Origin of the sequence: Pseudomonas sp. Au-Pse12 (assembly GCF_021341665.1) — a bacterium.
Lineage (GTDB): Bacteria > Pseudomonadota > Gammaproteobacteria > Pseudomonadales > Pseudomonadaceae > Aquipseudomonas.
On sequence record NZ_JAJTTH010000001.1, the window covers coordinates 619,842 to 676,078 of the forward strand.

Below are 56,237 nucleotides of genomic sequence, written 5' to 3' on the forward strand. Positions count from 1 at the left end.
CATCTGCTGCGGCTCGCGGTTGACGCAACCACCCAGGGCCAGCAGCAGCGACAGGCTGAGCAGGGAAAGTCTTGGCTTGTTCATGGATACACGGTCCTTGTGCCGGTCAGAGACGGTCATAAACCCACTTGGGCATGTAGTACTTGCGGGCGTTGAACACGCTGCCGATCAGCTTCGCCTCGGCCTGGATCAAGCGCTGGGCGGCGGCCTGGGCCACTTCCCAGCGGGTTTCCTCGCTGCGCACCACCAGCACCACGCCGTCCACCTGGGTGGCCAGGGTGAGGATGTCGCCGCTGCTGTAGACCGGGTCGCCGTCGATGATCACGAAGCGATACTCCTCGGCCAGCACCCGCAGCCGTTCACGCAGCAGTTCCGGGGTCAGGCGCTCGGCGTATTGCTGGCGGCGGCCCAGGGGCAGGAAGTCGACATTCAGCGCGTCGCTGTTTTCGATGCACGAGGCCAGGGACGGTGGGGTCTCGGCCAGGGCCAGGTCGAGAAAGCCCGGGCGTTCGTCCAGCGCCAGGCTGCGGGTCAGGCTGCTGTCCGAGAGGCTGGTGTCCACCAGCAGCACCCGGCCGCGGCTGGTGCGCGCCAGTTCATTGGCCATGCTCAGGCTGCTGCGGGTGACACCGCTGTTGCGGTTGGCCGCGGTCAGCAGGATGACCCGCAGTTCCTGGTCGAGTACGGTCACCGCCAGGTTGCTTTCGCTGGGGCTCTGGATCTTCAGACTGGCAAAGGTTGCTGCCGCCATTTCAACTTGCTCCGTGGCCATTGAGGACCTTGAAAGGGGTTTTGATCAGGATCTTCAGGTCGAGCCAGGGGCTCTGCTGGAAGATGTACGTCATGTCGAGGGTTACCCGGCCGTCGAAATCCACGTCGCTGCGCCCGGAGACCTGCCACAGGCCGGTGATCCCCGGGTAGATGCTCAGGCGGCCGAGGTGGTGTTCCTTGTAGGTCTGGGCATGGAACGAGGTGGGGCGCGGCCCGACGATGCGCATCTGGCCGAGCACCACGTTGATCAGGTTGGGCAGCTCGTCGAGGCTGGTGCGCCGCAGGAAGCCGCCGATCCCGGTGATCCGCGGGTCACGGTCGATCTTGAAGTCCACCGAGTCCGGGCCGTGCTTGTTCAGGTGGCGCACCGAGTCCTTCAGGGCCTCGGCGTTGACCACCATGGTGCGGAACTTGTACATGCCGAAGCGCCGGCCACGGAAACCGGTGCGCAGCTGGACGAAGAACACCGGGCCCGGGCTGGTGAGCTTGATCAGCAGCGCCACGCCCAGCAGCACCGGCGACAGAAGCACCAGCAGCACCAAGGCCAGCAGCGCCGACGTCAGGCGCTTGCTGCGCGACAGGGTCCAGGGCCGTCCACCGTCGCGGCCGGTGATCCAGCCATGCTGCTGCAGGTCGATGGCGGCCTGGACCTTGCGCCGGAACGGGTCGTTGCGCCGGTCGATGCGCGCCGCAGCGGGCACCTCGGTGACGGGCGATGAGAGGGGTCTTTGCATATCCACCGGGAATACTTCCATGGCAAAAGTTGGGGGGAACGTTCGGCTGTGGCGGCTCAGGACGCCGCGCCCGGGTAGTAGCTCAGGTACCACTGGACGAAATGCCTCAGGCCTTCCTCCAGGGACACCTGGGGGCCGAAACCGGTGAGGTTTTCCAGGGCACTGACATCCGCGCAGGTGTTGAGCACGTCGCCGGGCTGCAAAGGCAGGTATTCCACCTGGGCCTGGCGGCCGAGGAGCTTCTCCAGGTTCGCCACGTAGTCCTTGAGTTCCACCGGGCGTTGCCCGCCGATGTTGAACAGGCGCCAGGGCGCCATGCTGGTGGACGGGTCCGGCTGTTCCCGGTCCCACAGCGGGTCGCGCGCCGGCGGCTTGGCCAGGAGACGCGCCAGGGATTCGACGATGTCGTCGATGTAGGTGAAGTCGCGCTGGTGCATGCCGTAGTTGAACAGCTTCAGCGGCCGGCCCTGGCTGATCGCATCGGCGAACAGGATCGGCGACATGTCCGGCCGGCCCCAGGGGCCATAGACGGTGAAGAAGCGCAGGCCGGTGGCGGGTACGCCGAACAGGTGGCTGTAGCTGTGGGCCATCAGCTCGTTGGCTTTCTTGCTGGCCGCGTACAGCGACAGCGGGTGGTCGACGTTGTCGCTGACCTTGTACGGGGTCTGCTGGTTGGCCCCGTACACCGAACTGGACGAGGCGTAGATCAGGTGCTGCACCGGGTAGCGCCGGCACATCTCCAGCAGGTTAAGGAAGCCTGTGAGGTTGCTGTCCAGGTAGGCCTTGGGGTTTTCCAGGGAGTAGCGCACCCCGGCCTGGGCGGCGAGGTTGATCACCACCTGGGGCCGGATCTCGGCGAACAGCCGTTCCAGGCCCTCGCTGTCGGCCAGGTCGAGGCGCTGCAAGGGGAAATGCCCCACTTGCCGTTCCACCCAGCGCACCCGGTCATGCTTGAGCCGGGGGTCGTAGTAGTCGTTGAAATTATCCAGCCCGGTGACCTGGTGCCCATCCTTGAGCAGACGCAGTGCGGTATGGGCGCCGATGAAACCGGCGGCCCCGGTGATCAGGATATTCATGCGCTGAGCGCCTCCGGTACACGGTAGGGCAGGCCGATGCTCAGGTAGTGCAGTCCGGCATCCGCTGCCTGTTGCGGGTTGTAGAGGTTGCGGCCGTCGACCACCAGGCGGTCCTTGAGGGTCTCGCGCAACAGCTTGAAGTCGACCACGCGAAAGGCCTTCCACTCGGTGCAGATCACCAGGGCATCAGCGCCTTGCAGGGTGTCGTCGCGGGTGGCGCACAGGTGCAGGTCGTCGCGGTAGCCGTACAGGCGCCGGCATTCGGTCATGGCTTCCGGGTCATAGGCCTGGACCTTGGCCCCGGCGTCCCACAGCGACTGCATCAGGTAGCGGCTGGTGGCCTCGCGCATGTCGTCGGTGTTGGGCTTGAAGGCCAGGCCCCAGAGCGCGATGACCTTGCCCTGGAGGTCGCCGCCCAGGTGCGCCTTGAGCTTGCGAAACAGCACATGGCGCTGCTGTTCGTTGACGTCGCGCACGGTCTTGAGCATGTGCGGCTCCAGCCCGTGGCTTTCGGCGGTGTGGATCAGCGCCCGCAGGTCCTTGGGGAAGCACGAACCGCCGAAGCCGGCGCCCGGGTAGATGAAGTGGTAGCCGATGCGCGGGTCGGCGCCGATGCCCTTGCGCACCGCGTTGATGTCCACCCCCAGGCGTTCCGCCAGGTTGGCCATCTCGTTCATGAAGCTGATACGCGTGGCGAGCATCGCGTTGGCCGCGTACTTGACCAGCTCGGCGCTGCGGTTGTCCATGAACATCAGGCGGTCATGGTTGTGGTTGAACGGGGCGTACAGCTCGCTCAACTGCTGGCGGGGCAGGTCGTCGACGCAACCGACGATGATCCGGTCCGGGCGCATGCAGTCGGCCACCGCCGAGCCTTCCTTGAGGAATTCCGGGTTGGACACCACATGCACCCGCAGCTCGGATTTGCCCAGGTCGGCCAATTGCTCGGAGACGGTCTCGATCACCAGGTCGGCGGTGCCCACCGGGACCGTGGATTTGATCACCAGGGTCTTGTCGCTGAACATCAGGCAGGCAATGTTGCGCGCCACCGCCAGCACATGGTCCAGGTCGGCGGAGCCGTCTTCGTTGGAGGGGGTGCCGACCGCGATGAAAATCACCTGGCCATGGCCCACCGCGTCACTGGCCTGGGTGGTGAAGTGCAGGCGGCCGGCCTTTTGATTCTCTTCGATCAGGGTCGCCAGACCCGGCTCGTGAATCGGCGGAATAGAACGTTGCAGCTGGGCTATCTTGTGGCTGTCGATATCGACACAGACCACGTTATGCCCGACATCGGCCAGGGCAACTGCTTGCACCAGGCCAACATAGCCAGTACCAAAAACGCTGACTTCCAAGGGAACGACCTCGTCCATGATGAGTGTTGGGTGAGGGTGATACCCACCTTCTGAAAAAGGCGTATGGCACATTGCCGCTATCACGCTCTTTTTTTGACACTACCATAACAAAGAGTCGTTTAATTGACGTTTTGCTGTGCTGCATAAATGACAGCGCTGTTTTATTTAATTTTCGATACAGATAAATATCTTATAAATCAGTAAGTTAAGATCATTCATGATGACCATCATGAAAAGCGTCAATTACTTGCTGGTTCATCGAAAATTTTCAAAATATCCGACGAACGGTATGTTGTTTTGACTAAAATCTGATGTTCTTTTGACATTAGCTGCTACCTGACGGTCGATATCAGCGCGGCAACTGATCGAGTGGACAGGTTTTTTGACGCTTTGGGACGCGGTAAAAATTGGCGAAATTGATCGGTTTTTTAAGCAATCTGCCAGAGGGGAGCGCACCGGGCCGTCGCTGATCGGTGTGCGGCGGTGTCAGACTAAAGTCGGGTTGGGCGCGCCTGGGCCATCTGCCATCATTTCCGGTCTTCATTGATTCAATCAATTCAACTGGCGACAAAAAATTCGCTGGATGAATTTCACCTGGGTCTTTTCTTTACCTCGCGTCACTGATTTTCTGCTGGAGCCTGTTCATGCGTCCCCCTTTCCCTTTACTCAATCCGTGCCCGCTGCTGGGCCTCGGAGCTGCCGTGCTATGCGCGGGTTTTGCCCCTCTGGCGAATGCTGCGGGCTTTTTCGAGGACAGCAGCGCCAAGCTCGAATCACGCACGATCTACTTCAACCGGGATTTTCGTGACGGCCATACCAGCACCGAGCAGGGCGCTTCCAGGCGCGAAGAGTCGGCTCAGGGTTTTATCCTCAACCTGCAGTCGGGCTACACCGAAGGCACCGTGGGGTTTGGCCTGGATGCCCTGGGCATGCTCGGGATCAAGCTCGACTCCAGCCCTGACCGCAGTAACAGCGGCCTGCTGCCGTCCAGCGGGCACGACCCGCGGGGCTCGGCGGACCAGTACGCCAAGCTGGGCCTGACCGCCAAGGTCCGGGTCTCGCAGACCGTGTTCAAGTACGGCGCGCAACTGCCGGACCTGCCGCTGCTCAAGTACAACGACGGGCGCTTGCTGCCAACCATGTTCAACGGTGCGGTGCTGACCTCCAGGGAGGTCAAGGACCTGACCCTGACCGCCGCCCGGTTGAACCGCTACACCGCCCGGGATTCCACCGATGCCCAGGACATCCGCGTGCACTGCAAGAACAAGCGCTATGCGTGCAACACCACGGCGGATCATTTCGACACCTATGGCCTGGACTACAAATTCAACGATCGGCTGACCGGCCAGTACCACTACGCCGAGCTGGAAGACATCTACCGTCAGCATTTTGTCGGCCTGCTGGCCAACCAGCCCCTGGGTCCAGGCGTGCTCAAGGGTGACCTGCGCCTGCTCAAGAGTGCCGACACCGGCGCCGAGCGCGCCGGCGGCATCGACAACCGCGCCCTGAGTACCATGCTCGGCTACAGCCTGAGCGGCCACACCGTGAGCGCCGGCTGGCAGCGCATGTATGGCGACAACTCGATGCCCTACCTGGATGGCAGCAACCCGTACCTGGTGAACTACGTGCAGGTCAACGACTTCGCGGCGATCCAGGAGCGCTCCTGGCAACTGCGTTATGACTACGACTTCAAGGCCGTCGGCCTCAATGGCCTGAGCTTCCTGACCCGCTACGTCAGCGGTGACCACATCAAGGTGCCGGGCAGCTTGCGTGAAGGTCGCGAATGGGAACGCGACAGCGAACTCAAGTACGTGGTCCAGAGCGGCACCTTCAAGGACGTCAGCCTGCGCTTGCGCAACGCCACCTATCGCAGCAACTACCAGAAGATTGCCCGCGACATGGACGAGACGCGGTTGATCGTCAGCTACAACTTCTCGTTGCTCTGACCCCGGCCGGGCCGCCCAGCCCCCTTGTTGCTTGACTCGTAGTTGTTGCTTGACTCCTACGCAGCCTGCGGCAGCGGCCACAGGCGCGTGGCCGGGCGGACCTGTAGCGGTTTGCGCCGCGGCAACTGGGCCAAAGTCGACTGGATTTTTCCCGTTCACTGCCTAAGATGGCCGTCCTGTCTCCCTGTTCTGGAAGCCGTTGGCCGCGATGTCGGAAAAAGACACCATCTCCATGCAACTGGTGCGCGAGGCGTTGCTGCAAAGCTGCGCCCCGGGCGCCGCCAGCGATGAAGTGCTGCACAAGGTCGGTATCGATCCAACGCTCTTGCAGCAGGCCTCGGCGCGGGTTCCGGCCGGTGCCTATGCGCGGCTCTGGCGCTTGCTGGCCCGGCGCCTGGACGATGAATTCTTCGGCATGGACCCACGCCGGCTGAAATCCGGCAGCCTGGCCTTTCTCTGTCGCTCGGCCATGGCCCAGCCGACCCTGGCCAGCGGGCTGGATTCGCTGCTGGGCTTTCTCTCGTTGATGTTCGAGCGCCTGCCGGCGCAGCTGGTGCGCCAGCAGAGTCTGGCGGAAATCGTTCTGCTGGAGGATGAGCACGAGCCGGGCCGGGCCTTCACCTACTTCACCTACTGGATGATCGTCCATGGCGTGGCCTGCTGGCTGGCGGGGCGGCGGATTCCGATCCTGGCGATCGAGCTGCGCTGCCCGCAGCCGCATTTCTGTGACGACTACCGGGTGATGTTCTCCGACAACCTGCGCTTTGCCCGGCCGCGCACGCGAATGATCATCGCCGCCGACTGCCTGGACCTGCCGATCAAGCGCAGCGAGGAAGAGCTCAAGCGCTTTCTGGCCCATGCCCCGGCCAACATCCTGGTCAAGTACCGCGACCCGCAAAGCCTGGCCAGCCGCATCAAGCAGCAGTTGCGGCAATTGCCCGGCGAGCAGTGGCCGGAGAGCGAAAGCCTGGCCCAGAGCCTGTGCATGTCCGCTTCGACCCTGCGCCGGCGCCTGGCCGAAGAAGGCCAGAGCTACCAGGCGCTCAAGGACGGCGTGCGCAAGGAGCTGGCGATTGTCTGGCTGGCCGAGCCGCAGATCAGCTTTGCCGAAATTGCCGGGCGCCTGGGGTTTGCCGACACCAGCTCGTTCTACAAGGCCTTTCGCAAGTGGTCCGGTTCCAACCCCGGGCATTACCGCAGCCTGATCCTCAACGACCCGCAATAACCCAGCATCCCCGTGGGTACCTGCTTGCTGGCGAAGAGGCCGGCTCTTGGCCAAACCGGTCACGCAACTTGATAGCTTTGACCATTGTCCCGCGAGGGCTCTGGCGCCAGTATTTCCCTGATTTTCATGAGGTTCCCATCCTAATAAGAACAGTGAGGGATTCTGGCAATGCGCAACTACCTGTCCGCTACCAACGATTTCAACTATCAGCACACCGTGGATGCCGCCCTGGCGGGTTCGCTGTCGGCCCTCAATGCCTGTGTCGAATGCTGCGACCGACACGCATTGCCCGGGCGCATCGCTCTGTTCTGGGAGGGCCGCGACGGTAGCAGCGCCACCTACACCTTCACCGAATTGCAGGACAAGGCCGCGCGCCTGGCCAATTTCTTCCTGGCCCAGGGGGTAGGCAAGGGCGACAAGGTCGCCGGATTGCTGCCGCGCAATGTCGAATTGCTGATCACGGTACTGGCCACCTGGCGCATTGGCGCGGTGTACCAGCCGCTGTTCACCGCCTTTGGCCCCAAGGCCATCGAGCATCGCCTCAACAGTTCAAAGGCCAAGCTGGTGATCAGCGACGCGGTGAACCGGCCGAAGCTGGCGGAAGTCGCCGAGTGCCCGACCATCGTCACGGTCGCGGCGGCCAAAGGGCAGGGCATCGTGCGCGGCGATTTCAGTTTCTGGGCCGAGCTGGAACAGTACCCGGCCCAGTGCGAACCGGTGCTGCTGACCGGCGAAGACCCGTTCCTGCTGATGTTCACCTCGGGCACCACCGGCCCGTCGAAAGCCCTGGAAGTGCCGCTCAAGGCGATTGTCGCGTTCCAGAGCTACACCCGCGACGCCGTGGACCTGCGCCCCGAGGATGCTTTCTGGAACGTCGCCGACCCGGGCTGGGCCTATGGCATCTATTTCGGCGTCACCGGGCCGCTGGGCCTGGGGCACCCGATCACGTTCTACGATGGCCCCTTCACCCTGGAAAGTACCTGCCGGGTGATCAACAAGTACGGCATCACCAACCTCACTGGCTCGCCTACGGCCTACCGCCTGCTGATCGCCGGCGGCGACCAGTTCGCCCGTTCGATCAAGGGCCGCCTGCGCATCGTCAGCAGCGCCGGCGAGCCGCTGAACCCGGAAGTCATCCGCTGGTTCGCCGAGCAGCTGGACGTGGTGATCCACGATCATTACGGCCAGACCGAGCTCGGCATGGTGCTGTGCAACCACCATGGCCTGGAGCATCCGGTGCATGTCGGCGCCGCCGGTTTTGCCTCGCCCGGCCACCGCATCGTGGTGCTGGACGAGGAGTACCGCGAGCTGGGAGTCGGCCAGCCGGGGATCCTGGCCATCGACCGCCGCCAGTCACCGATGTGCTGGTTCGCCGGTTACGCCGGGGTGCCGACCAAGGCCTTCGTCGGCGACTACTACCTCAGCGGCGACACCGTCGAGCTGAACCAGGACGGCAGCATCAGTTTCGTCGGGCGCAGCGACGATGTGATCACCACGTCCGGCTACCGGGTCGGCCCCTTCGATGTGGAAAGTGCCTTGATCGAACACCCGGCGGTGGTCGAAGCCGCGGTGGTGGGCAAGCCCGATCCGGAGCGCACCGAGCTGGTCAAGGCATTCGTGGTGCTCAGCGAGCAGTACCGCGCCACCCCGGAGTTGGCCGAGGAGCTGCGCCAACATGTGCGCAAGCGCCTGGCGGCCCATTCCTACCCCCGTGAAATCGAATTTGTCAGTGATTTGCCCAAGACCCCCAGCGGCAAATTGCAGCGCTTTATCTTGCGCAACCAGGAAATCGCCAAGGCTCAAGAGGCCGCGGCGTCAACAGCTACCGCATGAACAGGATTTGAATGATGCAGATTGCAAACCAGGTGTTTCTCGTCAGTGGCGGTGCTTCCGGCCTCGGTGCGGCCAGCGCTGAAATGCTCGTCGCCGCCGGCGCCAAGGTGATGCTGGTGGACCTCAACGCCGAGGCCGTGGCGGCCAAGGCGCAGCAACTGGGGTGCCTCAGCGTGGTGGCGGACATCAGCCAGGAAGCCGCCGCCGAAGCGGCGGTGCAGGCGACGGTCAAGGCCTTTGGCGGGCTCAACGGCCTGGTCAACTGTGCCGGGATCGTGCGTGGCGAGAAAATCCTCGGCAAGAACGGCCCGCATGCCCTGGCCAGTTTCAGCCAGGTGATCAACGTCAACCTGATCGGCAGCTTCAACCTGCTGCGTCTGGCCGCGGCGGCCATCGCCGAAAGCGCGGCCGATGCCGAGGGCGAGCGTGGGGTGATCATCAACACCGCCTCCATCGCCGCCTTCGACGGGCAGATCGGCCAGGCCGCCTACGCCGCGTCCAAGGGCGCCATCGCCAGCCTGACCCTGCCGGTGGCTCGCGAGCTGGCGCGTTTCGGCATCCGCGTGATGACCATCGCCCCGGGGATTTTCGAAACCCCGATGATGGCCGGCATGAGCGATGAAGTGCGCGCCGGCCTGGCCGCTGGCGTGCCGTTCCCGCCGCGCCTGGGCAAACCCGCCGAGTACGCCGCGCTGGTGCGGCATATCATTGAAAACAGCATGCTCAACGGCGAGGTGATCCGTCTCGACGGTGCCTTGCGCATGGCCGCCAAGTAAGGAGGATTCATCATGTCCATTGCCCACGATCCGATTGTCATTGTCAGCGCCGTCCGCACCCCGATGGGCGGTTTCCAGGGTGACCTGAAAGGCCTCAGCGCCCCGCAACTGGGAAGCGAAGCCATCCGCGCCGCGGTGCAGCGTGCCGGTATCGGCGCCGACGCGGTGCAAGAAGTGCTGTTCGGCTGCGTGCTGGCCGCCGGCCTTGGCCAGGCCCCGGCGCGCCAGGCGGCCCTGGGCGCTGGCCTGGACAAGGGCACCCGCTGCACCACCCTGAACAAGATGTGCGGCTCCGGCATGGAAGCCACCATCCTGGCCCACGACATGCTGCTGGCCGGCAGCGCCGAGGTGGTGATCGCCGGGGGCATGGAAAGCATGTCCAACGCCCCGTACCTGCTGGATCGCGCCCGCAGCGGCTACCGCATGGGCCACGGCAAGGTGTTGGATCACATGTTCCTCGACGGCCTGGAAGACGCCTATGACAAGGGCCGCCTGATGGGCACCTTCGCCGAGGACTGCGCCGAGGCCAACGGTTTCACCCGCCAGGCCCAGGACGACTTCGCCGTGGCTTCCCTGACCCGCGCCCAACAGGCGATCAAGGACGGCCTGTTCAAGGACGAGATCGTTCCCCTGCAAGTGATGGTCGGCAAGGAGTCGAAGCTGATCAGCGATGACGAACAGCCGCCCAAGGCCAAGCTCGACAAGATCGCCACCTTGAAGCCGGCGTTCCGTGACGGCGGCACCGTGACCGCCGCCAACGCCAGCTCGATCTCCGACGGCGCCGCGGCCCTGGTGCTGATGCGCCGTTCCGAAGCCGACAAGCGCGGCCTCAAGCCCCTGGCGGTGATCCACGGGCACGCGGCCTTCGCCGACACCCCGAGCCTGTTCCCGGTGGCCCCGGTGGGCGCCATCGAACGGCTGATGAAAAAGACCGGTTGGGCCCTGAGCGATGTCGACCTGTTCGAAATCAACGAAGCCTTCGCCGTGGTTAGCCTGGTGACCATGAACAAGCTGGACATCCCCCACGCCAAGGTCAACGTGCACGGCGGCGCCTGCGCCCTGGGCCACCCGATCGGAGCCTCCGGCGCGCGGATCCTGGTGACCCTGCTCTCGGCCCTGCGCCAGAAGGGCCTCAAGCGTGGCGTGGCCGCAATCTGCATCGGCGGTGGCGAAGCCACGGCCATGGCCGTTGAATGCCTGTAACGAGGAATCCCGATGTTGCCCAATGACGAACAACTGCAGATCAGCGACGCCGCCCGGCAATTCGCCCAGGAGCGGCTCAAGCCCTTTGCCGCCGACTGGGACCGCGAGCACCGCTTTCCCAAGGAAGCCATCGCCGAGATGGCCGAACTGGGCTTCTTCGGCATGCTGGTGCCCGAGCAGTGGGGCGGCTGCGACACCGGCTACCTGGCCTATGTCATGGCCCTGGAAGAGGTCGCTGCCGGTGATGGCGCTTGTTCCACGATCATGAGCGTGCACAACTCGGTGGGCTGCGTGCCGATCCTCAAGTTCGGCAACGATGAGCAGAAAGAGCGTTTCCTCAAGCCCCTGGCCAGCGGCGCCATGCTCGGCGCCTTCGCCCTCACCGAACCCCAGGCCGGCTCCGACGCCAGCAGCCTGAAGACCCGGGCCCGCCGCGACGGCGACCACTACGTGCTCAACGGCTGCAAGCAGTTCATCACCTCGGGGCAGAACGCCGGGGTGGTGATCGTCTTCGCGGTCACCGACCCGGCGGCCGGCAAGCGCGGCATCAGCGCCTTTATCGTGCCCACCGATGCACCGGGCTATAAGGTCGCGCGTGTCGAGGACAAGCTCGGCCAGCATGCCAGCGACACCTGCCAGATCCTCTTCGAAGACGTCAAGGTGCCGGTGGCCAACCGCCTGGGCGAGGAGGGCGAGGGCTACAAGATCGCCCTGGCCAACCTCGAAGGCGGCCGCGTGGGCATTGCCTCGCAATCGGTGGGCATGGCTCGGGCCGCGTTCGAAGCGGCGCGCGACTATGCCCGCGAGCGCGAGACCTTCGGCAAGCCGATCATCGAGCACCAGGCCGTGGCGTTCCGCCTGGCGGACATGGCCACCCAGATCGCCGTGGCGCGGCAGATGGTGCACTACGCCGCGGCCCTGCGCGACAGCGGCAAGCCGGCCCTGGTGGAGGCCTCGATGGCCAAACTGTTCGCCTCGGAAATGGCCGAGAAGGTCTGCTCTGCGGCCTTGCAAACCCTGGGCGGCTATGGCTATTTGAGCGACTTCCCGGTGGAGCGGATCTGCCGCGACGTGCGCATCTGCCAGATCTACGAAGGCACCAGCGACATTCAGCGCATGGTCATTTCGCGCAATCTCTGACTTTTAGCAGGAGCTGATTCATGAGCTACGAAACCATTCTGTTGGACATCAAGGGCCGGGTCGGCCTGATCACCCTCAACCGCCCCCAGGCGCTGAACGCCCTCAACGCACAGATAGTCGGTGAAGTGAACCAGGCCCTGGATCGCCTGGAAGCCGACCCGCAGATCGGCTGCATCGTCATCACCGGTTCCAAGAAAGCCTTCGCCGCCGGTGCCGACATCAAGGAAATGGCCGAGCTGAGCTACCCACAGATCTACCTCGACGATTTGTTCAGCGACAGCGACCGTGTGGCCAACCGGCGCAAGCCGATCATCGCCGCGGTCAATGGCTTTGCCCTCGGTGGCGGCTGTGAACTGGCGCTGATGTGCGACTTCATCCTGGCCGGCGACAACGCCAAGTTCGGCCAGCCGGAAATCAACCTCGGCGTATTGCCGGGCATGGGCGGCACCCAGCGCCTGACCCGCGCCGTGGGCAAGGCCAAGGCCATGGAAATGTGCCTGACCGGGCGTTTTATCGACGCCGTGGAAGCCGAGCGTTGCGGCATCGTCGCGCGCATCGTGCCGGCCGATGAACTGGTGGAAGAAGCGCTGAAAGTCGCCGCGCTGATTGCCGGCAAATCGATCCCGGTGAGCATGATGATCAAGGAAAGCGTGAACCGCGCCTTCGAAGTCAGCCTGTCCGAAGGCGTACGTTTCGAGCGTCGGGTGTTCCACGCCGCCTTCGCCACCCAGGACCAGAAAGAGGGCATGGCCGCCTTCATCGCCAAGCGTGATCCGCAGTTCAAGGATCAGTAACCGGGCTCGGCTCCTACGGGGCAACCGCCAATAATAAACGCAGCCTAGGCTGCGTTTTTTGGTTTCAAGTAGCGTTACCCAGAGAACGCAACGGGACACGCAACTCTATGGAATGGAAAAACTACAGGAGATGGTAGCGACTACCATCGCTTGGATAGCCTTGAATATAAGGATCCTAGGGTTAGGCTCGTAGCCATATATTTTTGGGAGTTGAAAGGATAATGCGTTTTATTTTGGCGTTTTTTTTGTCTTTTTCGTGCTCTTTTACCGTAACTGCTGCTGATCTACCCAAGGCCCGTGAAATGCTCAAGAACTATGGGTTGGCTAATTGCATCGACAGCCAGTTCAAGGAGCAGTCAGCAATCAAGGAAGATATTTCGTTGGCCATTGGTGCCTACCATTTCATGGGAAAGGGAATGCACAGGATCGTGCAGAATGAGGACACACAAGAAACCCTCCATGACCCTTATGCGTCCACTGAGAAGTTCATTCTGGATGCCTATCAGAAGACTTCAGCCTTGAGTAAGTACTCGTTTCAAAAGATGGTGTTTTATGGATGTCTGGAGGTTTACAACTCTCAGGAGTTTGACAGCTTTGTCAGAACCCAGGATCAGTACGTTCGGTAAAAGAGCGGGATATCTGAAGCATTGCCGTCGCGCTTGATGGGATTAAAACCGCGAGCGGGAGCATTTTGCCTATGGCCCTAGGGCCTCTTCGCCGGCAAGCCGGCTACTACGGGGAACAGCCAAAAAAATCGCAGCCTGGGCTGCGATTTTTTGTTTTCGGCGTCAATGCCTACAGCTGGTAATGCTTCAACTCGCGGGCAATCAACAGGCGCTGGATCTCGCTGGAGCCTTCGTAGATCTGGGTGATCCGCGCATCGCGGTAGTAGCGCTCCACCGGGTAGTCCTCCAGGTAGCCGTAGCCGCCATGGATCTGCATCGCCGAGGAGCAGACCTTCTCGGCCATTTCCGAGGCGAACAGCTTGGCCTGGGACGCCTCCGACAGGCATGGCTGGCCAGCGCTGCGCAGGCGCGCGGCGTGCAGGATCAGCAAGCGCGCGGCATTCAGCCGGGTGTGCATGTCGGCCAGCAGGTTGGCGATGCTCTGGTGCTCGATGATCGGCTTGTCGAACTGCACCCGTTCCCGGGCGTAGGCCAGGGCCGCTTCAAACGCGGCGCGGGCAATGCCCAGGGCCTGGGCGGCAATGCCGATGCGGCCGCCTTCGAGGTTGGACAGGGCGATGGCCAGGCCCTTGCCGCGTTCACCCAGCAGGTTGGCTTCGGGGATGGTGCACTGGTTGAGGGTGACCGCGCAGGTGTCGGAGGCGCGAATGCCCATCTTGTGTTCGGTGCGGTCGACGATAAAACCCGGGGTGTCGGTGGGCACCAGGAACGCCGAGAGGCCTTTCTTGCCCAGTTCCGGGTCGGTCACCGCAAAGACGATGGCCAGTTGTGCACGCTTGCCGTTGCTGACGAACTGCTTGGCGCCGTTGATCACCCACTGGCCATCGCGCAGTTCGGCGCGGGTGCGCAGGTTGTGCGCTTCGGAGCCGGCCTGGGGTTCGGTCAGGCAGAAGCAGCCGATGGCTTCGCCGGCCGCCAGGCGCGGTAGCCATTGCTGTTTCTGTTCCTGGCTGCCGTAGTTGAGGATCGGCCCGCAGCCCACCGAGTTGTGGATGCTCATCAGTGCGCCGGTGGCACCGTCGCCGGCGGAAATCTCTTCCACCGCCAGGGCGTAGGCCACGTAATCCAGGTAGCTGCCGCCCCATTCCTCGGGGACCACCATGCCCAGAAGGCCCAGCTCGCCCATCTTGCGCACCAGGCCGTCGTCGATCCAGCCGGCCTTTTCCCAGGCCTGGGCATGGGGCGCGATCTCGCCGCGGGCAAAATCCCGGGCCATGTCGCGGATCATCACTTGTTCTTCGCTCAGTTCAATGTCGTGCATGAGTTCAGCTCCCGCTGCCGTCGAAACCGCTGAAGAAGCTCGCTACCCGTTCGGCCTCGAGGGCGGCCAGGGTTGGCGGGTTCCAGCGGGGGGTCTTGTCTTTGTCGATGATCAGGGCGCGCACGCCTTCCATCAGGTCGCCACGCTCGAACCACTGGCGGTCCAGGTGCAGTTCCAGGGCGAAGCACTGTTCCAGGCTCAACTGGCGGCCGTGGCGGAGCATTTCCAGGGTCACGGCCATGGCCAGCGGCGAGCGGGTCTCCAGCAGGTCGGCGGTGGCCTTGGCCCATTCGTGGCAGTCGGCGACCGTCACGTTGCGCAACTGCTCGACGATGCTCGGCATGTCCGGCAGGGCGAAGAAATGGTCGATGGCCGGGCGCAAGGCCTCCAGCGGTGCATCGGGCAAGCTCTGCACCGCCAGCTTGGCCAGCAGGCCCTGCAGGTCCTTGAGCGGCGAGTCGCTCCAGTGCAGGCGGTCCAGGCGCTGGTTCAGCAGCTCCAGCTTGGCGCTGTCCAGGTGCCAGTCGGCCAGGCCGCAGTACAGCGCATCGGCGGCGCGGATCTGCACCCCGCTGACGCCGAGGTAGATGCCCAGCTCGCCGGGTATCCGCGAGAGGAAGTAACTGCCGCCGACATCCGGGAAGTAACCGATGGCCACTTCCGGCATCGCCAGGCGGCTGCGCTCGGTGACCACCCGCAGGTCGGCGCCTTGGACCAGGCCCATGCCGCCGCCAAGGACAAAGCCGTCCATCAGCGCCAGCACCGGCTTGCGGTAATGGTGGATTGCCTGATCGAGGGCGTATTCCTCGACGAAGAAGTCCTGGTGCAGGCTGTCGCCGTTGTGGAAGCTGTCATACAGCGAGCGGATATCACCGCCGGCGCAGAAGGCTTTTTCGCCGGCGCCACGCAGCACGATGGCGTGGATCAACGGGTCCTGGGCCCAGGCGTCCAGTTGCTGCTGCAAGGTACGGACCATCGACAGGGTGATGGCGTTGAGACCGGCGGGGCGGTTTAGGGTCAGGTAGCCGATGTGGTTGCGCACCTCGACCAGCACTTCGTCCGGGGTGGCATCGGGGGCCCGGCTCGCCTGGGATGAAACCTGAGCAGTCATCACTAACTCCCTGCTTTTATTGTTTTTTATATGAGGCTCGCGCGCGAGCATCGGCGGATCGTAACAGTGCAAATTTGCCAATTACAACCCCGAAAGCTGCAGGTCGACTGTGCATTTTTGCCTCAATGTAAAACACCCTTTTCCTGCTGGAAGTCGGCCCCCGTTCAAGGGGCCATGCACTTGAACAGCACACTCTGGCTGGCCCGCAACTGTTGCGTACAGCCCCATGGCGCCAACTCGGCAAGCCCGTGATCCAGATCCTTTTCGCGGCGCGCCAGATAGAACCGCGTGTTGTTGGGCAACAAGGACAAATCCTTCACTTGCCGAGCCTGCCCGGCACTGTAGAACTCGCCCGAGTATGAGCGTCGTCCCCAATAATAGAGTGGGCCGGGTTCGGTCGCCTGGAGCGCTTTCCAGGCGCTCGCCAGTGCCTGCTGATTGTTCGGCCGCTCGAACAGGGAACCCTCGATGATGGCCAATAACAGGCCGACGGGGAGCAGCAGCGAACTGACCAGCGCCGCGGCCCGGGCAAAATGGCCGGGTTCGGACTGATGGGGGGGCCAGGCCGTCGCCAGCAACAAGCTCCAGGCTGGCAACGCCGGCAAGACGTAAGTCCAGAGAATATTCCCCGACAGGGTGAAAAACGCGGGTGTGGCCAATGCCCATAAGGCAATGAAGCTGAAGTAGCGAGGCTGGGCCAGGTATTGCCGGCGCTGGCGCCATAGCAACGGCAACCACAGGCTCCAGGGAAACAGCGCCAGCAGCAGGTCCAGCCAGATGCTGCCCGGGGGCCGTGCGTGAGCGCTGCCATACAGATCACCGGCCCAGTCACTGACCACATAACGCTTCCAGTGTTCGCCCACCAGGAAATAGTCGAGGAAGCCCGGGCTGCGCACCTCCGCCAGCACGTACCAGGGCACGGCCACCAACAGCATCAAGCCCAGGCCCGGTATCCAAGGCAGGCGCCAAAGTGCTTGCCATTGTCGATTGAGCAGCGTCCAGAGCCCCGCCTGGGCAGCGACCAACACCAAGACCAGCGGCCCTTTGGCCAGCAGACCCAGGCCCAGGCCGAAAAAACCGGCCAGGGCCCAACGCCGATCAGCCTGCATCGTGCCTCGCCAAAAACCATAGGTTGCCAGGAGCAGGGCAAAACCCAGGGCGGGATCGGTCAGCACCACGCCGGCACTTAGAAAACCAAGGGTGGTGCTGGAAAAGATGATCGCGGCATACAGGCCGGAACGCAGGTCGCGCTCCTCGCGAGCAAATCGCAGGATGAGCAGGCAGCTGCCCAAGTGAAACAACCAGGCGGGGAAACGCAGCGCAAACTCATTGACACCCAACAGCTGCATGCTCAGCGCCTGGCTCCAGAAGGCCAGAGGCGGCTTGCCCCAAAACGGCACGGCATAATCGAACATGGGGGTCACCCAATCATCGAGTTCGAGCATCTTGCGGGCCATTTCTCCATAGCGCGCCTCAGAGGTGTCCATCAGCGGATACAACCCGAGGCTGGCCAGGCGCACGCCCAGAATCACCAGTAGCAGCCACCACAATGTTCGAATGGAAGGGCGCTTCATTGGTTTTGCTCTTCTTCGCCAAGCCGCCGGGTCGCGGGGCCTGCCAGGCGCTTGGAAAAACCACCGAAGGTGCTGCGGAGCAGGTACACCGGGCGGCGCTTGACCTCGCTCAATGTGGCACCGATGTATTCGCCAACCAGGGCCACTCCCAAGGCCAGCATGGCGCCGACACTGAGGATGAAGTCATGAATATCCAGGCGGCCAGTGCCAATCTGCTGAGCGAGATAAAGCAGGGTCAGCACAAAGATCGATGCACTGAGCAAGCTGAACCAGCGCAGGGGCTTGCGTGAAAAGGCCACGATGCCTTCGATCGCCAGGTCGATCAGGGCAAACGGCCCCCACTTGGATTGACCGGCACCACGGGCCACGCGCTCGTAAGGCAGCTCGATGGTCTTGAACCCCAGCCAGTTGACCATGCCCTTCATGAAGCGGGCTCGCTCGGGCATGGCCCGCAGGGCCCGCAACGGCGCAGCGCCGATCAGGCGGAAATCACTGACGTCCTGCGGGATCGCATATTGGTCGACCAGCCGCCGCAGCAGACGGTAATACACCGTGGCGCTGATTCGCTTAGCCGCGGTATCGCCTCGTCGATCGCGGCGTTGCATGTTGACGATGTCGCAACCGGCCAGCCAGTGCTCGACCATCAGTGGAATCAACTCGGGAGGGTCTTGCAGGTCGGCATCGATAAACAGGATGGCTTCGCCGGCGGCATGGTCGAGACCCGCGGTCATGGCCGCCTCCTTGCCAAAGTTGCGCGAGAGATTGAGACAGCGGACATGGGGAGCCTGGCAGAAAGCATCAAACAGCGTCAGGCTACTGTCGTTGCTGCCATCATTTACATACAGGACTTCATAACGAATCTGTAACTTTCCAACGATTGACATCAGTCGGGCATGAAACTCCGGTAATACATGGGTTTCGTTATAACAACAGATCACTACGCTCAAGAAGCGTGTGCCGTCAGCGTTCATGTCGTTAGAGGTTTTCATGTTTGAATGTCCAAGTCCGGTTAATCCAGTAGGTAACCAGTGTCAGGCCTGCGCTGCTGATTATCTGCATCAACAAAGGCGACTGCTGCCAGTGATCCAGTAACAGCAGCATCATCAAGGCGTTACCCAGGTTGTAAGCGAATGCGGTCACGCAAAAACGCAGCATCGGCCCGGGCCACGGCGCCTGCCGGTCGCAGGCAAAGGTCCAGCGCTTGTTGCCCTGGTAGCTGACCAGGGTGCCGACTGCCGCGCCCGCCAGGCTGGCGGGTAGCGGAGCAATAGAGCTGATCATCAACAGGAAGATGCTGTAGTGACTTACCGTGGCCAAGCCACCAACGATCAAGTAACGCGGAAGTTGAATGGAATGTTGCGGTCGAACACTTTCCGGGGAACGCGACATCAAATGCTCCTGCTTTAACAGATAGGGCAGTGGTAATCGGAATGGCGATCGTGGCGTCATAAGATGTCATTAAACGAAGTGGGTCTTGTGAAAATAATATTTATCGAGTCCGATAAATTGTTTCAGGATTTATAATTGCAGAACTGTTATTTTTACTTGCCAGGAACATGCCTTGCCATATGTAAGTTTGGCGACTGCAATTTGCAGTTTTAAATAACAAGCATGTTATTGAATTGTTATCTGTTTGACTTGGCGCAACCGCTCTGGGCCAAGGCGCAGAGCCTTGGCGACAGAGTCGGCTGTGAAATAGCCGTGATCAGCCGATCCGGGCTGTCGCAGGTGCCGCTTACGACACCTGGGATGCTTCGCCAGTTGGCATTCTGGCGCTCCGTTGCAGCGTAGACCGCGGCAACCAGGAACCGGTCCGGCACGGCTCGCCGAACCTGGTCAATAACAACAAAAAACCGACTGCGGCGACCCCGCACCCACTCTCTGCCCCTGTCACAAGTGGGGCCCGGCCTTGTTGCCGGGCCGCTATAAATCCAAATAATCCGGGACTCTGAAGATGACTAAACACTGGCTGGCTGTGCCGTTACTGGCAATTGCGTGCATGTCCATGGGCGCCAGCGCCAAGGAGTGGAAAGAACTGCGCTTTGGCGTCAACCCGAGCTATCCGCCCTTTGAATCCACCACCGCCGACGGCGGCGTGCAAGGCTTCGGCGTCGACCTGGGCAACGCCATCTGCGCCGAGCTCAAGCTCAAGTGCGTGTGGGTCAGCAACGATTTCGACGGCCTGATCCCGGCGCTCAAGGCCGGCAAGTTCGACGCCATCGAATCCTCGATGACGGTCACCGATGCGCGGCGCAAGCAGATCGACTTCAGCGACCGCCTGTACGCCGGGCCGACGGCCATTGTCACCCGCAAGGGGTCGGGGCTTGAGCCCACCGGCGAATCCCTCAAGGGCAAGACCCTGGGTTACATGCAGGGCACCATCCAGGAAACCTACGCCAGGGCCAAACTGGCGCCGGCCGGGGTCAAGCTGCGGGCCTACCAGAACCAGGATCAGGTCTACGCCGACCTGGTCTACGGCCGGCTGGATGCCTCGATCCAGGACAAGTTGCAGGCGCAGATGAGCTTCCTCGCATCGCCCCAGGGCGCGGACTTCGAGAACAGCGTCGGGGTCAGCGACCCGCTGGTGCCGGCGGAGATCGCCATCGGCCTGCGCAAGGACCAGGACGAACTCAAGGCCATGCTCAATGGCGCCATCAAGGCCCTGCATGAAAAGGGCATCTACGCCCAGATCCAGCGCAAGTACTTCGGCGACCTCGACCTCTACAACAACTGATCGCCCACCGCCGGCCCCGGGACACCTGCGCGCTGTCCCGGGGCCGGTCGTGGACTGAACAAGGTGATTGGCGTGAATACCTTTCTGACGCTGTTGGGCCTGGACCTGTCGGTCTTGCAAGGCTACGGACCGCTGTTGCTGCACGGTGCCTGGATGACCCTGAAACTCTCGGCCCTGGCGCTGCTGGTGAGCATGCTCCTGGGCCTGCTGGGGGCGGCGGCCAAGCTCTCGCCGCTACGCCTGCTGCGAATCCCGGCGACCTGCTACACCACGTTGATTCGCGGAGTGCCGGACCTGGTGCTGATGCTGCTGATTTTCTACAGCCTGCAGGGCTGGCTGACGGTTCTGACCGAACTGCTGGAGTGGCCCTATATGGAGATCGACCCCTTTGTCGCCGGGACCGTGACCCTGGGCTTCATCTATGGCGCCTATTTCACCGAGACCTTTCGCGGGGCGATCCTCAGCGTGCCCCGGGGCCAGCAGGAAGCGGCGGCGGCCTTTGGCCTGAGCCGCATGCAGCGCTTTCGCCACGTGGTGTTCCCGCAAATGATGCGCTTCGCCTTGCCCAGCCTGGGCAATAACTGGCTGGTGCTGCTCAAGGCCACGGCGCTGGTGTCGATCATCGGCCTCACCGACCTGGTCAAGGTGGCTCAGGAAGCCGGCAAGAGCACCTTCAACATGCTGGATTTCCTGTTGCTGGCGGCGGCGCTGTACTTGCTGATCACCAGTGCTTCGAACCAGTTGCTGCGACGCCTGGAACGGCACTACAACCAGGGCGTGCGAGGGCTGTCGCGATGATCGAACTGATCACGGAATACTGGCGGCCGTTTCTGTTCAGCGACGGCGAAACGCTCACCGGACTGGCCATGACCCTGTGGCTGCTGGTGGCGAGCCTGGCCATGGGCTTCGTCCTGTCGCTGCCCTTGGCCATTCTGCGCACTTCACAGTGGGCGTTGCTGCGCTGGCCGGTGCAGCTGTTCACCTACGTGTTTCGCGGCACGCCTTTGTATATCCAACTGCTGATCTGCTACAGCGGCTTGTACGGCATCGCCGCGGTGCGCCAGCAACCGCTATTGGAGGCGTTCTTTCGCGACGCCATGAACTGCACCTTGCTGGCCTTCACCCTGAACACCTGCGCCTACACCGTGGAGATCTTCGCCGGGGCCATCCGCAGCATTCCCTATGGCGAGATCGAGGCGGCCCACGCTTATGGCCTGAGTGGCTGGCGCCTGTACTGGCGGCTGATCCTGCCTTCGGCGCTGCGCAGGGCGCTGCCGTACTACAGCAACGAAGTGATCCTGATGCTGCACGCCACCTCGGTGGCCTTCACCGCCACCATTCCGGGCATCCTCAAGGTGGCCCGGGACGCCAACGCCGCCACCTTCATGACCTTTCAGGCTTTCGGCATCGCCGGCCTGTTGTACCTGGGGCTGTCGTTCGGCCTGGTGGCTGCCTTCCGCCTGGCGGAGCGGCGCTGGCTGAGCTTCCTCGGCCCGGCTCACTGATGGCGTGTTCCCTCTAATTTCTGTCCAGAGCGCCGTTGCCCGCCACGGCGTTCCAGGAGTGTGCGATGTACAAATTGACCGTTGAAAATCTCTACAAGCGTTTTGGTGACAACGAGGTGCTCAAGGGCGTCTCGTTGAAAGCCCGGGCCGGAGATGTGGTGAGCATGATCGGCGCCAGTGGCTCGGGTAAGAGCACCCTGTTGCGCTGCATCAATTTCCTTGAGCGGGCCGATGCCGGGACCTTTGCCCTGGATGGCGAAGCGGTGGTTACTCGGGACGCCCCCGGTGGCATGCAGGTGGCCAGCCCGGCCCAGTTGCAGCGCCTGCGCACGCGTCTGGCGATGGTGTTCCAGCACTTCAACCTGTGGAGCCACCTGAGCGTGCTGGAAAACATCATGCTTGCGCCCTGTCAGGTGCTGGGCAGCAGCCGCAAGGCAGCCGAGGCCAGTGCCCGGGCCTACCTGGACAAGGTGGGGTTGCCGCAGCGAGTGGCCGAGCAGTACCCGGCGTTTCTCTCCGGTGGCCAGCAGCAGCGGGTGGCGATTGCCCGGGCCCTGGCGGTGGAGCCGCAGATCCTGCTGTTCGACGAGCCGACCTCGGCCCTGGACCCGGAGCTGGTGGGGGAGGTGCTGAAGGTGATCCAGGCGCTGGCGGAGGAAGGGCGGACCATGCTCATGGTCACCCATGAAATGGGCTTTGCCCGGCAAGTCTCGAGCCAGGTGTTGTTCTTGCATCAAGGGCGGGTCGAGGAGCAGGGTAGTGCGGCGATTCTCGACCAGCCGCAGAGTGAACGTTTGCAGCAGTTTCTATCCGGCCGTTTGAAGTGAGGGAAGGCATCCATGGCGGACATCCGCGACTTGTCGATCGTGCTTGATCGAATCGACCAGGCGATCATCGAGGTTTTGCGCCACGAAGGGCGCATCACCTACCAGAAGCTCTCCGAGCGCGTGCACCTGACCCCCAGGCCGTGCCTGGAACGGGTGCGCAAGCTGGAGCAGTTGGGGGTCATCCGTGGCTACGGGGCGATTCTCGACGAAAAGAAACTCACCCCGGGGCTGTCGCTGCTGGTGCTGGTGGCGCTGTCCAACCAGAGCGGGCGCGCGGCGCAGAAAGCCTTCGAGGCCAAGGTCCGCGCCTGTCCCCAGGTCCTGGAGTGCCGCCTGATCAGCGGCGCCTTCGACTATAGCCTGCGCATGCGCTGCCGCGACATGGAGCACTACCGGGTACTGACCGAAGTCTGGTTCGACGACCCGGACCTGCACATCGACAAGCTGGTCAGCCATCCCGAACTGGCGATGGTCAAGACCGGCATGGAATAACCCCCGCCACCTCCCTCCCTGGGGCCGCATGCCGCGGTGTTCCTGGGGGCGCGAAATCGGCTGGGGCCGCCTGTGCTTTCAGCCATTTCCTGCTGTGCAAAGCCGTCGATCAGCCGGGTTTTGCCCCGGCAAAAAATCACAATGAGGCCCTCTGAAAACTCATTGATTGCGTGCCCCATGCAGACCACTCACAGCGTTTTGATGATTCGCCCGACGCGCTTCTCCTTCAATCAGGACACCGCCGGCAACAACCGTTTTCAACGTCCGGCCAGGGTCGCCGAGGACGTCCAGGTCAAGGCCCTGGAGGAGTTCGATGGCTATGTCGCGGTCTTGCGCGAGCAGGGGGTCAGGGTGCTGGTCCACGAGGACGGCGCCGCGCCTCATACCCCGGATTCGATCTTCCCCAACAACTGCTGGAGCAGCCACCCCGACGGCACGCTGGTGCTGTACCCGATGCAGGGCCGCAACCGCCGCCTGGAACGCTTCAAGGGCGTGCTGGCCCACCTGCACGAGCGGTATGAGGTGGCCCGCACCCTCGACCTGACGCCTCTGGAGCAGCATGAGATGTTCCTCGAAGGCACCGGCAGCATGGTCCTGGATCGCCAGCAGCGGATCTGCTACGCCGGCTATTCGAGCCGTACCCATCACCAGGCCCTGGTGCAGTGGGGGGAGCAGTTGGGCTATGAGCTCTGTGCTTTCCACGCCCGGGATCGCCACGGCGTGCCGATCTATCACACCAACGTGATGATGAGCGTCGGCAGCCGGCTGGCGGTGGCCTGCCTGCTGGCCCTGGACGACGGCGGCGAGCGCGAGGCCTTGCGCCAGCGCCTGGAAAGCAGCGGCAAACAGCTGCTGCCCTTGACCTGGGCCCAGCTCGAATCCTTCGCCGGCAATATGCTGGAAGTGCACAACCGTGCCGGCGAACCGCTGCTGGTGATGTCACGCAGTGCCTGGCGCTCGCTGGACGCCCGGCAGCGATGCCTGATCGAGCAGCATGTACAGCCCTTGCCGGTCAACATCGACACCATTGAACGCATCGGCGGCGGCAGCGCCCGCTGCATGCTGGCGGAAATCTACCTGCCCGAACGTCAACCTCAGCTGGAGCACTCGCGATGATCGTCCGTCCCGCCACCCAGGCCGATTTGCCGGCCCTGCTGGCCCTGGCCCACAGCGCCGGTGCCGGCCTCACCACCTTGCCGGCCGACGCCGGGCGCTTGCGCTCGCGGTTGCAGTGGGCCGAACAGACCTTCGCCGGCCAGGCGTCCCGAGCCGATGCCGACTACCTGTTCGTGCTGCAGAGCGAGCAGGGCGAAGTGGTCGGCATCTGTGCCCTGGCCGGGGCCGTGGGGCTGCGCGAGCCCTGGTACAACTATCGCCTGGGGTTGTTTGTCGCCGCCTCGAAAAACCTCGGCATCAACCAGCAGTTGCCGACCCTGTTCCTGGGCAACGACATGACCGGCCAGTCGGAGCTGTGCTCACTGTTCCTGCATGCCGATCACCGCCAGGGCCTCAACGGCCGCCTGCTGTCCAAGGCGCGCTTGCTGTTCCTGGCCGAGTTTCGCGAGCATTTTGGCGACAAGGTGATTGCCGAGATGCGCGGCTACTCCGACGAGCAGGGCGTATCACCGTTCTGGGAGGGCCTGGGCCGGCACTTCTTCAAGATGGATTTCGCCGACGCCGACTACCTCACCGGCCTGGGTAACAAGACCTTCATTGCCGAGCTGATGCCCAAGTTTCCGTTGCCCACCTGCCTGCTGCCGGAAGCGGCCCGCGCAGCGATCGGCCGCGTGCACCCCAATACCGAGCCGGCGCTGGGCATGCTCAAGGCCGAGGGCTTCGCCTTCAAGGATTACATCGACATCTTTGACGGCGGGCCCTTGATCGAATGCGCCACGGGCGAGATCCGCGCGGTGCGCGACAGCCAGGTGCTGCAGCTGAGCATCGGCACACCGGGGGAGCAGGCCGAGCCCTACCTGATTCACAACCGCCAGTTCGCCGATTGCCGGATCAGCGCAGCGCCAGCACGGGTGGCGGCGGGCACCCTGATTGTCAGCGCCGAGAGCGCCAAGGCCCTGGGGCTGACAGCTGGTGCTTCAGTGCGGGCGGTGAGCCTGGCGGTGCCCGCGCGGCAAATGTCCGCGGCCTAGCAGCGCCGTGCAGCGAGCGCCGCTACAATGGCGCTCGAATTTTCTGCCGGCGAGGCACCATGGACATCGATCTGGCGCGCACCTTCCTGGAAATCGTCCGTAGCGGCAGCCTGATCGCCGCCGCCGAGCGCCTGCACCTGACCCAGACCGCCATCAGCGCTCGGGTGCAGAAGCTGGAAGGCCAGCTCAACTGCAAGCTGCTGGTGCGCAACCGTGCCGGCGCCCGGCCCACCGCCGACGGCGAGGCCTTCATCGCCTACGCCAACCAGCTGGTGCAGACCTGGGAAGCGGCCCAGCGCGACCTGCCGTTGCTGGCCGGCTATCGCAATGTGCTGCACATCGGCGGCGAGCTGAGCCTGTGCAACCCGCTGATGCTCAATTGGGTGCGGCGCCTGCGCCAGGCGTTGCCCAACCACGCAGTGCGCACCCAGATGGCCGAAGGCGCCAGCTTGCAGCGGCAACTGGAGCTGGGCGTGCTGGACGCCGCACTGGTGTTCCAGCCGCTGTACTCGCCGGGCTTGCAGGTTGAGCAACTGCTGGAGGAAAAGCTCATCCAGGTGCGTTTGGCGGGGCGCCCCGAACCTTATGTGTACATCGATTGGGGCGAGGATTTTCGCCGTCAGCACGACGCCGCGCTACCCCAGCAGGCCAAGGCGGCGGTGGGTTTCAACCTCGGCCCGCTGGCCCTGCAGTTCATCCTCGATGCCGGGGGCAGCGGCTATTTCCGCACGCGGGTGGTGCAGAGCTACCTGGACAGCGGTGTGCTGGAACGGGTGGAAAAGGCCCCGGAATTCAACTTTCCCACCTACCTGCTGTATGCCCGTGAGCGGGACTCGGCAGAGCTGCAACAGGCGTTCGCGGTGCTGCGGGAAGTGATCAGGAGCGACACCGACTGGTCCCAGCGCTGGTCGCCGATGATCTGAAGCCAGCCCCCACGCTTGGCTGTCAGCGGCGTGAAGCGAGCACCTGGGCAATGCTGCGGCGGCGGGCGTGTGCTTCGCTGGCGTGAATCAGTTGTTCGAGGTCTTCGGGGGTCACGTCGAAGAACTCTTGCATATCGGCCAGGGCCAGCTTCAGGTCTTCGGCGGTGATTGCCAGATTGCCGTCAGGGGCCGCGGAAGGCAGCACCGCAGGCACTTCGCTCGGTCCCTTGGGGTAACGGATGCGCGTCAGGTTGTTGTAGGCCAGGGCACTGGCCAGCAGGCTGGCGGCGGCCAGCATCACCGGCCCCAACTCGCGCCAGTCCAGGGCGACGCTGGCCGGGTCGGCCAGCACCAGGGTCAGGGCCAGGGCACCGGCCGGTGGGTGCAGGCAGCGCAACCAGCACATCAGCACCAGGGCCATGCCCGCGGCCAGGCAAGCGCTGCCCAGGGTCCGGCCCAGGACATGCGCCACCAGCAGCGCGACCACGCCGGCGCAGAGGTAGCCACCGAGGATCGACCAGGGCTGTGCCAGGGCCCCGGAAGACACCGCGAACAGCAGCACCGCCGAGGCGCCGAGCGGGCCGATCAGGTGCAGCGCAACGGGCATGCCAAACACCTGGGCACAGAGCCAGACACTGAACAGGGTGCCCAGGGCCATGCCGATCGCGGCGCGGCTCCATTCCAGGGGGCGGGTATTGATGGCGGCGGGTTTCCAGCGGGCAAACATCGGTAGAAGCGATCCAATCCAGAACGACAGGCAAAAAGAAGGGCTTGTCTGGATCACCAGAAAGCCCTTGAACGTTCCAACATTTGGGGGAGGAACGTGCGCAGTGTGCCGAGGAATCAGTCGGCTGACAAATTCATAATAATGCTGCTTCAGTGCATTTATTTTGCTGTATGACGCCCGTAGCCGGCTCCCACGATCAGGTGTCGCGGCCAGATGCAGCGTCAGGGCACTAAAAGGTCAGGCGCATGGCGCAGCGGCGGGCCGCGGGCAGGCCGTGTTGCGCTTCATCGGCCAGGACCTGACGCAGGCGCGGGCTCAGTTGTGCCTGCTGGAGGGTGACAAAGCCCTGGCGCTGGTAGAAGGGCTCGTTCCACGCCAGTTCGCGGAAGGTGCTCAGGGTCAGGGCTTCTAGCTGCTGCTGTTCGGCGTATTGCCGCGCTGCCTGCAACAGGCGCTTGCCAATGCCCTGGCCCTGGTGGTGACGGGCCACGGAAATCTCCCAGACGTGCAGTTCCCGATCGCAGACTTGGGCATTGAGAAAGCCGCAGGGGTGGTCGTCCGACGTCACCGCGACCCACACCGGGTGGTGGCGGATGTTGTCGCGATGGCTCGGGGCATCGGCCACTTCAGCGTCCGCCAGCCAGGCCAGTTGCGCATCGCTGCGAAACAGCTCGGCTGCACAGGTTTCAATGGCGGGAAGAAAGTCGGCATCGCTCACGCGCGCCCGACGGATCTGAATGGTCATGGGCGCGAGTGTAGGCAGCGGGCCGGTGCCGCGCAACGCTTTCAGGGTTGCGCGGCGGGTGTTCCGGGCAGGTGCAGGAGCACGAAGTCGTTCTTGTCGAAGCGCCCGCTCAGCACCGGCTGGAGTCCGGCCAGGGGCGTGCCCTGCAAGCTCGTCAGGTCGCTCTGATCAAGGATCACCCAGGCCGGGCCGGGGACCTGGACCAGGGCGTCGGGAGTCTCGGTGAACTGCGGCTGCAGGTCCCGGTCCAGGTTGACCATGAACTTGATCGCCTTGGCGTCCTTGCCCATGCGGTGCAGGACCACCGGTGCCGGGTCGGCCTCGATCAATTGCATGGCGCCGTGGCTGAAGGCGCGAGTGTCATAGAGGCGGTGTTCCACCGGCTCGAAGACCCCGATGTAGCAGGCCCAGACCGCCAGCACGGCACTGTAGGCCAGGCCCACGGCGCGCCATTGGCGCTTGCACAGCAGCCCCAGGGACAGCAACTGCAGCAAGCCAAGGATCAGCAGCATCGGCGTCAGCGAGTCGAGCTGCTCGGGGAATTTGCGCCGCAGCACCAGCAAGCCGACGATCAGCAGCCCGGGCAGCAGCAACCAGATGCCCTGGATCGCTCCGCGCAGCCAGACCATCAACCGGCCGTGGCCGGCCTGGAATGGATAGGCGGCAATGATCGCCGCCATGGGCAGCATCGGCAGCAGGTAGCGGGCCTTTTTCGCCTGGGGAATCGACAGGCCGATCATCACGATCAGCCCGGCCGCGGTGCACAGGCGCAACAGCTTCAGGCCCGGGCCCGGTTCCGTGGCGCGGTTCAACAGCACCGCGATCCAGGCCAGGATCGCCAGGGGATAGGCCAGGGCGTAGTTGCCCAGGGAACTGGTGAAGTAATAGAAGACGTCGCTGGAGCCTTCGCTGCCGTCCATGCGGCCCATGAACTGCATGCGGATCACATCGTCGACGAAGGCCTGGCCACCGCTGAGCTTGGCCAGCCACAGCAGCAGGCCGACGCAGGCCAGCAACAGCAACAGCGCGCCGAAACCGACGCTGAACAGCCGCCGCCACTGGCCATTGAGCAGGTAGTAGCTGCACAGCATGCCGGTGGGGATCACCAGGCCGATGGGCCCGCGAATGGCAAAGCCCAGCACCAGCAGCAGGAAGATGCAGCCCAGGTGCCGGCGGGCGCCGAAATGGTCATGGGCATAACCCAGGTAAAACACCGCCAGGGACACCGCGGCGAGCATCTGGTCGAGGGACACCGCGCGGGTTTCGCTGATGAAGGTGTTGCTGAGCAACAGCAAGGCGACGCTGAGCAAGGCCCAGGTCCGGGAATAGGGCGCCAACAGGCGATAGATCAAGCTGACAATCACGGCCGAGGCGATGGCCGTCGGCAGCCAGGCGGTAAAGCTGCTGACCTGCCCCGAAGGCAGTGAGAACAGCCACACCAGCAGGGTCGAGGCGCTGGAGTAGTCGGCGTAGGGCTGGCCATAGGTGGTGGGGAAGAACCCCGGCCCGTGGCGCAGCATTTCCTTGGCAAACAGCACGAAGCGCGAATCGAAGCCGATCGCCGACGGGTAGTCGGCGCCGGTGCAGAACAGCAGCAGGGCCAGCAACCCCAGCCCCAACGATTGCCAAAGAAGTGTGTTCGAAGGGGAGGAGTGGCGGTTGTTCATTCAGGCCTCAGCAGACCATTGCTGGTGGGGGATCGGCAGGTTGCGCGATTCACCGCGGCCAATCGGGAAGTAGGTGAAACCGTTGCGGGCCAGACGCTCGGCGTCGTACAGGTTACGTCCGTCGAAGATCACCGGGGCCAGCAGGCGTTGCTGGATCAGATCGAAATCCGGCGCCTTGAACTGCTGCCACTCGGTGCAGATGATCAGCGCGTCGGCGCCGGTGAGTACCGACTCCGGCGTGCCCATGAGCATCAGGCGCGATTCATCCGGGTACAGGCGCTGGGTTTCCTGCATGGCTTCCGGGTCGTAGGCGCGCACTTGCGCACCGGCGGCGAACAGCGCATCGAGCAGCACTCGGCTCGGGGCGTCGCGCATGTCGTCGGTGTTGGGTTTGAACGCCAGGCCCCAGACCGCGAAGGTCTTGCCTTTCAGGTCGCCCTTGTAGAACGCCTTGATGCGCTCGAACAGCTTGTGCTTCTGGCGTTCGTTGATGGCTTCCACCGCTTGCAGCAGGTCGCTGGAGCAATGGGCTTCCTGGGCACTGTGGATCAGCGCGCGCATGTCCTTGGGGAAGCACGAGCCGCCGTAGCCGCAGCCTGGGTAAATGAAGTGGTAACCGATGCGGGTATCGGCACCGATTCCCAGGCGGACCGATTCGATGTCGGCGCCCAGGTGCTCGGCCAGCTCGGCGATCTGGTTGATGAAGCTGATCTTGGTCGCCAGCATGCAGTTGGCGGCGTACTTGGTCAGCTCGGCGCTGCGCAGGTCCATGAACATGATGCGATCATGGTTGCGGTTGAACGGCGCGTACAGGTCGCGCATCACGTCGCGCACTTCTTCGCGCTCGCAGCCGATGATGATCCGGTCCGGACGGCGGCAGTCGGTCACTGCCGAGCCTTCCTTGAGGAATTCCGGGTTGGAGACGATATCGAATTGCAGCGGGCGGCCATTGAGGACCTTTTCGATGTGCGCCTTCAAGGTGTCGCCCGTGCCCACCGGCACGGTGGATTTTTCCACCAGGATCACCGGTTGCTCACGGTGGCGAGCGACCGCGTCGCCCACCGACAGCACGTAGCGCAGGTCCGCCGAGCCGTCTTCGCTGGAAGGCGTGCCCACGGCAATGAACAGCACCTGGCCGTGCTGCACCGCGAGTTTCTCGTCGCTGGTGAAGTGCAGGCGCTTGGCTTCGAGGTTTTCCTTGACCAGGCTGGCCAGCCCGGGCTCGAAGATGCTCACGTGTCCCTGTTGCAGCTGCTTGACCTTTTGCTCGTCGATGTCCATGCAGATGACATCGTGGCCGACTTCAGCCAACACGGCGGCTTGTACAAGACCGACGTAACCACTTCCAAATACACTGATTTTCATGGGGTATTCCTGGGACTTGTCGCGGGTGCAGATCGAGAGTTGATGGTGATGACCCCGAGGATGACCAAGGCCACCCCGAGGCTTTTGGAAAGCGTGAACGGTTCGTTGAACAGCGGCAGGCTGGCGGCCAGCAGGTAGACCAGCGCGTAGCTGATGCTGAGCAGCGAATAGGCCCGGCCCAGCGGCAGGTCGCGCAGCGCCAGGAGCCAGCAGAGCATCGACAGCGCGTAGGCGCCGATGGCCGCGATCACCAGCGCCAGGGCGGCCAGGTCGACGTTGCCGGCGCTCAGCGCCGTCAGCCACTGATCCGGGGCGGGCAGGCGGGTCATGCTCCAGCGCATGCCCAGCTGGGCGCCGCTGACCAGGGCCACGCTGCCCAGGGCGAAGGCAAATCCCTTGGCCCGGCTCATGCGTGGCGACTCAACAGCAGCACGCCGCCAATCACCAGGGCCACGCCGAGCCAGTGGCGACGGTCGATGGGCTCATGAAAGACGAAACGGGCGATCAGGGTAATGAACACGAAATTCAGGCTGAGCATCGGGTAGGCCACGCCGACTTCCATGCGCTGCAGCACCAGCAGCCAAACCAGCAGGCCCAGGCCGAGGCTGAACAGGGCCAGCCACAGCCAGCCCGAGCGCAGTTTCTGCAGGGCCCCGCAGGGCTGGTCGCGCCAGCTTTCCACGGCGAATTTCTGTGCCACCTGGCCCAGGCAGGTCAGCCCGCAGGCCAGGAGTAGCAGCAACAGGCTCATGGCTGGCTCTGGGGAATGATGAAGATCACGATATTGCCTTGCTCATAGCGCTTGGCGTCCTTGGGCAGCAGCTCGACTTCATGCGCCTCGTCGCTGCTCTTGACCCGCATCACCACGCCGATCGAGCCTTGCTTGCGGGCTTGCTCGATCCACGGCTGGACCTGGTTCAGGTCGACCTTGCGCGCGGCGCTGTCTTCGTAGCCCAGGCCGTATTTCACTTCGCCCTCGGTGTTGTACAGGGTCACGTCAGGGCGACCCAGGCGCCAGGCCAACGCCGAGGCCGCGCCCAGGTCGTTGCTCAGCAGGGCCTTGGCCTGACCCAGTTCGGCCACGTGATCGATGATGAACTGGTCGGGAATCTTGTTGTAGACCACCGAATTGGGCAGCGCCGCCGGGGCCAGCGCCACCAGCAGGAAGCTGCCCAGGGCCGGCGCGGCCCACAGGCTCAGCGGACGCATGGCCTGCAGCAGGTTGCTGAGGATCCAGCCCAGCAGCAGTACATAGACCAGCACCAGGTGCTGCGGCTCGTCCACATACACCGGCTTCTTCATCTGGAAATACACCAGGGCCAGCAGCCCGAGCAGGCCGGCCACCAGGTTGAGCACGCCGTTGAACGCCAGCAGCCGGGTCTTGCCGGCGGCCAGGCGGTCCATCAGGGTGTGGCCCATCAGCAAGGCCAGGGGCAGCAGGCACGGCAGGATGTAGGCCGGCAGCTTGCCCTTGCTCAGGCTGAAGAAAGCCAGGGGCAGCACCAGCCACAGCAGCAGGAAGCCGCTGCTGTTCAGGCGCCGTTGCTCCCACGCCTGTTTCAGGCTGGCCGGCAGCAGCAAGACCCACGGCACGCTGAAGCCCACCAGCAACGGCAGGTAATACCACCAGGGCGAGGCGTGCTGGGCGTCTTCACCGGCAAAGCGCCGGATGTGCTCGTGCCAGAAGAAGAAGCGCCAGTAATCCGGTTCCTGGGCATGCACCATCAGGGCCCAGGGCAGGCTGATGAGAACCGCCACCAGCACGCCGAGGCCGCCATAGATCAGCAGCGAGCGCAGGCGTTTCTGCCACAGCGCGTAGGGCAGGGCCACCAGCACCGGCAGCAGCCAGGCAAGAAAGCCCTTGGTCATGAAGCCCATGCCGCAGGCCAGGCCCAGTACCACCCAGGCGATGATCTGGCCGCGCACACTGCGGCAGTCGAAGGTGAACCACAGTGCCACCAGGCTCAGGTTGACCCAGAAGGTGAACTGCGGGTCGAGGTTGGCATAGCCGGCCTGCAGCGCGACCACGGTAAAGCTCATGTAGAGCAGCGCGCTGGCCAGGCTCTTGCGCGGATCGTTCCACAGGCGCCGGGCCAGCAGATAGGCCAGGACCACGCTGAGGCCGGTGCTCAGGGCCGAGGCGACGCGCACGCCGAACAGGTTGTCGCCAAACAGCGCTTGGCCGATGGCGATCATCCAGTATCCGGCCACCGGTTTTTCGAAATAGCGGATGCCCATGAAATGCGGCGACGCCCATTTGCCAGTCAGGAGCATTTCCTGGCTGATCTGCGCGTAGCGGGTTTCATCGGGAATCCACAGGCCGTGGGTGGCCATGGGCAACAGGTAGAACAGACCGAAAGCGATCAGCAGCAGCGGCAGGGCCCAACGTCTGGTCATGCGCCTTGCACTCCCAGCCAGCCTTCGCGGCCTTCCAGCGCGCCGCGCACGACCTTGCCTGCGGGCAGGCTGGAAAGGTCCGCCGGGAGCATGTCGCCCAAGGGCTGGAAGTGGATGTCGCGCTGCTTGGCACTGGCCAGCAACTGGCGGAAATCGTTGGCCATGAGAATCCCTTCTACTTCGGCATGCACGGTGTAGACGTTGAGCTTGTCCGGGCTGAACCGGTCGAGGATGTAGCGGTTGAAATCCTTGGCGGCCACCACCGGCCCGACCACTTCGTCGAAGGTCGGCAGGTCCACCGGAATCTGTGGGGCGCCCAGGCTGCCGTCCGCCAGGCGTGGCTGGAACAGGCTCTGGCCGCGGCAATCGCTGTTGTAGCGAAAGCCGAATTGTTGCTTGGCTTCGATGACGCGTTCATCGGCGCGCCAACCGGCGGACGCCGAGCAGCTCACCGCTTGCCCGAGAATATCGTTGAGGCTGTCGACGCCACGGCGGATCTGTTCGATCAGCTGCGCGTCGCTCCAGCGCCCGGTGTTGGCCTGCCAGCCGTGGTGATCCCAGGCGTGCAGGCCGACTTCGTGGCCGGCGGCCAGGGTCTGGCGCATCAAGTGCCCCAGGTCCCGACCTATGGGTTTACCCGGCCAGGCAGTGCCGGCCAGGAGAATGTCCCAGCCGTACAGGCCCGCGGCATTGGACCGCAGCATTTTCCAGAGGAACTGCGGACGGATCAGGCGCCACAGGTGGCGCCCCATGTTGTCCGGCCCGACGCTGAAGAAGAAGGTGGCCTTGACCCCGGCTTCGTCCAGCGATTCGAGCAGCCGTGGCACCCCCTCCCGGGTGCCGCGGTAGGTATCGACATCAATGCGCAGACCTGCCTGCATCAGCGAGCTTCTTCTTTCGAACGGTCGGCGATTTCCAGCATGGCTTCACGCAGGAAGAAGTCCAGGGTGTTGCCGATGGTTTCGCTCATCTCCACGGTCGGCTCCCAGTTCAGCAGGCGCTTGGCGTTTTCGATGCTTGGCTTGCGGTGTTCCACGTCCTGGTAGCCAGCGCCGTAGAAGGCCTTGCTTTCGACGTCGCGGAAACCGGCGAACGGCGGGAAGTTGCCGCGCAGCGGGTGGGCTTCGAACTGACGCAGCAGCTCTTCGCCCAGCTGACGGATGCTGGCTTCGTTGTCCGGGTTGCCGATGTTGATGATCTGGCCGTTGCAGCAGTCGTTGTCGTTGTCGACGATGCGTGCCAGGGCTTCGATGCCATCGGCAATGTCAGTGAAGCAGCGCTTCTGCTCGCCACCGTCGAACAGGCGGATCGGCGTGCCTTCCACCAGGTTGAGGATCAGCTGGGTGATGGCGCGGGAGCTGCCGATACGCGCCGAGTCCAGGCGGTCCAGGCGCGGGCCCATCCAGTTGAACGGACGGAACAGGGTGAAGTTCAGGCCCTTGGCGCCGTAGGCCCAGATCACCCGGTCCAGCAGCTGCTTGGACACCGAGTAGATCCAGCGCTGCTTGTTGATCGGGCCGACGATCAGGTTGGAGCTGTCTTCGTCGAAGTTCTTGTCCTGGCACATGCCATAGACTTCCGAGGTCGACGGGAAGATCACGCGCTTGTTGTACTTGACGCAGTAGCGAACCAGTTTCAGGTTCTCTTCGAAGTCCAGTTCGAACACGCGCAGCGGGTTGCGGGTGTATTCGATCGGCGTGGCGATGGCCACCAGCGGCAGGACCACGTCGCACTTCTTGATGTGATATTCGATCCACTCGGAGTGGATGCTGATATCGCCTTCGACGAAGTGGAAGTTCGGATGGCTGCGCAGGCGTTCGATGGCGTCGGAGCCGATGTCCAGGCCGTAGACGTCGTACTTGTCGTCACGCAGCAGGCGCTCGGACAGGTGGTTACCGATAAAGCCGTTGACGCCCAGGATCAGCACGCGGGTGCGGCGTGGCTTGCGGCCGGATTCGGCACCGCGCAGCAGGGAGCCGTCCACCAGGCCCAGTTCGGCGGCCAGTTGCGGGCCACCCAGGTACAGGCCGTTGGCGTTGCGCTGGCCGGAGGTGATCACCAGGGAGTCTTCGCCACAGGCGATGCGCAGTGGGTCGACGCTGATGACCCGGCCCGGGGCCTGGCCTTCATTGCCCTTGACCACTTCGGCGCTCCAGACGATCAGCTTGTGCTCGCCAACGGCGCAGAAGGCGCCCGGGTACGGTTGGGTCACCGCGCGCACCAGGTTGAACAGCTCTTCGGCAGGGCGCTTCCACTCGATCTTGCCGTCTGCGGCGGTACGACGACCGTAGTAGCTGGCCTTGGACTCGTCCTGGGCGGTCTCGGTGATCTTGCCCTGGGCCAGTGCCGGCAGGGTGTCGCGCAGCAGGCTGGCGGCGGCGTCACGCAGTTTGTGGTGCAGGGTCAGCGCGGTGTCGCTGCGCTCGATGGCCACGCGTTCCTGGGCAATGATGGCGCCGGCATCGGCGCGCTTGACCATGCGGTGCAGGGTCACGCCGGTTTCGGTTTCGCCCTTGACCAGTACCCAGTTGGCCGGTGCGCGGCCACGGTAGTGCGGCAGCAGGGAACCGTGCAGGTTGAACGCGCCCTTGCTGGCGGTGGCCAGCAGCGGCTCGCTCAGCAGGTTGCGGTAATAGAAGGAGAACAGGTAGTCGGGGTTGAGCTTGGCGATGCGCTCGATCCACAGCGGGTGGTTGGCATCTTCCGGGGCGTGCACGGCAATGCCTTTGCGGGCGCAGAGCTGGGCCACGGAGCCGTAGAAGGTGTTTTCCTTGGGATCATCGGCGTGGGTGAACACGGCGGCGATCTCGTAACCTGCGTTGAGCAGGGCTTCGATGCCAGCACAGCCAATATCGTGGTAGGCGAAGACAACAGCTTTATTGCTCATGGCGAAACCTGATCAGTATGAGTGGAAGTTAAACCGTCGACAGTCACAGCAGGGGCCGGGGCCGCGGGCTGGCTGCGCAAGACTTTTTCGATGAAGAAGCGCGGGCGGGCCCGCACATCGCTGTACATGCGTCCCAGGTATTCACCCAGAAGACCCATGCCAATGAATTGGCCACCGGTGAACACGAACAGCACCGCGAACAGCACGAAGGTGCCATCGCCGGCCCAGGTGGCACCGAAGATCAGGCGCAGGACAATCAGCATCAGGGCGAACAGCGCGCCGACCCCGGCCATGCCGAAACCGATGATGCTCAGCAGCCGCAGCGGCGTGGTGGTCATGCAGGTGATCAAGTCGAACATCAGGTTGATCAGGCGCATCGGGCTGTACTTGGAGTCACCGTGCTCGCGCTCGGCGTGCTCCACCAGCACCTCGGTGGTGTGCCGGGCAAAGCTGTTGGCCAGGATCGGAATAAAGGTGCTGCGCTCGGTGCAGGCCAGCATCGCGTCGATGATGGTCCGGCGGTAGGCCCGCAGCATGCAGCCGTAGTCGCTCATGGCGACGCCGGTGGAGCGCTGCACCGCCAGGTTGATCAACTTCGACGGCCAGCGGCGGAAGGCCGAATCCTGGCGGTTGTTGCGCACGGTGCCGACCACGTCGTAGCCGAGCTCGGCCTGGGCCACCAGGCGCGGAATTTCTTCCGGCGGGTTCTGCAGGTCGGCGTCGAGGGTGATCACCACGTCGCCGCGGCACTGCTCGAAACCGGCCATGATCGCCGCGTGCTGGCCGTAGTTGCGGTTGAGAATCACCGCCACCACCGGGCTGCCTTCGCGTTCGGCGGCTTCTTGCAGGATGTTCGCCGAGGCGTCGCGGCTGCCGTCGTCCACCAGGACGATTTCAAACTCGTGCTTGAGTTGGCGGCAGGCCGCTTCGGTACGCCGCAGCAGCTCGGGGAGGCTCTGTTCTTCGTTGTAGACCGGGATCACGATCGACACGAACTGAATCGGATAAGGTTTCAAAGGCTTCAGTCCAGGAGGTTTGCAATGGCGCCGGAAACCCGCTCGACATCGTCGAGGGTCATGTCCGGAAACAGTGGGATCGAGCATAGCCGCGCCGAATTCCATTCGGTATGGGGCAGCTGCACTTCAGGGAAGCGCTGTCGGTAATAGGTATGCAGGTGGGTCGCAATGAAGTGGATGCCGGTGCCGATGTTCTGCTCCTGCAGGCCTTTCATGAACGCATCGCGGTCCAGGCCGCAACGTTCGGCGTCGATCCGCAGGATGAACAGGTGCCAGGCATGCTGCTGCGGGTACTGGGGCAGGTGCAGAGGTTGCACCGGCAGGCCTTCGAGGCGTTCCAGGTAAGCCTTGGCCAGGACTTCGCGCTTGGCGTTGATGTCGTCCAGGCGTTGCAGTTGCACCAGGGCAATGGCCGCGTTCATGTCCGCCAGGTTGTACTTGAAGCCGGGCTCGATCACCTGGGCCTGGGGCTTGCGGCCGTGGGTCAGGCGGTCGTAGGCGTCCACGCCCAGGCCGTGGAACTTGAGCATGCGCACGCGGTTGGCCAGGGCTTCGTCATCGCTGACGAACATCGCGCCCTCGGCGCAGGTCATGTTCTTGATCGCGTGGAAAGAGAAGATCGCCGTGCCCCGGGCGCCGATGGCGCGGCCGCGGTAGGTGGTGCCAGCCGCGTGGGCAGCGTCTTCGATGACGCTGATGCCGTGCTGGTCGGCCAGGGCGTAGAGCGGGTCGAGGTCGAAGGCGGCACCGGCGTAGTGCACCGGAATGATCGCCTTGGTCCGCGGGGTGATGGCTGCTTCGATGGTGGCCGCGTCGCTCATCAGGGTGTCGGGGTCGACGTCGACGAACACCGGGGTGGCGCCCAGCAGGCAGATCATGTTGGCGGTGGAGACCCAGGTCTGCGAGGGGGTGATCACTTCATCCCCCGGGCCGATGCCCAGGGCCAGCAGGGTGATGTGCATCGCGCCGGTGGCGGAGGACAGGGCCACGGCGTGGCGGGCGCCGACGCGTTCGGCGAACTGTTGTTCCAGTTCCTGGTTTTTCGGGCCGGTGGTGATCCAGCCGGAGCGCAGAACCTGCTCCACTGCAGCAATCTCTTCTTCGCCGATACTCGGGCGCGAGAAAGGAAGGAAAGCCTGGTTCATGGTTACCTCGGGTTTACACAGTGCTAGTTGCCGGAAAACGGGGTGCTGCGGGTGAACGGACCGTTCATGGAAAGCGGGGAGGTCTTGCAGTCATCAAGGCGCATCCAGTTATTGAGCCAGCGGGGCATTCCATGCAGCAAATCAGTAAAGCCTAGAGTTATGAAAAGTAAAGGTGGATCAAGGTGTTATCTTTGCAACCTGAGAAAAAACTGCACTCGAACGGTTGATTGTCGGGGGCTGAGATTAAGCGGAAAAATGTGAAACGAATATGAAAAATAAGGTAAAAGTCCGTTTTTCTGCGAGCCAGACAGCTGGTGTTCAGTTTGTTTCAAAAAATATCCACACACCCGGTCGTCGCGACTTTTGTAACCAGTTTTCAATACAGATTGAAGGGGGCACCGAAAGTATTTTTTTCACCCCGTTGCGGTGCTACCCGGTGCAACCGCGCCCACTGGAGCGTCCATGACCCTTGCACGCCCTGAGCCGGCCGGCAGTGTTGGCGCGAGCAACCCGCTGAGCCTGTACCTGCAACGGCTGGCGCCCTCCAGCCAGGCGACCCTGCGTTATGTGCTGCAGGACGCCGCCGACCGCCTGGGGTACGCCGAACAGAACCTCGACGAGATTGCCTGGCACCTGTTGCAGCCCGAACACGTCACGGCCCTGGTGGCCACCTTGCGCGCGGACGGTTATGCGCCCAACACCTCCTCGCTGTACGTCAACGCCCTGCGCGGGGTGATGAACGAAGCCTGGCGCGCCAGCCTGATCAGCCAGGACCACCTGCTGAAGATGCGTTCGGTCAAGGCCATCGGCGGCACGCGGCTGTCTCGCGGGCGCAACCTCAAGCGCGGCCTGATCCATGACCTGATGGCGGCCTGCGCCGCCGACCCGCGGCCCCAGGGCGTGCGTGACGCGGCGATCATCGCCGTGCTCTATGGCTCGGGCATGCGCAAGTCCGAGTCGGTGAACCTCGACCTCGCCCAGGTGGACTTCAGCGAGCGCAGCCTGCAGGTACTGGCCAAGGGCAACCGGCAGTTGATCAAGTACGCGCCGACCTGGGCCTTCGACAAGCTCCAGGCCTGGCTGGAGCTGCGCCGTTCACGGTTGGTCGAGGGCCAGGAAGATGACCGGTTCCTGTTCAACCGCATCCGGCGTGGCGGCCACATCACCCGCGAGCGCATCACCAAGCACGCCATCTACTACATCGCCCGCCAGCGCGGGGCCGAGGTCGGCGTGCAGATCATGCCCCACGACTTCCGGCGCTCGTTCATCACCCGGGTGATCGAGGAGCATGACCTGTCACTGGCGCAGAAACTCGCGCACCACAGCAACATCCAGACCACCGCCGCCTATGACCTACGCGACGACAATGAGCGGCGCCGGGCCATCGATCGCTTCGACCTGTAGAGCGCCACAGGCTCAGGCTGGGGGCAGGCTCGGTGCGAGTTGCCCGCTGAGCTCCCAGACTTCGAGCATCTTCGCGTACTCGAAGGCGTGGCGCGGATCGCTCTGCAGCCAGTCCTCGAAGGCCCGGCGCTCGGCCAGGCTGCAATCGGCCTCGCGCAGGCGCATGCACCAGTGCGCGGCCTGCATCATCAGCCGATCCTCGGCGTGGCGGGCGGTATCAGTCATCGTTCACTCCTTGTCCAGGGTGGCGCTGGCGACCGTAGCGCAGCGGCGTGTCCCCAGTATCGGCGCAACGGCGGCGCGCGGTCATGATCGAGGACAGCCTGCGCCGCTCAAACGCCTGGGCTGGCGCCCAGTACATGCGCATGCCCCAGGGTACGGATGCGCACCCGGCTGCCGGGGGCTGGCGCGTGCAGCCCGGAACTGCGCACCGGCAACAGCTGTTCGTGCCCCGCGGCACTGGTCACGCCGATGCTCAGGGTGCAGGTGTTGCCGGCGAAGTCGCAATCCCTGACCACCCCCGGGCAACTACCGGTAAGATCGCCGTCTTCGACCAGCACTTGCAATTGCTCGGGGCGCAGCATGATCTGCGCCGGGCCCTTGAGTGATCGGTCGCGGATCGGCACTGGCCCCAGGTCGCATTCGGCCACGCCCTGGTCCAACTGCGCCGGCAGCAGCACGGCGTCGCCAAGAAACAGCGCGGTCTGGGCGTCCCGTGGATGCTGGTACAGCTCCAGCGGCGCGCCGGCCTGGATCAGCCGGCCCTGGCGCATCACCGCCAGCTGGTCGGCGAAAGACAGCGCCTCGGCCTGGTCATGGGTGACCAGGATGGTGGTCACTCCGGCCTCGGCCAGGAGTCGCGCCACGGCCTTGCGCATCGACGCCCGCAAGCCGGTGTCGAGGGCGGAGAACGGCTCGTCCAGCAGCATCAGCCGCGGGCGCTGGGCCAAGGCCCGGGCCAGGGCGACCCGTTGCTGCTGGCCGCCGGAAAGCTCATGCGGCCAGCGCGCCGCCATGTGTTGTTCCAGGGCCACCATGTCGAGCAGCTCGGCAATCCGCTGCTGCTTGTCTGGCCCCGTACCGGCCAGGCCGAAGCCGATGTTGGCGGCCACGCTGAGGTGCGGAAACAGTGCGCCGTCCTGCGGCACATAGCCGATCAGGCGCCGATGGGCCGGCACCGCCCCCTGGTCGTCCACCAGCACCTGGCCATTGAGGGTGATGCGCCCGCGGTCGGGGTATTCAAAGCCGGCGATCATCCGCAGCAAGGTGGTCTTGCCGGAACCCGAGGGGCCGACAATCGCCGTGCGGCTGCCAGCCGGCACGCTGAGGCTGATGTCCTGCACCGCCGGGGCGCCGCCGAAGGATTTGTGCACTGCGTGAAGTTCGAGAGCGTTCATCGGCCCGCCGTACGTCTGGATTGGTGATAGAGGAGGCCGGTCAACGGCAGGGACAGCAGGATCATGATCAAGGCGTAGGGCGCCGCCGCCGCGTAGTCGATTTCGCTGGTCCTGGCCCAGAAGCCGGTGGCCAGGGTCCGGGTGCCATTGGGCGCCAGCAGCAGGGTGGCGGTCAGTTCATTGCTGATGGCCAGGAACACCAGCGCCGCGCCGGCCGCGGCACCCGGCGCGGCCAGGCGCAAGGTGACCCGCCACAGGGCCTGGAGCGGCGTGCGCCCCAGGCTGCGGGCGATGTTCTCCAGTTCCACCGGGGCCTGGGCGATGCCGGCGCGCAGGCTGACCAGGGCCCGAGGCAGGAACATCAGCAGGTAGGCCAGCAGCACGGTCATGCTGGTCTGGTAGATCGGCCGGGCGAATTTCACGGTGACCGTCACCAGGGCCAGGGCGACAACGATGCCGGGCAGGGAACTGGTGATGTAGTTGCAGCTTTCCAGGACCCGTAACAGGCGCCCGGGAGCGCGGATCGACAGCCAGGCCACGGGAATCGCCGCGCAGGTGGTCAGCAGCGCGCCCAGGCTTGCCAGCATCAGGGTCTGCTGCAGGCTGGGCAGCAGCTCCGGTACTTGCCAGACCTCAAGACCGCCGGCCCGCAACCAGTTGCCCAGGGTCAGCAGCGGCACGCCGAGGGCCAGCACGCTGGTCAGCACCGGCAGGCACAGGGCGCCTGCCCGCGCCGCACCGCGCAAGGCCTGGATGCGTTGCGCGCGTGGGCTGCCGGAGCCGACCCGGGCGTAGCGCGCCTGGCCCCGGCTGGCCGACTCCGCCAGCAGCAGCGCCAGGCAGCAGAGCACCAGTACGCTCGCCAGCATGTTGGCCGCCGGGCCGTTGTAGGTGGACTGGAACTGGTCGTAGATGGCCGTGGTGAAGGTATCGAAACGGATCATCGCGTACAGGCCGTATTCGGCCAGCAGATGCAGGCCCACCAGCAAGGCACCGCCGCCCAGCGCCAGGCGCAATTGCGGCAGCACCACCCGCAGGAACAGCGCGCGAGGCCTGAGCCCCATGGATTCGGCGACGTCTTCGAGGGCCGGGTCGAGCCGGCGCAGCGTGGCTGACACCGGCAGGTAGACAAACGGGAAATAGGCGATCACCGACACCAGCACCGCCGCCGGCAAGCCGTGCAGCGCGGGCGCCAGGCTGACCCAGGCATAGCTGTGGACGAACGCCGGCACCGCCAGCGGCGCCACGGCCAGCAGCGACCAGACACGCCGCCCCGGCAGGTCGCTGCGCTCGGTCAACCAGGCCAGCGCCACCCCCAGCAGCAGGCACAACGGCAGCGTCAACACCAGCAGCAACAGGGTATTGCCGAGCAGCTCCGCGACCCGTGGTCGCAGCAGCAGTTGGCCAATGGTTGCCCAGCCGGTCTGGATCGAGATGCCGACCACAAACCCCAGCGGCAACAGGGCCAGAAGCGACACCAGCAGCGCCGCGCCGAGCAGCCAGGGCGGCGTGCGCCGGCCCCGGCGGTGGCGACGATAGCCACTGCAGGTCGCAGCGGCGACCCTGGTCATTTCGGCGACGGGCGCGCGTGACAGATCGTCGGCCATGGGCTTACAGAAGACCGGCCTGGGTCATCAGGTCCACGGCGTGCTTGCTGTTGAGCTTGGCGGCGTCGACTTTGGGCGCATCGAGCTCGGCCAGGGGCACCAGTTTGGGATTGGACTGCGCGCCCAGGCCCACCGCGTATTCGAACGAGTTGCCGTTCTTCAGCACTTCCTGGCCCTTGGCGCTGGTGATCCACTTGATGAAGGCCTGGGCCTGCTCCTGGTGCTTGCTGGAGGCCAGCACCGCACCGCCGGAAAGGCTGACGAACGCCCCCGGATCCTGATGCTTGAAGTAGTGCAGGGCGGTGTTCTTGCTGTTTTCCCCGGTCTTGGACTGGTCGACGAAGCTGTAGTAGTGGTAGATCACGCCACTGTCCACCTGGCCGGCATTGACCGCCTTGAGCACCGCGCTGTTGCCGCGGTAGACGCTGGCGTTGGCCTTCATGCCCTTGAGCCACTCCAGGGTCGCGGCTTCACCTTTGAGTTCCAGTACGGCACTGACAATGGCCTGGAAGTCGGCGCCAGCGGGCGACGCGGCCCAGCGGCCTTTCCAGGCCGGGTTCGCAAGATCGAGCAGGGACTTGGGCAGGTCGGCCGGCTGCAGCTTGGCCGGGTTGTAGACGAACACCGTGGAGCGCGCGGCGATGCCCACCCAGTTGCCGTTAGTCGGACGATAGGCGGCTGCCACCTGCTCCAGGGTCGCTGGCGCCACCTTGGCGAACAGCCCTGCGTGGTCCACCAGGGCCATGGCGGGGGAGTTTTCGGTCAGGAACACATCCGCTGGCGAGGCTTGGCCTTCCTGCACCAGTTGGTTGCCCATTTCGCTGTCATCACCGTTGCGCAGGGTGACCTTGATCCCGGTGTCCCGGGTGAAGCCTTCGACCCAGGCCTTGGTCAGGCCTTCGTGCTGGGCGTTGTACACCAGGATGCCGTCGGCGTCGGCCGCGTAGGCATGGCCGGCGGTCAGCAAGGCGCCAACCAGCAGGCTGACGGAAAAGTACGAGGGAATACGTAGGGTCATGGTCAAGGCCGCTCCTGCGGTGGTTTCTGGAGGTATCCGGCCCACCGCAAACAATCGGCGGCAAGCTGAACAATAGGAATCATTTGCAAATGAAAGTGCGCGCAATGTAGAGCGGCAAACGAGAAAAAATCGTCAAATTTATGGTGAATTCCCGTCATGGCCATACGCTTTGACTGACGCCGGGCTCAGCGCCGGCCCCGAGTCTGTGATGCACTCGACAGCGTGCGCCTCGGCTTGCTTTATAATCGCCGCGCGAAAACCGCAGTAAATGGAATTGACCGGTCAACCGAGGGAATCAACGTGAGCGCCAAACTCTGCAACAACATCAGTGCCGTGACCTTTGTCAGCAAGTACAAGGTGGTGTGCCAGCCCATTGCCGACCAACTGAACCTGCCGGTGGAGAACCTGCTGGGCCTGGCCGCTCAGGAGAGCCAGTACGGCACCGGGCGGATAGCCCGGGAACTGAACAACTATTTCTCCATGCACGCACCGGCACCGCTGCAAATCGGCGCCGAGGCGCCCCTGGGCAATGCCAGCATCAAGGTGGCCAAGTTCGACTCTTTCCAGAAATCCGCGCAATCCTTTGCCACCAGCTTTGGCGCGGCGGTGCGCGGCCAGCGCGAGCCGATGGCGTTCGCCCAGGCACTGGTGCGCAGCGGCTACAACACCGGCAACGCCAAGACCGGCGGCCGGGACGGCTTCGCCCAGTACCTGGCGGACATCATCATCGCAGTCAGAGGGCGCATGGCGTGCTGAAACTAAAAAGCCCTTCCTGGCTGCTCGGCCTGGCCCTGGCCGGCAGCACCCTGGTGGCCTGCGCCAGCGATGCCTTGCAGCCGGCACAGATCAAAGCCAGCGGCCTGACCCGCGAACAAGCAGAACGGGTGCTGCGAGTGGCCCTCAAGCACCAGGACTATCAGCTGCAGCGGCCTGGCGTGTTCATCGACGGTGACCTGCAGGACGAGAACGGCCAGCCGCCGCACCCCGGGTACTACGATTTCAGCCTGGGCTACAACGACCCCAAGGCCGGCGCCACCGAATACTGGGGCTTGTTCTCGGTCAGCCTGAACACCGGCGACACCTGGGAAATCAACAGTTGCAAACGCCTCGATGGCGCCGAACTGCGGGCCTTGCAGCGGCGGGTGATGGCGCGCACCGGCAAGACCCTGGCGGATGAAAAAGTCCAGCGCCAGGGCCTGGGTTGCGAGGAGGAGCCTTAGGCCTGAAACCCGGGCTGGCGGCGCGCAGCATTATCAGGCCAGTTGCAACAGGGTGAAGTAGGCCGCGGTGCCCAGGGCCGCTGTGCTGATCAGGCCCAGGGTATTGCTCAAGGCCAGCCCCCGACGAGCAGCCCCACCAGCGCCACTTCCAGCAGCGACCAGCCGGCGCGCGCCGCCCGTACGCCAAACAGCATGCTCACCGGGACAACGCTTGCCTGGCAGGCCGTGCGGCGTGGCCGAGCAGCAGGCGCTTGCGCCGCCGGAACCCGTCCAGCGCCTCCGGCGACAGGTCGCCGGCCAACCGCGATAGGGTCCAGTGGTGTTCGCTGTCGGGGTGGTTGGCCAGCGGGGCCGGGTTGATCCGCACCCGCGCGCTCAGCAGCCGTTGCGCCAGCAGCAAGGCGGGCGCCGGGTCGTTGGCGAACAGGGTCACCTCGAAGCTTGTCGGGCAATCGTTGGCCAGTTGCACGGCGGCGCCAAGATCGCTGGCCCGGCGGATGATCGCCACCGGGCCCAGGCACTCTTCCTCAGTGATGGCCATGTCGTCGTCGACTTCATCGAGGATCACCGGCACCAGCGAACCGCCGGGCAGCGCGGCATCGAGCACCTGTTCGCCAGCCAGCAGCCTGGCGCCCTTGGCCAGGGCGTCACGCACCAGCCGTCGGAGCTTGTGCCGCGCCGCGTCGCTGATCAGCGGCGCCACGGAAGTCGCCGCGCTGTGGCCCGAGTACAGCGCGTGGGTGTGTTCGATGAACTGGCGGACGAACGGGTCATGGACCCGCGCGTCGACGAAAAAATACTGGATCGACAAACAACTCTGGCCGCTGCGGCTGAAGGCCGCGCGGGCTGCGCAAGCGGCGGCGAGCGCCAGGTCGGCGTCCTCGGCAACGATCATCGCGCCGCGACCGGCGCTCTCGATCACGCAGGGCTTGAGCAGTTCGGCGCAGGTCACCGCCACCGCGCTGGCCGCGCCGGCACTGCCGGTGAAGGCCACGGCGTGGGTGCCGCAGGACTGCAACAGCCACTGCCCGGTGGTGGCGTCCCCGGGGATGCACGACACCAGCCCCGCCGGCAGGCACGCGAAGTGCTGCATGAAGGCCAGGGTCGACAGGCTGGCGTTCGGCGCCGGTTTGACCAGGCAACTGTTGCCCGCCGCCAAGGCCGCGGCCACGCTTTGCCCGAGCAGGGCAATGCCCAGGGTGAACGGCAGGATATGCACGCTGACCCCATAGGGTTCATACCGCAGCTGGCACGACGCGGAGTCGGCCGGGGCGGAGCCCGGGGCCAGGCGATCGAGCAGTTTCGCGCAGTAGCGCAACAGCGCAGCGCAGTGATCCAGCTCGGCCCGGGCCTCGGCCGCGGACAGCGCCAGTTCCCGAGTCATCTGCCCGACGATCTGCCGGTTCAACGCGCTGTCGGCGGCGATGCTGTCCGCCAGTTGCTGCATCAGCGCCTGGCGCTGCTGCGCGTCCAGCAGGCGCCACAGGGTGTGGGCGACGTTGGCTGCCGCCACCGCGGTGTGCACATCGTCCTTGGTGCAGCACGGGTTCAGCCCGATCGGCTCGCCGGTGGCCGGGTTGAACACCGGGTGCGGGGCATCGCCGGACGCCGGCAGGTACAGCGGGTTGATATAGAACTGCGGGTTCCAGGGTTGAAAACCGTGCATTGGAAGATCCCTTTCCAGGTGTGCCGGGACCGGCAACGATGGCCACGCCGGACCACCGCGGCGCGGTGGTCATTCAGCGGCGAGTCTAGGAAAGGGGAGTAGCAGCGTCTTGTACGATTGTGCGCGTTGCCGTGGCCTCAGAGGCGGTAGCCGACGTTGACCATCACCGCCGCCGCGCCAAGCACCACCAGCTCCGCGGCGACCGGGCCGTAATGCGCGCCCACCGCGGGAATCAGCACCGGGGCCACGCCAAAGTGGTTCAGCGGGATCTTGTCCTTGTACTCGCCCTTGTAGCCTTCGATCAGGCCGCCGCTGAGCTTGGCGTAGACCGGCCAGTCGGGGTTTTCCCAGGCCTTGCCGACATAGGCGTAGTAGGAGCGCTGGGAGAATGAATTGCGGAAGGTGCTCACGCCCCACAACTGGCCGTCGGCGTAATTGCGCTCCAGGCCGATCAGGTCCTGGTGGTTGTTGTGGTCGGGGTCGTTGCTCCAGTGGTTGGTGTACACGCTGGTCTGCACCACCCAGAAGTCCTGTTGCTGATCGGCCTGGGCGCTGCCGACGGCACCGAGCAGCAGGGCCGCCGCGAAGGCTTTCAGCGCGTGGCGCGGGGGCGTGGACTGGCGGGTGGCCCGGGCTTGAAACATGGAGATCATCGTCTTTCCCTGCCATACGGCAGTTGCGCCCCCTCGGAAATCAAGGGGGGGAGGGGGCGGCGAAACTACCACCTGGGCCTTGGACCGATCAATCACTGAACTGTTGCTTTATCTATCTGCGCCTCGATGCGCTGGATCAGGTAGGGATAGAACGGGTTGGCGGTCAGGCGCATCAGCTCATCCATCGGCACCACCAGCACCCCCCGTTCGCCACGGGCGGCCAAGGTCCCCAGGTGCACGCCGAAATCCTCACGGGCGCTGGGCTGGGTGCCGTACAAGCCATCGTCGACGGGGAACGGCAGTGCCACATGGGACAGGGAAAACACCCCGGGCGGGTAGGCCAGGTCCAGCGGCCGCCGGTGGCTCTCCAGGCTCAGGGCGGTATTGCTGACTTCCTGCAGCGTCGCATTGCCCGAACCCTCGTTGCTGAGGACCCGCGTTGTGTAGTTGCGCGGCGCCGGCGGCAGCAGGTTGGCCAGGGAAGTGACGCTGGCCGGGTCCAGCAGCCCTTCGAAGTCGCGTTCACGGTTGAGGTCGAAAATCACCAGCTCGCTGCCGTTGGCCGGCAGATGCCGGTACAGGGCGTTGACCACCGCCGGGGTGCTCACCGTGGCATCGGTCAGCGACTGAAAACCGAGCATCGGCGGCAGCCGGGCCAGCCGTGGGTCGCCCACCAGCGCTTGCAGTTGTTGTTGCAGGGCGTCGGTCAACAGCCAGGACTGGCGCGCCGCATTGGCCGGAAACGAGTTGTACTTGAACGGGTTGTATTCAGGCCGCAGGTTGAGCCACGCCGCCTTGCTGAAGGCCGGGAACACCGCGGGCAGGGCGGCCAGCCCGGCGAATCGCGCGGACGCGGCGACGCCGATCATCGGCGAAATCAGCACCAGGCGCTGGGCCTGGGGCAATTGCGGGTCGCTCAAGGCATCCAGGCTGTACTTGACCGCCAGCGCGCCGCCGTTGGAATACCCCACCAGATGCAGCGGCGCCGGCGACGGCACCTCGGCCCGGGCGGTGCGCAGGGCCAGGCGGGTGGCGGCCAGCCAGTCCTGCCACTGGGCATCGGTCAGCCCCGCCGGCACCGTGCCGTGGCCCGGCAGGCGCAGGCCGATGGCCAGGTAGCCATGCTCGACGTAGCGCTGGGCAACATGGCGCAGGCTGTAGGGCGAATCGGTCAGGCCATGCAGCAGCACCACCACGCCGCGCGGCGTGCCGGCCGGGCGCAGCAGGTAGGAACGGTTCCAGTCGGTGGCGAAGTGCGGCGGGTAGACCCGGCTGTCCTTGCGGTAACGGTTGAAGGGCGGCACCTGCTCCGGGTCGAGCCGCTCGCTGACCTGCTGCCGGACCTCGGCGAACACCCGGTCCTCGGCCTGCAACCAGCGCGCCCAGTCGGCGCGGTCCAGTTGCTCCGCGCTCAGTTCATGGGGCACGTACAGGTGCCAGGGTTGCAGCGCCGGGCCGCGCTCGCTGTCATACGCGCGCCAGGCCAGCAGGGTCAGGGTGGCGACGCCAAGCATCAGCGCGCCCTGTTTGAGCACGCGGGACAAGGTAGGCAAGGGCACGGGCATCAACTCGCTGGGGTGGCACAGATGCGATAGACGCAGCGTCGATCGCCGGTAATCAGGTGCTCCACGCGCCGTACCTGGCCCAGCTCGCCAATGGCGGCCTGGAATACCTGCAGCTCGGAGCGGCAGAACCCCTGGCATTGCTGGGCCGCGACGCAGATCGGGCAATGGCTCTCGATCAGCAGCCAGGCGTCGCCGTCGGTCTCGACGCTGGCCATGTAGCCGGCCACCTCGCGGATCTGCGCCAGGGCCCGAACCCGCTGTTCCAGGGTTGGCAATGGCGCACAGACGCTGAGGTACTCGTCACGGTTGGCCCGCTCCATGTCACTGACGATGCGTTCCACGCCGTCGGAGCCGTACACCGCGCGAATCGAATCGATCAGTTGCAGGGTCAGGTTGGCGTGGGTATCGGGAAAGCGCGCCTGGGCCTGCTCGCTGAGCACCCATTTCTGCGAAGGCCGCCCGGCGCCCTGGGCCGGCATCAGCTGGCCGACGATCAGTTGGCTGTCCACCAGCTTCTGCACCTGCTGGCGGGCGGCTTCCTGAGAAACCTTGAGCAGCAGCGCCAGCTCGGCGGTTTTCAACGGCCCGCGGGTTTTCAGCAGAAACAGGATCCGTTCGGCGGTGGCGCTGGGGTTTTTCTTCTCGGCGGAGGAGGAGGTCGAAGACATGCTGGGCCATTAACCAATGCGCGGGTGGGGTATCAGGAGCGTCGACGACGCTGGCAAGCGCGCAAGCATAACAGGCCAGGGCGCCACGGCCCGCAGCTTGTCGCCGGGTTGCCGGCCTTTGTAAAAAACGGCGAATCGGGAAAAATAATTATCAAAGTATTTGCTTGTGTAATACAGTCGCTCCGTCACCCATCACTCCAAAGGGAATACGGCATGGCATCGACAAGTGGATGGTCCGCACTGTTACTGGGCAAGAACGGGCTGCGCTCTGCCGCCCTGGCCGGCGGCGTGGCCCTGCATGCAATCAACGTCTATCTGGTGACCACGCTGTTGCCCTCGGTGGTCCAGGACATTGGCGGCCTGGACTACTACGCCTGGAACACCACGCTGTTCGTGGTGGCCTCGATCATCGGTTCAGTGCTCTCCACCCGGGCCCTGGCGCGGCTCGGGCCGAAAGCCGCCTACGGCCTGGCGGGCCTGGTGTTCATGCTCGGTTGCAGCCTGTGCGCCCTGGCCGCGGACATGGGCTGGCTGATCCTCGGGCGCAGCGTTCAGGGGCTCGGCGGTGGCCTGCTGTTCGCCTTGCCCTACGCGATGATCCGCCTGGTCTTCGACGAGCCGCTGTGGCCCCGGGCAATGGCGCTGATTTCCGCCATGTGGGGCGCGGCGACCCTGATCGGCCCGGCGGTGGGCGGCGTGTTCGCCGAGCACGGGGCCTGGCGCGCGGCGTTCTGGGTGCTGCTGCCGTGCACGTTGTTGTGCATGCTGCTGGCGGTCGTGCTGCTGCCGGGAAAAAGTCGCGAAACCGCGCCCCGCAGCCCGATTCCCGGCCTGCAACTGCTGTTGCTGACCGGCGTGGTGCTGGCGATTTCCATCGGCAGCATTACCCCGTCGCTGCTGTACAACGCGCTGGGCCTGGGGGCCGGGCTGGGGCTGCTGATGCTGGTCTTCGGCCTGGAGAACCGCAGCGCAGCGCGCCTGTTGCCGCGCAACAGCCTCAGGCCCGGGAGTGCCTTGCTAGCGCTGTACGTCTCCATGGCGTTGCTGGTGGTGGGCATGACCAGCGAGGTCTTTGTGCCGCTGTTCCTGCAAGTGCTGCATCGGCAGACACCGCTGCTGGCAGGTTACATCGCCGCGCTGATGGCCGCCGGCTGGACCCTGGGGGCGATCTTCAGCTCCGGCCTGGGCCCGCGCGGCGCGGCCCGGGCGATTGCCGCCGGCCCGTTGCTGGTGGTGGCCGGGCTGCTCCTGGCCTGCCTGTTCATGCCCGCCACGGCTACCCCCGTGCTGAGCCTGGGAGCGGTGTGCCTGGCCATGCTGCTGGTGGGCGTGGGTATCGGCCTGGCCTGGCCGCATCTGTTGTCGCGGGTACTGGAACAGGCCCCGGAGGACCAGAAGGAACTGGCCGGCGCCTCGATCACCACCGTGCAGCTGGTGGCCACCGCCCTGGGCGCGGCGCTGGCGGGCATGATCGTCAACCTCGCGGGCCTCGGCTCCAGCGGCGGCACGGCCCGGGCCGCGGCCTGGCTGTTCGGTGTGTATGCCGGGCTGTCGCTGCTGCTGTTTGTCTCGGTGCGCCAGGTGCGGCGCCATGGCCGCTCGGCGCTGGCCGAAGCCTGAACCTTGCCACGCTGTAGGCGCCCGCGATGCTTGACCTGCAACGCGGCGCGGTTCAGACCATCGTCCACCAGGGGCGAGTGAGAATCCGCCAGCGCTAGCTACCAGGTATCGACAAAACCCTGGGCGCGCGCAGCCCAGGGAACCGGGCGGGGCGCCGCCTGCAAGCCGCGCAGCAGCCAGGCGCGGCTGTCCTGGGGGTCGATCACGGCGTCGATCTCCAGGTAGCTGGCCATGTTCAGGGCCTTGCCCTGGGCGTAGGCCTTGGCCACCAGTGTGTCGAACAGTGCCTGGCGCGACTCGGCGTCGGGCTGGGCCGCCAGTTCCTTGGAAAAGCCCAGGCGCACCGCGCCTTCCAGGCCCATGGCGCCAAACTCGGCGCTGGGCCAGGCAACCGTGAACAACGGGCTGTGGAAGCTGCCCGCCGCCATGGCCTGGGCCCCCAGGCCGTAGCCCTTGCGCAGCACCAGGGTGAAGAACGGCACCGTGAGGCTGGCGGCGCTGACGAACATCCGCGACACATGGCGCACCGTGGCCTGCCGTTCCGATTCCGGGCCGACCATGAACCCCGGGGTGTCGCACAGCGACACCAGCGGCAGGCCGAAGGCCTCGCACAGGCGCATGAAGCGCGCGGCCTTGTCGCCGGCCGCGGCGTCGATGGCGCCCCCCAGTACCGCGGGGTTGTTGGCCAGCAGGCCGAAGGCCCGGCCCTCGATGCGGATCAGCGCGGTGATCAGCCCCGGGGCGAATTGCTGGCGCAGCTCCAGCACGCTGTCGCGGTCGGCCAGGGTTTCGATGACCCGGCGGATGTCGTAGACCCGCAAGCGGTTTTCCGGAATCAGCTGCCGCAGCTCACGCTGGTCGGCGCAGTGCCAGTCCTGGAGCGGCCCCTGGAAATAGCCCAGGTACTGTTTGGCCACTCGTACCGCCTCGGCTTCGTCCGCCACCAGCACGTCGATCACCCCGTTGGGGCCTTGCACCGACACCGGGCCTACCTGTTCCGGGGTGAAGCTGCCCAGGCCGCCGCCTTCGATCATCGCCGGGCCGGCCATGCCGATGCTGGCGTTGTGGGTGGCGATGATCAGGTTGCAGCAACCGAGCAAGGCGGCATTGCCGGCAAAGCAGCGCCCGGAAGCGATGCCCACCGTGGGCACCCAGCCGGACAGCCGGGCCATGGCGGCGAATGTGTGGCAATCCAGGCCGGCAACCCCGACAAAGTCGCTGTCGCCGGGCCGCCCGCCGCCGCCCTCGGCGAACAGCACCACCGGCAGCCGCCACTCCTGGGCCAGGCTCAGCAGGCGGTCGGTCTTTTTGTGGTTCATCACCCCCTGGGTGCCGGCGAACACCGTGTAGTCATAGGCCAGGGCCAGGCAACGGGCATCCTGGCCATCGAACAGCCCGGCATTCACCGTGCCAATGCCGCCCACCAGGCCATCGGCCGGGCTCAGGGCCTGCAACTCTTCGGCACTGCGCCGACGCCGTTGCGCGGCCAGGGCCATGGCGCCGTATTCCATGAAGCTGCCCGGGTCCAGCAGCTGTTCGAGGTTTTCCCGCGCCGTGCGCTGGCCGCTCCTGCGCCGCTTGGCCACGGCCTCGGGCCGGTGCGCATCTTCCAGCTGGGCATGGCGCGCGCGGACCTCGGCCAGGTCGGCGCGGATCAATTCCAGGTCCAGCTGTTCCTCGCTCTGCAGGCTGGCGCCGGCCAGCTCGATGGCTTCGAGAAACAGCAGCGGCTGGCCCTCGCTGAGCGCATCGCCGAGCTGTACCGCCAGCTCGCGGACAATGCCGCTGCACTGCGCCGTGACCTCGAATTCCATCTTCATCGCTTCCAGCACCGCGACCCGCTGGCCACGGCGCAGCTCATCGCCGACGGCCACCTCCAGGCTCACCAGCACCCCGGTGCTCGGCGCAGGCAGCGCCGCTGTGCCCGCAGGCGCCTCGGCCACGCGCTGGGGGCTGCCCACAGCGGCCGCCGGTGCGGCAAAGAACAACGGCCGGTGCGGCTCGGCCGGGTCTTGCAGCAGCTCGGCCCAATGCTCCTCGACGAAGCGGGTATCCACCTGATAGTGGATCACCGCCGGCTGGCGCAGCAGGTTCAGCAACAGCCCGAGGTTGCTCGCCACGCCCTCCAGGCGAAACTCGCGAAGCCCGCGATAGGCCCGGTCCAGGGCGGCCCGGTAGTCCGCGCCGTGGGCAATCAGCTTGGCCAGCAGCGAGTCGTAGCTGGGGTTCAGCCGATAGCCGGCATAGCCGTAGCCGTCGACCCGCAGCCCTGGCCCGCTGGGCGCCTCGTAGGCGCTGAGGGTGCCGGCCACCGGCCGCGTGCCGCCATCGCTCAGTTGCTGCTCCAGGTTGACCCGGGCCTGCACCGCAAACCCTCTCGGTGCCGGCGGCCGGGTCAAGCCCAGGCTGGCGAGGGAGGCGCCGGCCGCCAGCCGCAGTTGGGTGTGCAGCAGGTCGACGCCGGTAATGGCTTCGGTCACCGTGTGCTCCACCTGAATCCGCGGGTTGGCCTCCATGAAATAGAAACGCCCGGGGCATTGCGCGTCGAGGAGGAACTCGAAGGTGCCGATGCCCTGGTAGCGGACCCGGGCGGCCAGGGTCAGGGCGGCGTCGATCAACTGCTGGCGCAGCTCATCGGCAAGGTCCGGGCTGGGGGCGATTTCCACCAGCTTCTGATGGCGGCGCTGCAGACTGCAATCGCGCTCCCAGAGGTGGCTGACCGCGCCGCTGCCGTCGCCCAGGACCTGGATTTCGATGTGTCGCGCCCGTTGCAGCCACTGCTCGACATAGAGCTGGCCGTTGCCGAACGCCGCCTGAGCCTCGGATTGGCAACGGATGAAGGCCTGTTGCAGTTGCCCGCGCTCGCCGACCGCGCGCATGCCGCGGCCACCACCGCCGGCCAGGGCCTTGAGCATCACCGGGCCATGGCACTCAAGAAAGGCGCTGGCCTGCTCCAGGTCGACCGCCTGGTTGCTGCCGGCCAGCAGCGGCACGCCACAGTCCTGGGCCAGCGCCCGGGCCGCGGCCTTGTCGCCGAACAGTTGCAGCACCTGCGGCGCGGGCCCGATAAAGGTCACCCCGGCGTCCAGGCAGTCCTGGGCGAAGCCGGGGTTTTCGGCGAGAAAGCCGTAGCCGGGGTGGATCGCCTCGCAGCCCTGTTCCAGGGCCAGGGCAATCAGTTGCGGGCGGTCGAGGTAGGCGGCGACCCCGCGACCTTGCAGCGGCAGGGCCAGGTCGGCCTTGCGCGTGTGCAGGCTGGCCGCATCGTCCTCGGCGAACACCGCGACACTGCGGATGCCCAGGTCGGCGCAGGCGCGGGCGATACGGATGGCAATCTCGCCACGATTGGCGATCAACAGGCTCTTGAACATGGCAATTCTCACGCAGCTAAAGGGGGTTCAGAGCAGGGGTTCCAGCTCGTTTTTCTTGACCTTGCCGGTGGCGGTCATGGGCAGGGCGCTCACCAGACGGATTTCCGGCACCTTGTAGGCGGCCATCACCTCATGGCACCAGGCCGTCAGGGCATGCGGGTCCTGGGGGGCATCGGCCTTGAGCACCACAAACGCCACCGGCTGCTGACCGCGATGCGCATCGGCGCGGCCGATCACCGCACTGGCGAGCACCTGCGGGTGCTGGCCGAACAGCGCCTCCAGCTCGCTGGGAAACACGCTCATGCCATTGACCTTGAGCATTTCCTTGCGCCGGCCCAGGTAACGGATAAACCCCTGTTCGGTGATCTGCCCGAGGTCGCCGGTGTGCAGCCAGCCGTCGCGCAGGGCCGCCGCGGATTCTTCCGGGCGCTGCCAGTAGCCTTGCAGCAGCGACGGGCTGCGCACGCACAGCTCGCCTTCGGCGCCCAGGGGCAGCAAGGCGCCGCTGTCGAAGTCGCAGACCTTGAACTCGGTGCCCGGCACCGGCAGGCCGACGAAAGTCGGTGCGCTCCTGAGGTCGAAATCCTGCTGTTGCAAGCCGGCGGTGAAGGTGTCGCAGGTGTGGGTTTCGGTCATGCCGAAACTGAACTCGAACAAGGTGCAGCCGGTGCGTGCACGCCAGCGCTGGCGGTAGTCGAGGGTGAGCTTCTTGACGAAGGAAATGCAGCCCGTGGCCTTGAGCGAACGCAGGTCGTAGTCGGTGCCGGCCGGGTGTTCCAGCACTTCGGCGGCGCTGTCCACCAGCAGCCCGCAGTGGCTGACCCGGTAATGCTCCACCGCCGCCATGAAGCCCAGGGCGTCCCAGCGCGCCAGCAGCACCAGGCGGCAACCGGCGTAGATCGGAAACAGCAGGCCGGCGTTTTCCCCGGCGATCCAGAATTCCGGAAGGAAGTTCAGCAGCACGCTGTCCTGCTTCAGGCCCAAGGCCACCGGTACGAAGCTGGCGCAGGTATAGAGCATGTCGCCATGGCTGTGGATACACCCCTTGGGCATGCCGGTGGTGCCGCCGGTGTAGTTCAGCGCGGCGATATCGCCAAGGGCCGGGCGGTGCGCCGGGGTTGCGGCGCGGCACTGCTCCAGGGCGGGGTAGAAGTCAATCACTCCCGGGGCCAGGCGCTTGGGCGCGCGCAGCAGGTCCGGCACGGCAATGCTCGGGGTTGCCGGGCACAGCTCGGAAAGGCTGGTGGCGAGAATCGCGTTCAGGGCCCAGGCGCCGCTGACCGCCTGCACCACGTCCAGCAGTTGGTCGAAACACAGGATCACCCGGGCGCCGCTGTCCTTGAGCTGGTACTCCAGCTCCAGGGTTCGCGCCAGCGGGCTGACCGGCGCGTACACCGCGCCGCACTTGAGAATGCCCCAGAAACCGATGTGCAATTGCGGGCAGTTGGGCAGGTACACCGCGACCCGATCACCGGGGCCGACGCCCAGCTCGCCGAGCAAGGCCGCGCAACGGTCGGAAAGCCGATCCAGCTCGGCAAAGCTCAACGAGTAACCGTAGAAGTCCAGGGCCACGGCCGCTCCTTGCTGCTGCGCCCAGGCCCTGAGGTACTCGCTCAGCGGCTGCTCGCCCAGAGGGTACTGCGGGGTGCGTGGCAGGCCTTCGGGCCAGGCTGCTTGCTGCAGGGCGTGAAGCTGCTGTTGGTAGGCCGCAAGGTCCATGGTGCCTCCTCGATGGTTGTTATTGTCGCGGCCATCTTAGGCAGCGCCCGGGGCGCCACAGAACCGACGGTTATTCATCGAGATTCATGAATGCGCTACATGGTTCTTCCGGCGATACCCGGCTGTTAGCCTGCGCCGGGTCGAGAATGCGAGGGCACAACCATGAACTCACCGCATGACTGGTCGGGGCTCAGCCGCCTGGACCTGAACCTGTTCCGGGTCTTCGAGGTGGTGTACCAGGAGCGCAACCTGACCCGCGCGGCCTCGGTGCTG

Annotated in this window: 52 protein-coding genes (2 of these 52 cut by a window edge); 21 read left to right on the forward strand and 31 right to left on the reverse strand. The window is 64.9% G+C overall.

The features are described from left to right. The 5 genes in view from LXM55_RS02750 to LXM55_RS02770 are tightly spaced (at most 56 nt apart) and all read right to left on the reverse strand, a layout consistent with a single transcriptional unit that may run on beyond the window. A protein-coding gene (locus LXM55_RS02750) for a polysaccharide biosynthesis/export family protein (protein ID WP_233318375.1) crosses the window boundary here: on the reverse strand, nucleotides 1-84 show its 5' end (the start). Its footprint begins 936 nt before the window's first position; only the first 84 of its 1,020 coding nucleotides appear in the window; it begins with the start codon at nucleotides 82-84; the stop codon falls past the left edge of the window. Nucleotides 85-106: 22 nt separating this feature from the next. Beyond that, complete coding sequence (locus LXM55_RS02755) at nucleotides 107-751, reverse strand: CpsD/CapB family tyrosine-protein kinase (protein WP_233318377.1); 645 nt, start codon at nucleotides 749-751, stop codon at nucleotides 107-109. Nucleotide 752: 1 nt separating this feature from the next. Next, nucleotides 753-1,505, reverse strand: a complete 753-nt coding sequence (locus LXM55_RS02760; RefSeq protein ID WP_233318379.1) for a sugar transferase — start codon at nucleotides 1,503-1,505, stop codon at nucleotides 753-755. A gap of 56 nt (nucleotides 1,506-1,561) precedes the next feature. Next, nucleotides 1,562-2,581 carry an NAD-dependent epimerase gene (locus LXM55_RS02765; protein WP_233318381.1) on the reverse strand — a complete coding sequence of 340 codons (1,020 nt, stop codon included), beginning with the start codon at nucleotides 2,579-2,581 and terminating at the stop codon, nucleotides 1,562-1,564. Continuing rightward, complete coding sequence (locus LXM55_RS02770) at nucleotides 2,578-3,930, reverse strand: UDP-glucose dehydrogenase family protein (RefSeq protein WP_233318383.1); 1,353 nt, start codon at nucleotides 3,928-3,930, stop codon at nucleotides 2,578-2,580. The genes LXM55_RS02765 and LXM55_RS02770 overlap by 4 nt, the downstream gene beginning before the upstream one ends. Before the next feature lie 644 nt (nucleotides 3,931-4,574). On the opposite strand from LXM55_RS02770, the gene LXM55_RS02775 reads away from it, so the two are divergent. The 8 genes from LXM55_RS02775 to LXM55_RS02810 all read left to right on the forward strand — a co-directional run bounded on the left by LXM55_RS02775 (nucleotide 4,575) and on the right by LXM55_RS02810 (nucleotide 13,473). After that, a complete protein-coding gene (locus LXM55_RS02775) occupies nucleotides 4,575-5,876 on the forward strand; it encodes an OprD family porin (protein ID WP_233318385.1) in 1,302 nt (433 codons plus the stop codon). 208 nt (nucleotides 5,877-6,084) lie between these two features. Then, the gene (locus tag LXM55_RS02780) at nucleotides 6,085-7,101 is read left to right on the forward strand and encodes an AraC family transcriptional regulator (RefSeq protein WP_233318386.1); all 1,017 of its coding nucleotides are present in this window, start codon (nucleotides 6,085-6,087) and stop codon (nucleotides 7,099-7,101) included. A gap of 168 nt (nucleotides 7,102-7,269) precedes the next feature. Beyond that, nucleotides 7,270-8,934: an AMP-binding protein gene (locus LXM55_RS02785; RefSeq protein WP_233318387.1), complete on the forward strand. Its 1,665-nt coding sequence runs from the start codon at nucleotides 7,270-7,272 to the stop codon at nucleotides 8,932-8,934. Nucleotides 8,935-8,948: 14 nt separating this feature from the next. Continuing rightward, nucleotides 8,949-9,710 carry an SDR family NAD(P)-dependent oxidoreductase gene (locus LXM55_RS02790; protein ID WP_233318388.1) on the forward strand — a complete coding sequence of 254 codons (762 nt, stop codon included), beginning with the start codon at nucleotides 8,949-8,951 and terminating at the stop codon, nucleotides 9,708-9,710. 12 nt (nucleotides 9,711-9,722) lie between these two features. Continuing rightward, a complete protein-coding gene (locus tag LXM55_RS02795) occupies nucleotides 9,723-10,913 on the forward strand; it encodes an acetyl-CoA C-acyltransferase (RefSeq protein WP_233318389.1) in 1,191 nt (396 codons plus the stop codon). A gap of 12 nt (nucleotides 10,914-10,925) precedes the next feature. Then, nucleotides 10,926-12,053: an acyl-CoA dehydrogenase gene (locus LXM55_RS02800; RefSeq protein ID WP_233318390.1), complete on the forward strand. Its 1,128-nt coding sequence runs from the start codon at nucleotides 10,926-10,928 to the stop codon at nucleotides 12,051-12,053. A 20-nt stretch (nucleotides 12,054-12,073) separates the two neighbouring features. Next, nucleotides 12,074-12,847 (forward strand): enoyl-CoA hydratase, encoded by a 774-nt coding sequence (locus LXM55_RS02805; protein ID WP_210671585.1) that lies wholly within the window; start codon nucleotides 12,074-12,076, stop codon nucleotides 12,845-12,847. Nucleotides 12,848-13,068: 221 nt separating this feature from the next. Next, complete coding sequence (locus LXM55_RS02810; RefSeq protein ID WP_233318391.1) at nucleotides 13,069-13,473, forward strand: hypothetical protein; 405 nt, start codon at nucleotides 13,069-13,071, stop codon at nucleotides 13,471-13,473. Between the two features lie 169 nt (nucleotides 13,474-13,642). On the opposite strand, the gene LXM55_RS02815 is transcribed toward LXM55_RS02810, so the two are convergent. From LXM55_RS02815 to LXM55_RS02835, 5 genes are all read right to left on the reverse strand, one after another. Then, entirely contained in the window at nucleotides 13,643-14,794 is a 1,152-nt protein-coding gene (locus LXM55_RS02815) for an acyl-CoA dehydrogenase family protein (protein ID WP_233318393.1), read from the reverse strand. A 4-nt stretch (nucleotides 14,795-14,798) separates the two neighbouring features. Further along, on the reverse strand, nucleotides 14,799-15,905 hold the full coding sequence (locus LXM55_RS02820; protein WP_233318395.1) for an enoyl-CoA hydratase/isomerase family protein: 1,107 nt from the start codon (nucleotides 15,903-15,905) through the stop codon (nucleotides 14,799-14,801). A gap of 164 nt (nucleotides 15,906-16,069) precedes the next feature. Further along, the gene (locus LXM55_RS02825; RefSeq protein ID WP_233318397.1) at nucleotides 16,070-17,479 is read right to left on the reverse strand and encodes an ArnT family glycosyltransferase; all 1,410 of its coding nucleotides are present in this window, start codon (nucleotides 17,477-17,479) and stop codon (nucleotides 16,070-16,072) included. Next, nucleotides 17,476-18,468 carry a glycosyltransferase family 2 protein gene (locus tag LXM55_RS02830; protein ID WP_325169825.1) on the reverse strand — a complete coding sequence of 331 codons (993 nt, stop codon included), beginning with the start codon at nucleotides 18,466-18,468 and terminating at the stop codon, nucleotides 17,476-17,478. Before LXM55_RS02830 ends, LXM55_RS02825 begins: the two co-directional genes overlap by 4 nt. Next, the gene (locus tag LXM55_RS02835; RefSeq protein WP_233318399.1) at nucleotides 18,455-18,868 is read right to left on the reverse strand and encodes a GtrA family protein; all 414 of its coding nucleotides are present in this window, start codon (nucleotides 18,866-18,868) and stop codon (nucleotides 18,455-18,457) included. The genes LXM55_RS02830 and LXM55_RS02835 overlap by 14 nt, the downstream gene beginning before the upstream one ends. Nucleotides 18,869-19,433: 565 nt before the next feature. On the opposite strand from LXM55_RS02835, the gene LXM55_RS02840 reads away from it, so the two are divergent. From LXM55_RS02840 to LXM55_RS02875, 8 genes are all read left to right on the forward strand, one after another. After that, entirely contained in the window at nucleotides 19,434-20,213 is a 780-nt protein-coding gene (locus tag LXM55_RS02840; protein WP_233318401.1) for a transporter substrate-binding domain-containing protein, read from the forward strand. Nucleotides 20,214-20,285: 72 nt separating this feature from the next. Continuing rightward, entirely contained in the window at nucleotides 20,286-21,011 is a 726-nt protein-coding gene (locus LXM55_RS02845; protein ID WP_325169826.1) for an ABC transporter permease, read from the forward strand. Then, nucleotides 21,008-21,718, forward strand: a complete 711-nt coding sequence (locus LXM55_RS02850; protein WP_233318403.1) for an ABC transporter permease — start codon at nucleotides 21,008-21,010, stop codon at nucleotides 21,716-21,718. Before LXM55_RS02845 ends, LXM55_RS02850 begins: the two co-directional genes overlap by 4 nt. Nucleotides 21,719-21,783: 65 nt before the next feature. Beyond that, nucleotides 21,784-22,545, forward strand: a complete 762-nt coding sequence (locus LXM55_RS02855) for an ABC transporter ATP-binding protein (protein WP_233318405.1) — start codon at nucleotides 21,784-21,786, stop codon at nucleotides 22,543-22,545. A gap of 12 nt (nucleotides 22,546-22,557) precedes the next feature. Further along, on the forward strand, nucleotides 22,558-23,037 hold the full coding sequence (locus LXM55_RS02860) for an Lrp/AsnC family transcriptional regulator (RefSeq protein WP_011061344.1): 480 nt from the start codon (nucleotides 22,558-22,560) through the stop codon (nucleotides 23,035-23,037). A 177-nt stretch (nucleotides 23,038-23,214) separates the two neighbouring features. Continuing rightward, entirely contained in the window at nucleotides 23,215-24,153 is a 939-nt protein-coding gene (ctlX, locus tag LXM55_RS02865) for a citrulline utilization hydrolase CtlX (RefSeq protein ID WP_233318406.1), read from the forward strand. Continuing rightward, on the forward strand, nucleotides 24,150-25,184 hold the full coding sequence (astA, locus tag LXM55_RS02870; protein WP_233318409.1) for an arginine N-succinyltransferase: 1,035 nt from the start codon (nucleotides 24,150-24,152) through the stop codon (nucleotides 25,182-25,184). The genes ctlX and astA overlap by 4 nt, the downstream gene beginning before the upstream one ends. Nucleotides 25,185-25,243: 59 nt before the next feature. After that, the gene (locus tag LXM55_RS02875) at nucleotides 25,244-26,107 is read left to right on the forward strand and encodes a LysR family transcriptional regulator (RefSeq protein ID WP_233318411.1); all 864 of its coding nucleotides are present in this window, start codon (nucleotides 25,244-25,246) and stop codon (nucleotides 26,105-26,107) included. 22 nt (nucleotides 26,108-26,129) lie between these two features. Here LXM55_RS02875 and LXM55_RS02880 read toward each other — a convergent pair whose 3' ends face one another. The 11 genes from LXM55_RS02880 to arnB form a co-directional block, all read right to left on the reverse strand. Further along, a complete protein-coding gene (locus LXM55_RS02880) occupies nucleotides 26,130-26,834 on the reverse strand; it encodes an HPP family protein (protein WP_233318413.1) in 705 nt (234 codons plus the stop codon). A 229-nt stretch (nucleotides 26,835-27,063) separates the two neighbouring features. Then, the gene (locus tag LXM55_RS02885) at nucleotides 27,064-27,579 is read right to left on the reverse strand and encodes a GNAT family N-acetyltransferase (RefSeq protein WP_233318415.1); all 516 of its coding nucleotides are present in this window, start codon (nucleotides 27,577-27,579) and stop codon (nucleotides 27,064-27,066) included. Between the two features lie 41 nt (nucleotides 27,580-27,620). Continuing rightward, a complete protein-coding gene (locus tag LXM55_RS02890; RefSeq protein WP_233318417.1) occupies nucleotides 27,621-29,246 on the reverse strand; it encodes an ArnT family glycosyltransferase in 1,626 nt (541 codons plus the stop codon). After that, on the reverse strand, nucleotides 29,247-30,611 hold the full coding sequence (locus tag LXM55_RS02895) for a UDP-glucose dehydrogenase family protein (protein ID WP_233318419.1): 1,365 nt from the start codon (nucleotides 30,609-30,611) through the stop codon (nucleotides 29,247-29,249). Beyond that, nucleotides 30,608-31,021, reverse strand: a complete 414-nt coding sequence (arnF, locus tag LXM55_RS02900; protein ID WP_233318421.1) for a 4-amino-4-deoxy-L-arabinose-phosphoundecaprenol flippase subunit ArnF — start codon at nucleotides 31,019-31,021, stop codon at nucleotides 30,608-30,610. Before arnF ends, LXM55_RS02895 begins: the two co-directional genes overlap by 4 nt. Continuing rightward, the gene (gene arnE, locus LXM55_RS02905; protein WP_233318422.1) at nucleotides 31,018-31,362 is read right to left on the reverse strand and encodes a 4-amino-4-deoxy-L-arabinose-phosphoundecaprenol flippase subunit ArnE; all 345 of its coding nucleotides are present in this window, start codon (nucleotides 31,360-31,362) and stop codon (nucleotides 31,018-31,020) included. Before arnE ends, arnF begins: the two co-directional genes overlap by 4 nt. Further along, complete coding sequence (arnT, locus tag LXM55_RS02910) at nucleotides 31,359-33,008, reverse strand: lipid IV(A) 4-amino-4-deoxy-L-arabinosyltransferase (protein ID WP_233318424.1); 1,650 nt, start codon at nucleotides 33,006-33,008, stop codon at nucleotides 31,359-31,361. Before arnT ends, arnE begins: the two co-directional genes overlap by 4 nt. Then, on the reverse strand, nucleotides 33,005-33,889 hold the full coding sequence (arnD, locus tag LXM55_RS02915; RefSeq protein WP_233318426.1) for a 4-deoxy-4-formamido-L-arabinose-phosphoundecaprenol deformylase: 885 nt from the start codon (nucleotides 33,887-33,889) through the stop codon (nucleotides 33,005-33,007). The genes arnT and arnD overlap by 4 nt, the downstream gene beginning before the upstream one ends. After that, nucleotides 33,889-35,895 (reverse strand): bifunctional UDP-4-amino-4-deoxy-L-arabinose formyltransferase/UDP-glucuronic acid oxidase ArnA, encoded by a 2,007-nt coding sequence (arnA, locus tag LXM55_RS02920; protein WP_233318428.1) that lies wholly within the window; start codon nucleotides 35,893-35,895, stop codon nucleotides 33,889-33,891. Before arnA ends, arnD begins: the two co-directional genes overlap by 1 nt. Then, entirely contained in the window at nucleotides 35,892-36,911 is a 1,020-nt protein-coding gene (gene arnC / locus LXM55_RS02925) for an undecaprenyl-phosphate 4-deoxy-4-formamido-L-arabinose transferase (RefSeq protein ID WP_233318430.1), read from the reverse strand. The genes arnA and arnC overlap by 4 nt, the downstream gene beginning before the upstream one ends. Before the next feature lie 5 nt (nucleotides 36,912-36,916). Further along, on the reverse strand, nucleotides 36,917-38,056 hold the full coding sequence (arnB, locus tag LXM55_RS02930) for a UDP-4-amino-4-deoxy-L-arabinose aminotransferase (RefSeq protein WP_233318432.1): 1,140 nt from the start codon (nucleotides 38,054-38,056) through the stop codon (nucleotides 36,917-36,919). Nucleotides 38,057-38,518: 462 nt separating this feature from the next. Between arnB and LXM55_RS02935 the strand changes: the two genes are divergently transcribed. Continuing rightward, nucleotides 38,519-39,460 (forward strand): site-specific integrase, encoded by a 942-nt coding sequence (locus tag LXM55_RS02935; protein WP_233318434.1) that lies wholly within the window; start codon nucleotides 38,519-38,521, stop codon nucleotides 39,458-39,460. Nucleotides 39,461-39,472: 12 nt separating this feature from the next. Here the strand turns inward: LXM55_RS02935 and LXM55_RS02940 are convergent, their stop codons facing one another. From LXM55_RS02940 to LXM55_RS02955, 4 genes are all read right to left on the reverse strand, one after another. Further along, on the reverse strand, nucleotides 39,473-39,685 hold the full coding sequence (locus LXM55_RS02940; RefSeq protein ID WP_233318436.1) for a FecR/PupR family sigma factor regulator: 213 nt from the start codon (nucleotides 39,683-39,685) through the stop codon (nucleotides 39,473-39,475). Nucleotides 39,686-39,792: 107 nt separating this feature from the next. Next, nucleotides 39,793-40,857 carry an ABC transporter ATP-binding protein gene (locus tag LXM55_RS02945; RefSeq protein WP_233318438.1) on the reverse strand — a complete coding sequence of 355 codons (1,065 nt, stop codon included), beginning with the start codon at nucleotides 40,855-40,857 and terminating at the stop codon, nucleotides 39,793-39,795. Further along, nucleotides 40,854-42,464 carry an ABC transporter permease gene (locus tag LXM55_RS02950; protein WP_233318441.1) on the reverse strand — a complete coding sequence of 537 codons (1,611 nt, stop codon included), beginning with the start codon at nucleotides 42,462-42,464 and terminating at the stop codon, nucleotides 40,854-40,856. The genes LXM55_RS02945 and LXM55_RS02950 overlap by 4 nt, the downstream gene beginning before the upstream one ends. A 4-nt stretch (nucleotides 42,465-42,468) precedes the next feature. Continuing rightward, entirely contained in the window at nucleotides 42,469-43,482 is a 1,014-nt protein-coding gene (locus LXM55_RS02955) for an iron ABC transporter substrate-binding protein (RefSeq protein ID WP_233318443.1), read from the reverse strand. 300 nt (nucleotides 43,483-43,782) lie between these two features. On the opposite strand from LXM55_RS02955, the gene LXM55_RS02960 reads away from it, so the two are divergent. Both LXM55_RS02960 and LXM55_RS02965 read left to right on the forward strand, forming a co-directional pair. Further along, entirely contained in the window at nucleotides 43,783-44,238 is a 456-nt protein-coding gene (locus tag LXM55_RS02960) for a glucosaminidase domain-containing protein (protein ID WP_233318445.1), read from the forward strand. After that, nucleotides 44,232-44,702, forward strand: a complete 471-nt coding sequence (locus LXM55_RS02965) for a hypothetical protein (RefSeq protein WP_233318446.1) — start codon at nucleotides 44,232-44,234, stop codon at nucleotides 44,700-44,702. The genes LXM55_RS02960 and LXM55_RS02965 overlap by 7 nt, the downstream gene beginning before the upstream one ends. Nucleotides 44,703-44,898: 196 nt before the next feature. Here LXM55_RS02965 and LXM55_RS02970 read toward each other — a convergent pair whose 3' ends face one another. The 4 genes from LXM55_RS02970 to LXM55_RS02985 form a co-directional block, all read right to left on the reverse strand. After that, entirely contained in the window at nucleotides 44,899-46,368 is a 1,470-nt protein-coding gene (locus tag LXM55_RS02970; RefSeq protein ID WP_233318447.1) for an aldehyde dehydrogenase family protein, read from the reverse strand. 137 nt (nucleotides 46,369-46,505) lie between these two features. Further along, entirely contained in the window at nucleotides 46,506-47,021 is a 516-nt protein-coding gene (locus LXM55_RS02975; RefSeq protein ID WP_442799722.1) for a sn-glycerol-3-phosphate transporter, read from the reverse strand. 92 nt (nucleotides 47,022-47,113) lie between these two features. Beyond that, a complete protein-coding gene (locus tag LXM55_RS02980) occupies nucleotides 47,114-48,586 on the reverse strand; it encodes an alpha/beta hydrolase (RefSeq protein ID WP_233318448.1) in 1,473 nt (490 codons plus the stop codon). After that, nucleotides 48,586-49,254 carry a helix-turn-helix transcriptional regulator gene (locus LXM55_RS02985; protein WP_233318449.1) on the reverse strand — a complete coding sequence of 223 codons (669 nt, stop codon included), beginning with the start codon at nucleotides 49,252-49,254 and terminating at the stop codon, nucleotides 48,586-48,588. The genes LXM55_RS02980 and LXM55_RS02985 overlap by 1 nt, the downstream gene beginning before the upstream one ends. Nucleotides 49,255-49,467: 213 nt before the next feature. On the opposite strand from LXM55_RS02985, the gene LXM55_RS02990 reads away from it, so the two are divergent. Then, nucleotides 49,468-50,874, forward strand: a complete 1,407-nt coding sequence (locus LXM55_RS02990) for an MFS transporter (protein ID WP_233318450.1) — start codon at nucleotides 49,468-49,470, stop codon at nucleotides 50,872-50,874. Nucleotides 50,875-50,972: 98 nt separating this feature from the next. Here the strand turns inward: LXM55_RS02990 and LXM55_RS02995 are convergent, their stop codons facing one another. Both LXM55_RS02995 and LXM55_RS03000 read right to left on the reverse strand, forming a co-directional pair. Then, complete coding sequence (locus tag LXM55_RS02995) at nucleotides 50,973-54,245, reverse strand: carboxyl transferase domain-containing protein (RefSeq protein WP_233318451.1); 3,273 nt, start codon at nucleotides 54,243-54,245, stop codon at nucleotides 50,973-50,975. 27 nt (nucleotides 54,246-54,272) lie between these two features. Further along, entirely contained in the window at nucleotides 54,273-55,964 is a 1,692-nt protein-coding gene (locus LXM55_RS03000; protein WP_233318452.1) for an AMP-binding protein, read from the reverse strand. Between the two features lie 162 nt (nucleotides 55,965-56,126). On the opposite strand from LXM55_RS03000, the gene LXM55_RS03005 reads away from it, so the two are divergent. Next, on the forward strand, nucleotides 56,127-56,237 hold the start of the coding sequence (locus LXM55_RS03005; RefSeq protein WP_233318454.1) for a LysR family transcriptional regulator. It continues 807 nt past the right edge of the window; 111 of the gene's 918 nt are visible here — the first part of the coding sequence; it begins with the start codon at nucleotides 56,127-56,129; its stop codon lies beyond the right edge, outside the window.

Coding starts and splice junctions, on each gene's coding strand:
- LXM55_RS02995 (WP_233318451.1), bottom strand. CDS start 54,245: ATGTTCAAGAGCCTGTTGATCGCCAATCGTGGCGAGATTGCCATCCGT.
- arnF (WP_233318421.1), bottom strand. CDS start 31,021: ATGAGCCGGGCCAAGGGATTTGCCTTCGCCCTGGGCAGCGTGGCCCTG.
- LXM55_RS02830 (WP_325169825.1), bottom strand. CDS start 18,468: ATGAAAACCTCTAACGACATGAACGCTGACGGCACACGCTTCTTGAGC.
- LXM55_RS02855 (WP_233318405.1), top strand. CDS start 21,784: ATGTACAAATTGACCGTTGAAAATCTCTACAAGCGTTTTGGTGACAAC.
- arnA (WP_233318428.1), bottom strand. CDS start 35,895: ATGAGCAATAAAGCTGTTGTCTTCGCCTACCACGATATTGGCTGTGCT.
- LXM55_RS02825 (WP_233318397.1), bottom strand. CDS start 17,479: ATGAAGCGCCCTTCCATTCGAACATTGTGGTGGCTGCTACTGGTGATT.
- astA (WP_233318409.1), top strand. CDS start 24,150: ATGATCGTCCGTCCCGCCACCCAGGCCGATTTGCCGGCCCTGCTGGCC.
- arnD (WP_233318426.1), bottom strand. CDS start 33,889: ATGCAGGCAGGTCTGCGCATTGATGTCGATACCTACCGCGGCACCCGG.
- LXM55_RS02780 (WP_233318386.1), top strand. CDS start 6,085: ATGTCGGAAAAAGACACCATCTCCATGCAACTGGTGCGCGAGGCGTTG.
- LXM55_RS02760 (WP_233318379.1), bottom strand. CDS start 1,505: ATGCAAAGACCCCTCTCATCGCCCGTCACCGAGGTGCCCGCTGCGGCG.
- LXM55_RS02880 (WP_233318413.1), bottom strand. CDS start 26,834: ATGTTTGCCCGCTGGAAACCCGCCGCCATCAATACCCGCCCCCTGGAA.
- LXM55_RS02815 (WP_233318393.1), bottom strand. CDS start 14,794: ATGCACGACATTGAACTGAGCGAAGAACAAGTGATGATCCGCGACATG.
- LXM55_RS02895 (WP_233318419.1), bottom strand. CDS start 30,611: ATGAAAATCAGTGTATTTGGAAGTGGTTACGTCGGTCTTGTACAAGCC.
- arnT (WP_233318424.1), bottom strand. CDS start 33,008: ATGACCAGACGTTGGGCCCTGCCGCTGCTGCTGATCGCTTTCGGTCTG.
- LXM55_RS02840 (WP_233318401.1), top strand. CDS start 19,434: ATGACTAAACACTGGCTGGCTGTGCCGTTACTGGCAATTGCGTGCATG.
- LXM55_RS02835 (WP_233318399.1), bottom strand. CDS start 18,868: ATGTCGCGTTCCCCGGAAAGTGTTCGACCGCAACATTCCATTCAACTT.
- LXM55_RS02800 (WP_233318390.1), top strand. CDS start 10,926: ATGTTGCCCAATGACGAACAACTGCAGATCAGCGACGCCGCCCGGCAA.
- LXM55_RS02795 (WP_233318389.1), top strand. CDS start 9,723: ATGTCCATTGCCCACGATCCGATTGTCATTGTCAGCGCCGTCCGCACC.
- LXM55_RS02805 (WP_210671585.1), top strand. CDS start 12,074: ATGAGCTACGAAACCATTCTGTTGGACATCAAGGGCCGGGTCGGCCTG.
- LXM55_RS02755 (WP_233318377.1), bottom strand. CDS start 751: ATGGCGGCAGCAACCTTTGCCAGTCTGAAGATCCAGAGCCCCAGCGAA.
- LXM55_RS02785 (WP_233318387.1), top strand. CDS start 7,270: ATGCGCAACTACCTGTCCGCTACCAACGATTTCAACTATCAGCACACC.
- LXM55_RS02875 (WP_233318411.1), top strand. CDS start 25,244: ATGGACATCGATCTGGCGCGCACCTTCCTGGAAATCGTCCGTAGCGGC.
- LXM55_RS02810 (WP_233318391.1), top strand. CDS start 13,069: ATGCGTTTTATTTTGGCGTTTTTTTTGTCTTTTTCGTGCTCTTTTACC.
- LXM55_RS02935 (WP_233318434.1), top strand. CDS start 38,519: ATGACCCTTGCACGCCCTGAGCCGGCCGGCAGTGTTGGCGCGAGCAAC.
- LXM55_RS02790 (WP_233318388.1), top strand. CDS start 8,949: ATGCAGATTGCAAACCAGGTGTTTCTCGTCAGTGGCGGTGCTTCCGGC.
- LXM55_RS03000 (WP_233318452.1), bottom strand. CDS start 55,964: ATGGACCTTGCGGCCTACCAACAGCAGCTTCACGCCCTGCAGCAAGCA.
- LXM55_RS02820 (WP_233318395.1), bottom strand. CDS start 15,905: ATGACTGCTCAGGTTTCATCCCAGGCGAGCCGGGCCCCCGATGCCACC.
- arnE (WP_233318422.1), bottom strand. CDS start 31,362: ATGAGCCTGTTGCTGCTACTCCTGGCCTGCGGGCTGACCTGCCTGGGC.
- LXM55_RS02985 (WP_233318449.1), bottom strand. CDS start 49,254: ATGTCTTCGACCTCCTCCTCCGCCGAGAAGAAAAACCCCAGCGCCACC.
- LXM55_RS02940 (WP_233318436.1), bottom strand. CDS start 39,685: ATGACTGATACCGCCCGCCACGCCGAGGATCGGCTGATGATGCAGGCC.
- LXM55_RS02980 (WP_233318448.1), bottom strand. CDS start 48,586: ATGCCCGTGCCCTTGCCTACCTTGTCCCGCGTGCTCAAACAGGGCGCG.
- LXM55_RS02945 (WP_233318438.1), bottom strand. CDS start 40,857: ATGAACGCTCTCGAACTTCACGCAGTGCACAAATCCTTCGGCGGCGCC.
- LXM55_RS02970 (WP_233318447.1), bottom strand. CDS start 46,368: ATGCACGGTTTTCAACCCTGGAACCCGCAGTTCTATATCAACCCGCTG.
- LXM55_RS02975 (WP_442799722.1), bottom strand. CDS start 47,021: ATGATCTCCATGTTTCAAGCCCGGGCCACCCGCCAGTCCACGCCCCCG.
- LXM55_RS02950 (WP_233318441.1), bottom strand. CDS start 42,464: ATGGCCGACGATCTGTCACGCGCGCCCGTCGCCGAAATGACCAGGGTC.
- LXM55_RS02775 (WP_233318385.1), top strand. CDS start 4,575: ATGCGTCCCCCTTTCCCTTTACTCAATCCGTGCCCGCTGCTGGGCCTC.
- LXM55_RS02955 (WP_233318443.1), bottom strand. CDS start 43,482: ATGACCCTACGTATTCCCTCGTACTTTTCCGTCAGCCTGCTGGTTGGC.
- arnB (WP_233318432.1), bottom strand. CDS start 38,056: ATGAACCAGGCTTTCCTTCCTTTCTCGCGCCCGAGTATCGGCGAAGAA.
- LXM55_RS02890 (WP_233318417.1), bottom strand. CDS start 29,246: ATGAACAACCGCCACTCCTCCCCTTCGAACACACTTCTTTGGCAATCG.
- LXM55_RS02885 (WP_233318415.1), bottom strand. CDS start 27,579: ATGACCATTCAGATCCGTCGGGCGCGCGTGAGCGATGCCGACTTTCTT.
- LXM55_RS02860 (WP_011061344.1), top strand. CDS start 22,558: ATGGCGGACATCCGCGACTTGTCGATCGTGCTTGATCGAATCGACCAG.
- LXM55_RS02850 (WP_233318403.1), top strand. CDS start 21,008: ATGATCGAACTGATCACGGAATACTGGCGGCCGTTTCTGTTCAGCGAC.
- LXM55_RS02990 (WP_233318450.1), top strand. CDS start 49,468: ATGGCATCGACAAGTGGATGGTCCGCACTGTTACTGGGCAAGAACGGG.
- LXM55_RS02765 (WP_233318381.1), bottom strand. CDS start 2,581: ATGAATATCCTGATCACCGGGGCCGCCGGTTTCATCGGCGCCCATACC.
- ctlX (WP_233318406.1), top strand. CDS start 23,215: ATGCAGACCACTCACAGCGTTTTGATGATTCGCCCGACGCGCTTCTCC.